The organism is Halococcus thailandensis JCM 13552 (genome assembly GCF_000336715.1).
Classification (GTDB): domain Archaea; phylum Halobacteriota; class Halobacteria; order Halobacteriales; family Halococcaceae; genus Halococcus; species Halococcus thailandensis.
Window position 1 is genome coordinate 1 of sequence record NZ_AOMF01000169.1, and the last position, 50029, is coordinate 50029.

General features: G+C 65.8%; 57 protein-coding genes. 23 read left to right on the plus strand and 34 right to left on the minus strand.

The genetic code is table 11. From position 1 onward, the window contains the following. Positions 1-76: 76 nt before the first annotated feature. Positions 77-310 (minus strand): hypothetical protein, encoded by a 234-nt coding sequence (locus C451_RS15875; protein WP_007742132.1) that lies wholly within the window; start codon positions 308-310, stop codon positions 77-79. Between the two features lie 302 nt (positions 311-612). Here C451_RS15875 and C451_RS15880 point away from each other — a divergent pair, with 302 nt between their 5' ends. Then, positions 613-1611 (plus strand): hypothetical protein, encoded by a 999-nt coding sequence (locus C451_RS15880; RefSeq protein ID WP_049913172.1) that lies wholly within the window; start codon positions 613-615, stop codon positions 1609-1611. A 197-nt stretch (positions 1612-1808) separates the two neighbouring features. Next, on the plus strand, positions 1809-3329 hold the full coding sequence (gene gpmI / locus C451_RS15885; protein WP_007742134.1) for a 2,3-bisphosphoglycerate-independent phosphoglycerate mutase: 1521 nt from the start codon (positions 1809-1811) through the stop codon (positions 3327-3329). A gap of 38 nt (positions 3330-3367) precedes the next feature. On the opposite strand, the gene nadC is transcribed toward gpmI, so the two are convergent. From nadC to C451_RS15905, 4 genes are all read right to left on the minus strand, one after another. Continuing rightward, positions 3368-4228 carry a carboxylating nicotinate-nucleotide diphosphorylase gene (gene nadC, locus C451_RS15890; protein ID WP_007742135.1) on the minus strand — a complete coding sequence of 287 codons (861 nt, stop codon included), beginning with the start codon at positions 4226-4228 and terminating at the stop codon, positions 3368-3370. Further along, the gene (locus C451_RS15895) at positions 4218-5747 is read right to left on the minus strand and encodes an L-aspartate oxidase (protein ID WP_007742136.1); all 1530 of its coding nucleotides are present in this window, start codon (positions 5745-5747) and stop codon (positions 4218-4220) included. The genes nadC and C451_RS15895 overlap by 11 nt, the downstream gene beginning before the upstream one ends. A gap of 1 nt (position 5748) precedes the next feature. Next, positions 5749-6882 carry a quinolinate synthase NadA gene (gene nadA, locus C451_RS15900; RefSeq protein WP_007742137.1) on the minus strand — a complete coding sequence of 378 codons (1134 nt, stop codon included), beginning with the start codon at positions 6880-6882 and terminating at the stop codon, positions 5749-5751. Between the two features lie 151 nt (positions 6883-7033). Then, positions 7034-8563, minus strand: a complete 1530-nt coding sequence (locus tag C451_RS15905; protein WP_007742138.1) for an amidohydrolase — start codon at positions 8561-8563, stop codon at positions 7034-7036. 79 nt (positions 8564-8642) lie between these two features. Here C451_RS15905 and hmgA point away from each other — a divergent pair, with 79 nt between their 5' ends. Together hmgA and C451_RS15915 are read left to right on the plus strand one after the other, a co-directional pair. Continuing rightward, a complete protein-coding gene (gene hmgA, locus C451_RS15910) occupies positions 8643-9854 on the plus strand; it encodes a hydroxymethylglutaryl-CoA reductase (NADPH) (protein WP_007742139.1) in 1212 nt (403 codons plus the stop codon). A 57-nt stretch (positions 9855-9911) separates the two neighbouring features. After that, positions 9912-10280: a hypothetical protein gene (locus C451_RS15915; protein WP_007742140.1), complete on the plus strand. Its 369-nt coding sequence runs from the start codon at positions 9912-9914 to the stop codon at positions 10278-10280. Here the strand turns inward: C451_RS15915 and C451_RS15920 are convergent, their stop codons facing one another. Together C451_RS15920 and C451_RS15925 are read right to left on the minus strand one after the other, a co-directional pair. Beyond that, the gene (locus C451_RS15920; protein ID WP_007742141.1) at positions 10281-11525 is read right to left on the minus strand and encodes an ABC transporter permease; all 1245 of its coding nucleotides are present in this window, start codon (positions 11523-11525) and stop codon (positions 10281-10283) included. It lies immediately after the preceding gene. Further along, the gene (locus C451_RS15925; protein WP_049913175.1) at positions 11526-12257 is read right to left on the minus strand and encodes an ABC transporter ATP-binding protein; all 732 of its coding nucleotides are present in this window, start codon (positions 12255-12257) and stop codon (positions 11526-11528) included. Positions 12258-12378: 121 nt separating this feature from the next. Between C451_RS15925 and C451_RS15930 the strand changes: the two genes are divergently transcribed. Continuing rightward, positions 12379-13545: a hypothetical protein gene (locus C451_RS15930; RefSeq protein WP_152420486.1), complete on the plus strand. Its 1167-nt coding sequence runs from the start codon at positions 12379-12381 to the stop codon at positions 13543-13545. Positions 13546-13622: 77 nt separating this feature from the next. Here the strand turns inward: C451_RS15930 and C451_RS15935 are convergent, their stop codons facing one another. Beyond that, positions 13623-13976, minus strand: coding sequence for a hypothetical protein (locus tag C451_RS15935; RefSeq protein WP_007742144.1), 354 nt, complete (start codon positions 13974-13976; stop codon positions 13623-13625). Next, positions 13973-14497, minus strand: a complete 525-nt coding sequence (locus C451_RS15940; RefSeq protein ID WP_007742146.1) for a DUF5817 domain-containing protein — start codon at positions 14495-14497, stop codon at positions 13973-13975. The genes C451_RS15935 and C451_RS15940 overlap by 4 nt, the downstream gene beginning before the upstream one ends. 60 nt (positions 14498-14557) lie before the next feature. Here C451_RS15940 and C451_RS15945 point away from each other — a divergent pair, with 60 nt between their 5' ends. Both C451_RS15945 and C451_RS15950 read left to right on the plus strand, forming a co-directional pair. Then, complete coding sequence (locus C451_RS15945) at positions 14558-14893, plus strand: cupin domain-containing protein (RefSeq protein ID WP_007742147.1); 336 nt, start codon at positions 14558-14560, stop codon at positions 14891-14893. 48 nt (positions 14894-14941) lie between these two features. Continuing rightward, positions 14942-15172, plus strand: a complete 231-nt coding sequence (locus C451_RS15950; protein ID WP_007742148.1) for a hypothetical protein — start codon at positions 14942-14944, stop codon at positions 15170-15172. Positions 15173-15179: 7 nt separating this feature from the next. On the opposite strand, the gene icd is transcribed toward C451_RS15950, so the two are convergent. Next, the gene (icd, locus tag C451_RS15955; RefSeq protein ID WP_007742149.1) at positions 15180-16433 is read right to left on the minus strand and encodes an isocitrate dehydrogenase (NADP(+)); all 1254 of its coding nucleotides are present in this window, start codon (positions 16431-16433) and stop codon (positions 15180-15182) included. A gap of 101 nt (positions 16434-16534) precedes the next feature. Between icd and C451_RS15960 the strand changes: the two genes are divergently transcribed. Next, entirely contained in the window at positions 16535-17335 is an 801-nt protein-coding gene (locus C451_RS15960; protein ID WP_007742150.1) for an isoaspartyl peptidase/L-asparaginase, read from the plus strand. After that, positions 17332-18225 (plus strand): type II methionyl aminopeptidase, encoded by an 894-nt coding sequence (gene map, locus C451_RS15965; protein WP_007742151.1) that lies wholly within the window; start codon positions 17332-17334, stop codon positions 18223-18225. Before C451_RS15960 ends, map begins: the two co-directional genes overlap by 4 nt. Positions 18226-18664: 439 nt before the next feature. On the opposite strand, the gene C451_RS15970 is transcribed toward map, so the two are convergent. Beyond that, entirely contained in the window at positions 18665-19402 is a 738-nt protein-coding gene (locus C451_RS15970; protein WP_007742152.1) for a proteasome assembly chaperone family protein, read from the minus strand. Between the two features lie 80 nt (positions 19403-19482). Between C451_RS15970 and C451_RS15975 the strand changes: the two genes are divergently transcribed. The 3 genes from C451_RS15975 (at position 19483) to C451_RS15985 (ending at position 21893) form a co-directional block, all read left to right on the plus strand. Next, positions 19483-20391 carry an RsmB/NOP family class I SAM-dependent RNA methyltransferase gene (locus C451_RS15975; protein ID WP_007742153.1) on the plus strand — a complete coding sequence of 303 codons (909 nt, stop codon included), beginning with the start codon at positions 19483-19485 and terminating at the stop codon, positions 20389-20391. Beyond that, positions 20388-20909 carry a DUF7122 family protein gene (locus tag C451_RS15980; protein WP_007742155.1) on the plus strand — a complete coding sequence of 174 codons (522 nt, stop codon included), beginning with the start codon at positions 20388-20390 and terminating at the stop codon, positions 20907-20909. The genes C451_RS15975 and C451_RS15980 overlap by 4 nt, the downstream gene beginning before the upstream one ends. Positions 20910-21083: 174 nt before the next feature. After that, the gene (locus C451_RS15985) at positions 21084-21893 is read left to right on the plus strand and encodes a DUF7847 domain-containing protein (RefSeq protein WP_007742164.1); all 810 of its coding nucleotides are present in this window, start codon (positions 21084-21086) and stop codon (positions 21891-21893) included. A gap of 116 nt (positions 21894-22009) precedes the next feature. On the opposite strand, the gene C451_RS24185 is transcribed toward C451_RS15985, so the two are convergent. The 6 genes from C451_RS24185 to C451_RS16010 form a co-directional block, all read right to left on the minus strand. Then, positions 22010-22126: a plastocyanin/azurin family copper-binding protein gene (locus tag C451_RS24185; RefSeq protein ID WP_338035193.1), complete on the minus strand. Its 117-nt coding sequence runs from the start codon at positions 22124-22126 to the stop codon at positions 22010-22012. Further along, positions 22123-22374 carry a cupredoxin domain-containing protein gene (locus C451_RS15990; protein ID WP_338035192.1) on the minus strand — a complete coding sequence of 84 codons (252 nt, stop codon included), beginning with the start codon at positions 22372-22374 and terminating at the stop codon, positions 22123-22125. Before C451_RS15990 ends, C451_RS24185 begins: the two co-directional genes overlap by 4 nt. 172 nt (positions 22375-22546) lie before the next feature. Continuing rightward, positions 22547-23749 (minus strand): ZIP family metal transporter, encoded by a 1203-nt coding sequence (locus C451_RS15995; RefSeq protein ID WP_007742166.1) that lies wholly within the window; start codon positions 23747-23749, stop codon positions 22547-22549. Next, positions 23746-25062 (minus strand): multicopper oxidase domain-containing protein, encoded by a 1317-nt coding sequence (locus C451_RS16000; protein WP_049913173.1) that lies wholly within the window; start codon positions 25060-25062, stop codon positions 23746-23748. The genes C451_RS15995 and C451_RS16000 overlap by 4 nt, the downstream gene beginning before the upstream one ends. A gap of 200 nt (positions 25063-25262) precedes the next feature. Then, the gene (locus tag C451_RS16005) at positions 25263-26834 is read right to left on the minus strand and encodes a DUF790 family protein (RefSeq protein ID WP_007742168.1); all 1572 of its coding nucleotides are present in this window, start codon (positions 26832-26834) and stop codon (positions 25263-25265) included. Between the two features lie 139 nt (positions 26835-26973). Beyond that, complete coding sequence (locus C451_RS16010; RefSeq protein WP_007742173.1) at positions 26974-28311, minus strand: DEAD/DEAH box helicase family protein; 1338 nt, start codon at positions 28309-28311, stop codon at positions 26974-26976. Positions 28312-28411: 100 nt separating this feature from the next. Here C451_RS16010 and C451_RS16015 point away from each other — a divergent pair, with 100 nt between their 5' ends. Further along, positions 28412-29035 (plus strand): nucleotide exchange factor GrpE, encoded by a 624-nt coding sequence (locus C451_RS16015; protein ID WP_049913174.1) that lies wholly within the window; start codon positions 28412-28414, stop codon positions 29033-29035. Here the strand turns inward: C451_RS16015 and C451_RS16020 are convergent. Further along, the gene (locus C451_RS16020) at positions 29025-29732 is read right to left on the minus strand and encodes a YqjF family protein (RefSeq protein WP_007742175.1); all 708 of its coding nucleotides are present in this window, start codon (positions 29730-29732) and stop codon (positions 29025-29027) included. The genes C451_RS16015 and C451_RS16020 overlap by 11 nt on opposite strands. Before the next feature lie 196 nt (positions 29733-29928). On the opposite strand from C451_RS16020, the gene dnaK reads away from it, so the two are divergent. The 3 genes from dnaK (at position 29929) to C451_RS16035 (ending at position 32834) form a co-directional block, all read left to right on the plus strand. After that, positions 29929-31854 carry a molecular chaperone DnaK gene (dnaK, locus tag C451_RS16025; RefSeq protein WP_007742177.1) on the plus strand — a complete coding sequence of 642 codons (1926 nt, stop codon included), beginning with the start codon at positions 29929-29931 and terminating at the stop codon, positions 31852-31854. A gap of 111 nt (positions 31855-31965) precedes the next feature. Next, complete coding sequence (locus tag C451_RS16030; protein WP_007742178.1) at positions 31966-32253, plus strand: DUF211 domain-containing protein; 288 nt, start codon at positions 31966-31968, stop codon at positions 32251-32253. Beyond that, a complete protein-coding gene (locus C451_RS16035; protein ID WP_007742180.1) occupies positions 32253-32834 on the plus strand; it encodes a VIT1/CCC1 transporter family protein in 582 nt (193 codons plus the stop codon). The genes C451_RS16030 and C451_RS16035 overlap by 1 nt, the downstream gene beginning before the upstream one ends. Before the next feature lie 9 nt (positions 32835-32843). On the opposite strand, the gene C451_RS16040 is transcribed toward C451_RS16035, so the two are convergent. Genes C451_RS16040 through C451_RS16050 form a run of 3 tightly spaced genes read right to left on the minus strand, consistent with a single transcriptional unit; the run spans position 32844 to position 34191 of the window. Next, entirely contained in the window at positions 32844-33263 is a 420-nt protein-coding gene (locus C451_RS16040; protein WP_007742182.1) for a DUF5809 family protein, read from the minus strand. A gap of 24 nt (positions 33264-33287) precedes the next feature. Then, positions 33288-33737 carry a DUF5810 domain-containing protein gene (locus C451_RS16045; protein WP_007742184.1) on the minus strand — a complete coding sequence of 150 codons (450 nt, stop codon included), beginning with the start codon at positions 33735-33737 and terminating at the stop codon, positions 33288-33290. A 37-nt stretch (positions 33738-33774) separates the two neighbouring features. Then, the gene (locus C451_RS16050; RefSeq protein ID WP_007742185.1) at positions 33775-34191 is read right to left on the minus strand and encodes a zinc ribbon domain-containing protein; all 417 of its coding nucleotides are present in this window, start codon (positions 34189-34191) and stop codon (positions 33775-33777) included. A gap of 94 nt (positions 34192-34285) precedes the next feature. Between C451_RS16050 and C451_RS16055 the strand changes: the two genes are divergently transcribed. After that, the gene (locus C451_RS16055; RefSeq protein ID WP_007742186.1) at positions 34286-34993 is read left to right on the plus strand and encodes a diphthine--ammonia ligase; all 708 of its coding nucleotides are present in this window, start codon (positions 34286-34288) and stop codon (positions 34991-34993) included. Between the two features lie 2 nt (positions 34994-34995). Here C451_RS16055 and C451_RS24120 read toward each other — a convergent pair whose 3' ends face one another. The 3 genes from C451_RS24120 to C451_RS16065 form a co-directional block, all read right to left on the minus strand. Beyond that, a complete protein-coding gene (locus tag C451_RS24120; protein WP_275039339.1) occupies positions 34996-35121 on the minus strand; it encodes a hypothetical protein in 126 nt (41 codons plus the stop codon). A gap of 61 nt (positions 35122-35182) precedes the next feature. Further along, positions 35183-36148 (minus strand): sugar phosphate nucleotidyltransferase, encoded by a 966-nt coding sequence (locus C451_RS16060; RefSeq protein ID WP_007742187.1) that lies wholly within the window; start codon positions 36146-36148, stop codon positions 35183-35185. Between the two features lie 62 nt (positions 36149-36210). Continuing rightward, positions 36211-37293: a DUF373 family protein gene (locus tag C451_RS16065; protein WP_007742189.1), complete on the minus strand. Its 1083-nt coding sequence runs from the start codon at positions 37291-37293 to the stop codon at positions 36211-36213. Positions 37294-37472: 179 nt separating this feature from the next. On the opposite strand from C451_RS16065, the gene C451_RS22675 reads away from it, so the two are divergent. The 3 genes from C451_RS22675 (at position 37473) to C451_RS16075 (ending at position 40021) form a co-directional block, all read left to right on the plus strand. Beyond that, positions 37473-37613 carry a hypothetical protein gene (locus C451_RS22675; protein ID WP_161605869.1) on the plus strand — a complete coding sequence of 47 codons (141 nt, stop codon included), beginning with the start codon at positions 37473-37475 and terminating at the stop codon, positions 37611-37613. 93 nt (positions 37614-37706) lie between these two features. Further along, entirely contained in the window at positions 37707-38699 is a 993-nt protein-coding gene (locus tag C451_RS16070; protein ID WP_007742190.1) for a radical SAM protein, read from the plus strand. Positions 38700-38794: 95 nt separating this feature from the next. After that, positions 38795-40021, plus strand: a complete 1227-nt coding sequence (locus C451_RS16075; RefSeq protein WP_007742193.1) for an MFS transporter — start codon at positions 38795-38797, stop codon at positions 40019-40021. 29 nt (positions 40022-40050) lie between these two features. Here the strand turns inward: C451_RS16075 and pdxS are convergent, their stop codons facing one another. Next, positions 40051-40959, minus strand: a complete 909-nt coding sequence (pdxS, locus tag C451_RS16080) for a pyridoxal 5'-phosphate synthase lyase subunit PdxS (RefSeq protein ID WP_007742194.1) — start codon at positions 40957-40959, stop codon at positions 40051-40053. Positions 40960-41188: 229 nt separating this feature from the next. Between pdxS and C451_RS16085 the strand changes: the two genes are divergently transcribed. Together C451_RS16085 and C451_RS16090 are read left to right on the plus strand one after the other, a co-directional pair. Next, positions 41189-41908, plus strand: coding sequence for a DUF1405 domain-containing protein (locus C451_RS16085; RefSeq protein ID WP_007742196.1), 720 nt, complete (start codon positions 41189-41191; stop codon positions 41906-41908). Between the two features lie 69 nt (positions 41909-41977). Continuing rightward, positions 41978-43027, plus strand: a complete 1050-nt coding sequence (locus C451_RS16090; RefSeq protein WP_007742198.1) for a hypothetical protein — start codon at positions 41978-41980, stop codon at positions 43025-43027. A gap of 67 nt (positions 43028-43094) precedes the next feature. On the opposite strand, the gene C451_RS16095 is transcribed toward C451_RS16090, so the two are convergent. The 8 genes from C451_RS16095 to C451_RS16130 all read right to left on the minus strand — a co-directional run bounded on the left by C451_RS16095 (position 43095) and on the right by C451_RS16130 (position 48824). Beyond that, positions 43095-43979: an HFX_2341 family transcriptional regulator gene (locus C451_RS16095; protein WP_007742200.1), complete on the minus strand. Its 885-nt coding sequence runs from the start codon at positions 43977-43979 to the stop codon at positions 43095-43097. Positions 43980-44047: 68 nt separating this feature from the next. Continuing rightward, positions 44048-44389 carry a tRNA-binding protein gene (locus C451_RS16100; protein WP_007742201.1) on the minus strand — a complete coding sequence of 114 codons (342 nt, stop codon included), beginning with the start codon at positions 44387-44389 and terminating at the stop codon, positions 44048-44050. 308 nt (positions 44390-44697) lie between these two features. Then, positions 44698-46032 (minus strand): glutamyl-tRNA reductase, encoded by a 1335-nt coding sequence (gene hemA / locus C451_RS16105; RefSeq protein WP_007742203.1) that lies wholly within the window; start codon positions 46030-46032, stop codon positions 44698-44700. Further along, positions 46029-46688, minus strand: coding sequence for a precorrin-2 dehydrogenase/sirohydrochlorin ferrochelatase family protein (locus C451_RS16110; protein ID WP_007742206.1), 660 nt, complete (start codon positions 46686-46688; stop codon positions 46029-46031). Before C451_RS16110 ends, hemA begins: the two co-directional genes overlap by 4 nt. Before the next feature lie 145 nt (positions 46689-46833). After that, entirely contained in the window at positions 46834-47925 is a 1092-nt protein-coding gene (ahbB, locus tag C451_RS16115; RefSeq protein WP_007742207.1) for a siroheme decarboxylase subunit beta, read from the minus strand. A 36-nt stretch (positions 47926-47961) separates the two neighbouring features. Next, on the minus strand, positions 47962-48357 hold the full coding sequence (locus C451_RS16120) for a DUF5778 family protein (RefSeq protein ID WP_007742213.1): 396 nt from the start codon (positions 48355-48357) through the stop codon (positions 47962-47964). Between the two features lie 75 nt (positions 48358-48432). Further along, positions 48433-48627: a cold-shock protein gene (locus C451_RS16125; RefSeq protein ID WP_007742214.1), complete on the minus strand. Its 195-nt coding sequence runs from the start codon at positions 48625-48627 to the stop codon at positions 48433-48435. A 2-nt stretch (positions 48628-48629) separates the two neighbouring features. After that, entirely contained in the window at positions 48630-48824 is a 195-nt protein-coding gene (locus C451_RS16130; RefSeq protein WP_004055492.1) for a cold-shock protein, read from the minus strand. Positions 48825-48948: 124 nt separating this feature from the next. Between C451_RS16130 and uppS the strand changes: the two genes are divergently transcribed. After that, entirely contained in the window at positions 48949-49878 is a 930-nt protein-coding gene (gene uppS / locus C451_RS16135) for a polyprenyl diphosphate synthase (RefSeq protein WP_007742215.1), read from the plus strand. Positions 49879-49895: 17 nt separating this feature from the next. Here uppS and C451_RS21180 read toward each other — a convergent pair whose 3' ends face one another. After that, positions 49896-50009: an undecaprenyl diphosphate synthase family protein gene (locus tag C451_RS21180; protein WP_007742216.1), complete on the minus strand. Its 114-nt coding sequence runs from the start codon at positions 50007-50009 to the stop codon at positions 49896-49898. Between the last annotated feature and the right edge of the window lie 20 nt (positions 50010-50029).

The following is a 50029-nucleotide window of genomic DNA, read 5'->3' on the forward strand; positions in this document are numbered from 1 at the left end:
CGAGATCACGCTCACCGCTGCGGTCTACAACCTCGAACTGGCGCTCAAATCGTGAATCCCGCTGCCCTCTGCGGATTCAATAGAGCCCTTCAACTCTGAATTCGTACCAGTCTACATCACCCTCGTCACCGATCTCGCCGTTGACCTCCGAATCCTCAATGACAGTTGCAGCATCCTGAGCGTCGTTCGGTTCACTTTCGCTGGTCTGTGCGAGGACGCCCGTGGGGACAGTTCCAAGCGCACTGACGATAAGTAAGCCGAGAACAACGATCGTTATTCCTTGAGTCGGTGTGAATCTCGATCTGTTCATTGCTATACGAACCCGTCAGTGTGATATGTACCTTCCGATCAATCGATCTCAAACTTGTATGAGTGTTTTATAGAGTTGTAAAAACATTCTACCACGAGCATGGAATAGGTAGTTTCGTTCAGATTTCCCGAACAAACAGATCGTCGAGATGCAGAAATACCTCGTTATCAGCAGTAACAAGAAGACTGGTCAGACAGCGTATGAAACATTTGGCGGTCTAAGATAATCGTAGAGAGTAGCTAAAGACATCTTATTCAGTCGTTTTGGCAACGCATATATAGGCGTAAAATTCATGATACCCCATGAAGTTTCACTTCAGAAAAGCAACGAGCGTTTTTATAAAAACGCTGCCATTCGTTGCGTTGCGAGTCGTTGCCGGGGCATTGTTCGGTCTCATCACCGCACTGTACTTCGGGATCGTCGGATGGGTGTTGCTCTCGCTTTTGGATTCGGGGACGATCTCCGTGCTGATCGCCGGGGTCGGGCTATTGGTGGCGACGCTCATCTTCCTCGGTGTCGTGCGATTCGCTCGAAAGTACGTCCTTTATTTGGTCGATGCGGGTCACATTGCCGTCATCGCTCACACTATCGATACCGGGACGACCCCAGCGAACCAATGGAGTTTCGGAACGAACGCGGTGAAGGGGAATTTCACCGAGGCAAGCAGTCTGTTCGTCGTGGATCAGTTGATCAAGTCGGTCGTCAAACAGTTCAACAGATCGGTCATCTCGTTTTCGGGGCTCGTGGATTTCGTTCCGACGCTCGAAACCATCCTCACGTTCCTCCGACGAGGAATCGCTCTCGCGGCCTCTTATATCGACGAGGCGATACTCGCCCACACGTTTCTCAACCCTGAACAGAACAACTGGCGGGCGGCCCGAGATGGGGTCGTGCTCTACGGGAAGACGTGGAAGTCGGTGCTGGGGTCGACATTGCTCATCGTGGGCGGGATGTACGTGGTCACCTTCGCGCTGTTGTTCCTGTTGTCTCCACTTGCGGGTGTCCTCGGTGGGATGTCGAGCACGTTCGAAGTCCTTGGTTGGGTGGTCGTCTTCGGGATCGCGTTGACGATCTATCTCGGGGTGCTTCGGCCATGGGTCAAGACAGTCGTGATCACCACCTTCCTCATCGAATCACGGAACAAAACGCCGGACAGCAACATGATGGACTCTATCGCTGGCAGATCGAAGAAGTTCAAGGAGCTGATGGCCAACGCCGAGGCCGAATCCGACGATGAACGCCCTACTGATCCCACCGAAGACGGTGATTCTCCGGAGAAAAACCGGCGGAGTCCGGGATAACCTCAGTGGGGCTGCGGAGTCGGTCCGAGGAGGGTGCCATCCCGTTCTTCGTAGTACAGTGGAACCGCGAGACGTCGACTGGACGATCCTGATTCTCCAAGCCGAATTCGGTGGCTACCATCATTTGTCTGACTCGGCGGCCGAGTGAAACCGACGAGTGCGAAGGGTAGTTACGCATCGCTGGCGAAAATCGGGGTATGCAGGCGGCACTCGTCGTGCTCGACGGCTGGGGACTCGGCGACCACGACCGACTCGACGCGGTCTGTGAGGCCGACACGCCGACGATGGACGATCTCACCGACCGCGGCGCGAGCGGCACCCTCGATACCTCGGGGCGGGCGGTCGGCCTTCCGGCGGGCCAGATGGGCAACAGCGAGGTCGGCCACCTCACGATCGGCGCGGGCCGGGTCATCGACCAGAGCTACACCCGCATCACACGAGCGGTCGAGAACGGCGAACTCGTCGAGAACGAGGCCATCGAGGAGGCGTTCGCCCACGCGGAGGCGAACGACGGTCGCATCCATCTGATGGGACTGGTGAGCGACGGCGGCGTCCACTCCGACCAGCGCCATCTCCACGCGCTCGTCGAGATCGCCGCCGAGCGGGGCGTTAAGGCGGTCACGCACGCGTTCACCGACGGACGAGACACGCCCCCCAAAAGCGCCGTCGAGTATCTCACGGATCTGGAGGGTGTGATCGAACGGTGCGGGACGGGCGACGTGGCCACCGTCTCGGGGCGCTACTACGCGATGGATCGCGACGAGAACTGGGCGCGCACGAAGCGGGCCTACGACGCCATCGTCGAGCGCGAGGCCGATCACACGGCCCCGACGGCCGTCGAAGCGGTCGAAGAGTCCTACGAGCGTGGCGACACCGACGAGTTCGTCGAGCCGACGCTGATCGAGGGCGGAGCACAACGCATGGTTCGGGACGGTGACAGCGTCCTCTTCTTCAACTTCCGTGCCGACCGTGCGCGCCAGCTCGTCCGCATGCTCACCGATACGCGGCCGAAGTGGGACGACGGGACGACCCCGCCCGAAATCGAGCTCGTGACGATGACGGAGTACGACGAGACGTTTTCTTTCCCAGTCGCGTTCGCACCCCACGAGCCCGCCGACACGCTCGGTGAAACGCTCGCGGCACACGGGAGGACCCAACTACGAATCGCCGAATCCGAGAAGTACCCCCACGTGACCTACTTCCTGAACGGCGGGCGCGAAGTCGAGTTCGAGGGTGAGCACCGAGAGATCGTCGCGAGCCCAGACGTACCGACCTACGATCAGCAACCCGAGATGAGCGCCGTCGAAGTGACTGACACGGCCATCGGCGTCGTCGAATCGGAGGACCCGGACGTGCTCGTGCTCAACTACGCGAACGCGGACATGGTGGGTCATACGGGCGATTTCGCGGCGGCCGTCGAGGCCGTCGAGACCGTCGACACACAGTTGGCCAGACTGGTCGAAACTTGCCGCGAGGCGGGGGCTGACGTGCTCGTGACCGCCGATCACGGCAACGCCGACGACATGGGGACGCCCGACGATCCGGACACGACGCACACGAAAAACCCAGTGCCGATCGTCTTCCTCGCCGCCGATGGCAGCGATGGCACAAAACGCATCCGGGACGGCGGTGAGCTGTCCGATCTCGCACCGACCGTGCTCGAACGCTGCGGGATCGAGGTTCCCGAGGCGATGACCGGCCGATCACTGATCGACTGAGGCCTGCCCACCGCCTGCTTTGCGAAAACTCCCGGGATTCAGCCCGTCCGAAACGAGTAGTCGAGCGCCGGTGCCGAGTGGGTGAGCGAGCCCAGTGAGATGACGTCGACGCCGGTGGCGGCGTACTCGGGCACCGTCTCGATCGTGATGCCGCCGCTGGCCTCAGCAAGCGTGTCGTCGGGCAGTTCCGCGACACCCTTCGCGACCGCGTCCGGTGCGAGGTTGTCGAAGAGGACGATGTCCGCGCCGGCGTTGGCGGCCCGCCGACCGTCCGCGGGGCGTTCGACCTCGACCTCGATCTTCGTGGTGAACGACGCGCGCTCGCGGAAGTGTCCGATGGCGCTCTCGAACCCCATCTCGGCGATGTGGTTCTCCTTCACCATCACCATCTGCGAGCAGTCGAGGCGATGCGTGTCACCGCCGCCCGCGGCGATGGCGCGCTTTTCGATCCCTCTGAGGCCGGGCGTCGTCTTGCGTGTGCCGGCGATCCGAACCTCGTCGTCGGTTCCACGCCTGTTCGCCGTTCGATCAGCCGAAGCCCGTCGAGCCGTGCTCGCCTCGTGGGCAGCGTCGACGGCCGCACGCGTTCGGGTCGCGATCCCCGAGGCGTGGGCCGCGACGTTGACCGCGACGCGCTCGCCACGGAGGACGGCTCGCGCTGGCCCATCGACCGCCAACACTCGCTGGCCCGCCTCGACGCGCTCACCAGTGTCGACGAGCGCCTTTGCCTCGACGTCGAGGTGATCGAAAACGGCCGCGGCGGTTTCGATCCCCGCAGCAACGCCGTCCTCAGTGACCACCAATCTCCCCGTGGTCTCGCCCGGCACGTGGTTGGTCACGTCGTGATGGCCGAGATCCTCGCGCAGCCAGCGCTCGATGCGACTGCGATCAATCGGCATGAACCTCGGGCTCGTCGGTAGTGACGACGAGATGGTGGCAGCCACGGGAGTCGGTGTTCTCGCGTGCGGCCCGGGTAATTAAAAGCGCCGTCACCGTCGCAGCACGGAGTTCGTAGAGCTCCCGCGAGGTGCGGGTGCGGACGTAGGCATCGACCTCGCCCTTGAGTCGCCGGATGGCCGCGCTCGCTCGCCGGAGCCCTGACGGGCTCCGCGAGAGGCCGACGAACTCGTCCATCACTTCGCGAAGGCGGGTGAACTTCTCCGCCGCGAACGCCGCCGGGAGCGCGGGATCGCTGTCGCGCAGGTCGGGCACGTCGACGATCTCGGGGTCGGCCCCGCTCGCGGCAGCGGTCCGTCCGGCACGCAACCCCCAGACCAATCCTTCGAGCAGGCTCGTTGAGGCCAGCCGGTTCGCGCCGTGGACGCCCGTCCGGGAGCACTCGCCGACGGCGAACAGTCGGTCGAGGCTCGTCCGCCCACGGGAGTCGACCGCGATGCCGCCACAGAGGAAGTGCTCGGCCGGCGCGACCGGGATGCCCGTTCGATGATCGACGTCGCGCTCGTCACAGTTCGTCGCGAGATCCGGGAATTCGGTCGTGAAATCGAGCGACGAAACGTCCAGTAGAACGTCACCCGTCCGCTCGCGTTCGGCGGCGACGGCGCGGGCGACCACGTCACGCGGTGCGAGCTCGGCGTCGGGATGGTGCTCGGGCATGAACCGATCCCCGTCGTCGTTTCTCAGAATCGCACCCTCGCCGCGGAGCGCCTCGCTCAACAGGAACGGCGTCGCGACTTCGCCAGCATAGGCCGTCGGATGGAACTGGACGTACTCCATGTCCGCCACGTCCGCGCCGGCGAGCGCGGCCATCGCGATCCCGTCGCCCGTCGCACCGTCGGGATTGGTCGAGCGCCCGTAGAGCGCGCCGATGCCGCCCGTCGCGAGCACGGTCGATCCGGCGTATATCGGGTCAAGGTCGCCGTCGTGCTCGCAGAGCGCGCCATGGACGCGGCCCTCGCGCGTGAGGAGATCGAGCGCCGCGGTGTCCTCGCGGAGGGTGACGTTCGGGTGGTCGTCGAGATACGAGAGAAACGGGCCGAGGACGTGCCGGCCGGTGCTCGCGTTCACGTGGAGGATACGGCGCTCGCCGTGGGCGGCCTCCCGGCCATAGTCGAACGTGTCGGGATCGTCCGCCTCGGTGTCGAACGGCACGTCGAGCGTCTCGATCAGCACGTCGCGGACGGCCTCGTTCGCGTTCTCGACCAGCACGTCGACTGCGTCGGGATCGGCCGTGTCGTCGCTCGCCGCGACGATGTCCCGTTTGAACCCCTCGGCGTTGCTCCGCGAGACGGCGACACCGCCCTGTGCCCACCAGCTCGTCGCGTCCTTCGGCCGTTCGGCCTTCGTCGCCACCACCACGTCCTCGCCCGCACGTGCCGCCCCGAGCGCCGCCGCACAGCCCGCGACGCCGCTGCCGACCACCAGCACGTCGGCCGTCGTCGGATCGGATTCGTCAGCCATTTCAGATCTCCAGCATCCTGTCGAGCGCCACGGCGGCGCGCTCTTTCTCCCCGGGAGCGACCTCGATGACGTTTCGCTCTTGGCCCTCGCGGAGTCCGTCGAGCACCCACGTCAGATAGTTGGGGTCGATCTGGCGCATCGCGTTGCAGTCCATGCATGCGTCGCCACAGAGCGGGACGACCTCAACCTCGGGATGCCACCGTGCGAGGTGGTTCGCGAGGTGGATCTCGGTGCCGATGGCCCACGTCTCGCCCGCGTCGGCGTCGGCCACCGTGTCGGTGATCGTACTCGTCGAGCCCACGACGTCGGCGGCCTCGACGACCTCGCGCCGGCACTCGGGATGGACGACCACGTTCGCGTCGGGATGCTCGTCGCGGACCTGTGCGACGTGGTCTTCGCGGAATCGCTCGTGGACCTGGCAATAGCCCTCCCAGAGCACGATATCGGCGTCGGCCACCTCGTCGGCGTCCTTTCCTTCGGGATCCCAGGGGTCCCAGACGGCAGTGCTGTCTTCCATTCCCAACCGGTGAGCGGTGTTCTCGCCGAGGTGTTTGTCCGGGAGGAAGAGCACCTTGTCGCCGCGTTCGAAGGCCCACTCGAAGGCGCGGTGGGCGTTCGAGGAGGTACAGACCAGCCCGCCCTGATCGGCACAGAAGGCCTTCAGGTCGGCGTAGGAGTTCATGTATGTCACCGGCACGATCGTCTCGTCGGGTGCGGCCGCGGTGATCTCGGCCCACGCGGCATCGACCTGAAGCGCCTCGGCCATCCCGGCCATCGGGCACGACGCCTCCATCGACGGGAGCAACACCGTCTGGTCGTCGTCGGTGATGATGTCCGCGGACTCGGCCATGAACGTCACGCCACAGAAGACGACGTAGTCGGCGTCCGACTCGGCGGCGCGCTGCGAGAGCGCGTAGGAATCACCGATGAAGTCGGCGTGCTCGACGATCTCCCGGCGCTGGTAGTTGTGACCGAGCACCAGCACGTCGTCGCCGAGCTCGTCGCGTGCCGCGGCGATCCGCTTCGAGCGCTCAGATTCGGCGAGATCGCGGTACTGTGACGGCAGCCGCTCCAGATTGTCGTATTTGAAGAGGCTGAGTTCTGTTTCGAGGGGTGTGGTTTCGAGTTCTGGCATGGTTCCCGTTCTCCGTCAGCGCTAGCCACCAGTACCCGACTTTGAAAAGATTTTCACTTCAAACAGCGTTCAGCATACGTGCGACTGTCCAGTACGACACGTGATCAAAAAGGAGTTGGTCAATCGATAATCGATGGCCGACGACCGACGATCAGCGCGCGTCGTGGACGATCGTGCCATCGACGACCGTCATCGCCACGTCGATGGCCGCGATGTCGGTTGCCTCCCACGGCGAGCGATCGAGAACGGCGAAATCGGCCCTCTTGCCCGGTTCGATCGTTCCGAGTCGGTCCTCGTCGAACCCGGCGTACGCCGCACCCGCGGTGTACGCGCGCAGCGCCTCGGTCACGGTGAGGCGCTGGCGCTCGTCCGGTGCAGCGACGACCTGCCCGATGCCGAACAGCGGGTCGAGCGGCATGCAGTCGCTGCCGAAGGCGAGGGGAATGCCGGCGTCGAGCAGCTCTCGGATGGGATTCGAGCGCGCCCGCCGCTCGGTGCCGAGGCGGGCGTCGTAGAGCCCATCCTCGTCGGCCCACTTCAGGAAGTTCGGCTGGACCGACGCGACGGCACCCAGCTCGGCGAGGCGTTCGATCGCCGCCTCGGACGGGAGTTCGAGATGTTCGATGCGGTGGCGTGCGTCAGCGGCGTCGGTCCGCTCGTAGGCGTCGAGCACGGCGTCGATGGCCGCGTCGCCGATGGCGTGGGCGGTCATCTGGAGATCGGCGTCGTCGACGCGTTGGGTGAGATCGTCGAGATCGGCGGGCGGGACGACCCACTGGCCCGTCGCGTCGGGCGCGTCGGCGTACGGCTCGCTGAGCTTCGCCGTTCGCCCGCCGAGACTGCCGTCGGTGAACGTCTTGATCGCGCCCGTGCGGACGAACTCGCTGCCGTGATCGGTCGTCAGTCCGACCTCTCGGAGTGCGTCGAGGTGATCCGACCAGTAGTTGAGTCGCACGCGCACGGCCAGTTCGTCCGCCAGGTCGAGATCGCGGTAGGCCCGCGGTGCGTGTGACTGCCGAACCATGTCGTGGACGCCCGTGATGCCGCGTTCGGTGGCGTACTCCTGTGCCGCGAGCAGCAGTTCACGCGTCTCCGCTCGATCGGGGGCGATGGCGTCGCGGATCGGCCCGAGCGCGTCCTCGACGACCACGCCCGTGGGATCACCGTTCTCGGTTCGGACATCGTCGTCGGGTAGTTCCCTCCCGAGTCGATCCAGGACGACGCTGTTGACACTGGCGGTGTGCATGTCCTCGCGGAACGCCACGACCGGCCGATCGGTGCTCACGTCGTCCAGATCCGACCGATCGAGATAGCGTGAACTCCTCCAGTCGCTCTCGTCGTAGCCGTAGCCGAGGATCCACTCGCGGTCGGTCGCGTCGGCGCGCTCGACGAGCAGCGAGACTCCTTCAGCACGGCTGTCGGCGTCCGCGAGATTGGCGTGGACGAGGCGCTTGCCGACCGCCGTCATGTGCGTGTGGGCGTCGATGAACCCCGGGAGGAGAACGCGCCCGTCGAGATCGATCGTGGTCGTCTCGACGCCATCCAAGAAGTCGATCTCGTAGGCCGAGTCCACGCGGACGATCTCGCCGTTGCGCACCGCGAGTGCCTCGGCGGTCGTGTCGGGGGCGGCGAGCGTGTGGATCTCCGCGTTCGTGAGCACGAGATCGGCAGGGTCGGTCATGGTTTTGGGAGGTACGGCGGGCGCGAAAACGCTTCGGGATAGCGGAACTGGTTAGAACCGCCCCGCCGAGGGGTGAGCCATGAGCGACGCCGCGGAGCTCGTCGACCGCGTCGAGGACGGCGAGATCGCCCTGCACGAACTGGAAGCGCACGCCGACGCCGACACTGCCGCCACTGCACGCCGGCAACTCGTCGCGGACGACGCAGAAACGACCCTCGATACGGTCGGCGAGTACGCCATCGACGCCGCCGACGCCGAGCCGAACATCGAGAACATGATCGGCACGGTACAGATCCCGCTCGGCGTCGCCGGCCCGCTGCCGGTCGCCGGCGAGCGCGCGGATAGTGAGACATATCTGCCGCTCGCGACGACCGAGGGCGCACTCGTCGCCTCGGTCAACCGCGGCTGTGCGGTGCTCCGGGCGGCCGACGGTGCGAACGCCAGAGTCACCAAGCGGGCGATGACGCGCGCGCCGGTCTTTCGAGTGGCCGATATCGTCGAAGCCGAGGCGGTCGTCGAGTGGGTGCGCGACAACCGCGACGCGCTCGCCGACGCCGCCGAGGCGACGACGAGCCACGGCGAACTCGTCGACATCACGCCCTACGCGGTCGGGGATTCGGTCTTCCTCCGGTTCGGCTACGACACGAAGGACGCGATGGGGATGAACATGGCGACGATCGCCACCGGCGAGGCCTGTGAGGTCGTCGAGAGCGAGACGAGCGCCGAACTCGTCGCGCTCTCCGGCAACCTCTGTACCGACAAGAAACCCGCCGCGATCAACGCCGTCGAGGGGCGGGGCCGGAGCGTCACCGCCGACGTGCGGATCCCGAACGACGTCGTCGAGGAGCGCCTGCACGCCACTCCCGCGGCGATCGCGGAGCTCAACACCCGGAAGAATCTCATTGGGTCAGCTAAAGCGGGGAGTCTGGGATTCAACGCGCACGCAGCGAACGTCGTCGCCGCCGCATTTCTGGCGACCGGCCAGGACGCCGCGCAGGTCGTCGAGGGGGCGAACGCCATCACGACCGTCGAGGCCCGCGAGGACGAACTGTACGCGAGTGTCTCGCTCGCGAGTCTGGAGGTCGGCACCGTCGGCGGCGGGACGAAACTGCCCACCCAGTCCGAGGGGCTCTCGGTGCTCGGCCTGCGCGGCGGCGGCGACCCGCCGGGTGCGAACGCCGACCGGCTCGCCGAGGTGATCGCCGCAGGCGCGCTCGCGGGCGAACTGTCCCTTCTGGGGGCGCTCGCCTCCCGGCATCTCTCCAGCGCGCACGCCGAACTCGGTCGATAGGATGGTCTGGCCGCGGCCAGAGACGACATAAATCAGGAGCGAGAAACGGGGGACGCCATGACCGAGATCGAACGCGTCGTCCTCGACCCGGACCTGGTCGTCACGGCGCTTCAGCAGAAGTACGTCGAATCGATGCCCGGCGAGCCCGCGATCCGCGTCGACGGCGATGGACGGACCGAACTCCTTGCCAACGAAAACGGGTTCACGCAGCCCGAATCGGGCGTCGCGCTGCGGCCCGAACGGTTCGTCGGCGACCTCGATCTGCCCGATCCCGACGCGGAGCTCGACGACGAAGAAATCGAGAAACTCGCCGAACGCCTCGGCTCGGAGGTGCGTCCGGAGCTGAAGGAGGAAGTCGACCTGAACGCCGACCACGAGGGCGACGAACGCATCGTCCCGGTCGAGTACGACGACAGCGATCCCTGATCACTCGTAGCGAAGCGCGTCGATCGGATCGACGCGTGCCGCGCGCCACGCCGGGTAGAGCCCGGCGACGACGCCGACGAGGATGCCGACGGCGACGGCGATCACGAACCAGCCGTAGGCCGGCGTGAACGCCACCTCGGCGTAGACCGTCGCGCCGTAGCTCACCGCGATTCCAAGGGGGAGGCCGACGACGGCCCCCACAGCGCCCAGAACCGTGGCCTCCGCCAGAAAGAGCCCCATCACGTCGCGGTTGCGCGCGCCGACGGCCTTCATTATCCCGATCTCGCGGGTACGCTCGGCGACGCTGACGAGCATGATGTTGGCGATGCCGATGGCGGCGACGACGAGCGCGATCACTGCGATCGCCGTGACGAACCGCGTGACCTGGCCGACGATATCCTGGATCTCCTCGACGAAGTCACCGCTCGTCTGCGCCGTCAGCTCGACCGATTCGGGCTTCAGCTCGGCCGCGTCCGACCCGGCGAGATAGTTCTGGACGCTTCCCTTCACCGTGCTCACCCGCGCGGGGTCGGCGACGACCGTGAGCTGGGGGTAGGCACGCTGGCTCGCGCCGACGGCCGGGCTTTCGAGGGTGCGCTCGTAGAACGGGTCGGTCGGCACGTAGAACCGCGGCTGGCCGGCGAAGGAGGCAAAGGGCAACTGGCCGGCCGTCCGGTTGACGACACCGACGACGTCGACGGTCGTCGCGTTGCCGTCCTCCGTTTCGATCGAGAGCGTGTCGCCGACCGAGAGGTTGCTTTCGAAGGCCTGTCTCGCCGAGCGGCTGACGACGGCCTCTCTGGCACCCGAGCGAAAGGCTCGGCCGGCGACGATCGCGTCCTGGGGGAACGAGGCGGGCGTCGTGGCGGTGATCTGGTTTCTCGAAACCGTGTCGTTGGCGTGAGTGAGCGCGCTCACGCGGACGTTTCCACGTGGCAGGACCTGTCGCACACCCTTCGTTTTCTCCAACTGCTTGACGTCATGTTCGGTGAACACGGGCTGGCTGACTCCGCCGAACCCCGGTCCGTCGTCGCCCTCACCGGCGGGCGTCGGCAGCACGTAGACGTTGCTCGCGCTCGACGAGCCGACCTCGCTCACGATGTCGGCCTCGACGCTCGCGCCGACCGAGGCGAAGGTCACGACCGACGCGATCCCGATGACCACGCCGATCACCGTGAGCGCCGACCGGAGTTTGTGCGAGCGGATCGACCGCCCGGCCATCCGCAGCGTCTCGCGGGCGTCCATCTACGCGTCCCGTCCCGCCCCGTCGAGCGATTCGATCGACTCGATCGTCCCGTCGCGGATGTGGACGATCCGGTCGGCGTGTTCGGCGATCGCTCGCTCGTGGGTCACCAGGAGAACGGTGTTGCCGCGGGCGTTCACGTCGTCGAGCAGCCCCATGATCTCCGCCCCGGTCTCGGTGTCGATGTTGCCGGTCGGCTCGTCGGCGAGCACGACCGCGGGATCGGGGGCGAGCGCCCGGGCGATGGCGACGCGCTGGCGCTGTCCCCCTGAAAGTTCGTTCGGGCGGTGGTCGCGACGGTCGCCGAGTCCCACGAGCGAGAGCAGTTCGCGGGCGCGCTCGCGGCGGCGCTCGCGCGACCAGTCGTCGAACAGGAGAGGGAGGGCGACGTTCTCGGTCGCGTCCAGACGCGGCATGAGGTTGAACGTCTGGAAGACGAATCCGATCTCCGTGCCGCGGATCCCGGCGCGTTCGGCCTCCGAATCCGTCCCGACGTCGTGGTCGGCGACCGTGACCCGACCCTCGGTCGGCGTGTCGAGCGCGCCGACGAGGTTCAACAACGTGCTCTTGCCCGATCCGCTCGGTCCCATCACCGCCGTGTACGAGCCCGCAGCGAGCGCGAGTGAGACGCCGGCGAGCGCCTCGACCGTGCCGCCGAGGTCGTAGGTCTTCCGCACGTCCGCGAGGCGGACCACGCTATCGTCGGCCGACGACGTCCCGGCTGTGGAACTCACTGCGAGCGATAGCGGACTCGGCCCAATGAAGATGTCGTCGCTCGACACCGAACGGAGAGGGACGACGGGTGATTTGGGCCGCGACCGTGGGTATTTACTCGTCCAGTGCGAAGAATTGGCAATGGACGATTCCGGAACCCGTGGGCGCGTCTCACCCGCCATCGCCCTCGTGCTGCTCTGTGTCGTGGGGGTGGTCGTCGGCGGCGTGGCGTTCGCCCAGTCGACCGATGGTCCGTCCGGTGAAGCTATTCTCAACGATACTCACGAGACGTACGAGAGCGCCGAGACGCTCACCGGTAGCGCCGACGTTACGATGTCGAACGCGAGCGCGAACCACACCGGCACCGTCGAGTACGCCCTCGCCGACGACGAGGGCGCGCGCGTCGCGCTCACGACGGACGGTCGAACGGTGGCGATGGGCACGAACGGCAGCATCGCCTGGGTCGATTCGCCCACGCTCCAGCGTGCGTGGACCGTCGAGAACAGTTCGGAAAACGCGAGCGAGCTCTGTGAGGCGGCCAGCGAGCGCGCGGCGACGTTCGACGCCAACGACTCGGCACCCGGTGCCGACGAGATGGAGGCGGCTGCCGCGAACCTCTCGACCGTCGACTGCGAATCGCTGCCGGCGGAGTGGGACGAGGCGAAGAGCTCGCTGCCGACGAACCTCTCCGAGGCGAACCTCAGCGCGACCCGGACCGGCACCGAAACCGTCGACGGAACCGAGGCGTACGTCGTTTCACTCAGCCACGACAACGAGAGCGTCGATGTCGAGGGCACGATGTGGGTCGCAACGAACGACTCGCGACTGCTCGAGGCGCGCGTCACCGACGGGGTGAACACGACGACCGTGCGCTACGACGACCAGCGCTTCAACGCGAGCGTCCACGAGAGCACGTTCGCGCCGCCGGCCGACCGCACCGCGAGCACGACCGAGAGCTACGACGGGTTCGACGCCACGAACGAGGCCGTCGACGGTGACCTCCCGACACTGGCCGCCGACGGGTTCGAGTTCGAGGAGGCGACCGTCGCGGGGACCGGCGACGGGACGATCGTCGCCCAGCAGTACGCGGACGGCGCGACGAACGCCACGCTCGTCACGACCGACGGTGAGCAAGTCCCCTACGAACGGTTGAACGGAACGAGCGTCACCGTCGACGGAGCGGACGCGACCGCGGCGACGATGGACGATCGGACGGTGGTCGTCTGGACCGACGGGGAGAGCACCCGCGCGCTCGTCACCGACGGCTCGACCGACGAGGCGGTCGCGCTCGCCGAAGCGGTTCAGTGACCCAGAGCAAGCGGTAGCGACCGCAGTGTTCGCCCACCTCGCTCCGTCGGGCGGGTTTTCGAGCGCACGTTTATGAATCACGTTCGGCGCGACGACCGACTCACGAGGAACGCCGACCCGCCGACAAGCACCGCGACACCGAGCATCAGTACGCTACCGCTTCCGACGGCGGTGCCGCCGACCACCAGCCCGAACCCGCCGGCACCGACCGCGTGGGCGAGACCGAACAGGCGGTGACCGCGACGGTAATACACCACCGCGCCGAAACCGAACCCGACCGTGAGCACCGACGCCGAGAGCACGAACGCCGGCGTCGGCACGCCGAACACCGGAATCTGTCCAACCAGCGGTTCGAGGAGAAAGAGGATGCCCGCAAGCGCGACGAACCCGCCCACGACGACCGACGCGAGGTCGAACTCACGGTCGCTCACAGCAACCGGTACTCGCCGCGGTGTTCGCTCGCCGCACCCCGGCGGACGAGTTTTTCGAGCGCGCGCTCGGTGAACTCCGCGGGGACGTCACGCTCGCGCGCATACGTTGTGATCTCCTCTTCGGTCGGGCGATCGAGATCGGTGAGTGCCGCGCGGACGACGTCCATCCGGCTCTGACTTCCGCTTCCCTCGCCACCCTCGGTCGCGCGCTCGCCCGCCTCGCGCACCGTTTCGGCGTCGAGCCCCGACCGTTCGAGATACTCGTCGTCACTCATCCCGCCTCGTTCGGCCTGTGATTCGAGCGCGGTGAACGAGTCCAGATCGTCGGGCGCGTGTTCGCTGCGATCGGCCAACAGCGCGGTCCGGGCCTGGCGAGCGGCGTCGGCGGTGTCGGTCTCGGCGAACTTCGCGAGCTGCTCGAAGCGATGGCGCGTGCGACAGCCGGGACAGCTCGTCGTCTCCGGGCGACCCTCGACGACCCAGAAGCTCTCGCAGTCACTGCAGCCGACGACCGCGTACATACCCGAATTTGCAGATCGATCCTGTTGAACCTTTAGGTAGCCACGGAACGAGTAGCGGTCATGGAAATCATCGGCACCGAACGCGAATCGACCGAGGCGATCGACGGCGTTCACCTCGCGATGCTGGCCAGCGGTGAAGAGACGAGCGTTCAACGGTTCGCGGTCGAACCGGGTGCGAGCGTCCCGGCGCACAGCCACCCCCACGAGCAGGCCGGTTATCTCGTCGCGGGAACCCTGACTTTCCTCCTGGATGGCGAGGAGCGCGAACTCGTCCCGGGCGACAGCTACGTGCTCGCCAGCGGGGAGTCCCACGGCGTCGAAAACCGTGGCGAGGAAATCGTCCGCGGCATCGACGTGTTCAGCCCGCCCAGAGAGAACCCCGACTGGGCAAAGTAAAGGACGGCCCTACGAAACGATTATTCCACCTTCCCCCGAATAGAACGTATGAACCGAACGCTCAGACGCACCGGTACGACGGTCGGCCTCGCGCTCTACGCCATCTGGCTGCTCGCGGTCGTTGCGTTCGCTGTCACTCGTTTCACAGCTGGTCCGATTCCCACGTTGATCAATTGGCTCGTCACGGCTGGGGCAGCAGTGCTGTTCATCATTGGTCTCGGACGAATCGTCTCTCGAACGCCGCAGTACGTCGCAAAAATTCGGCGATGGCTGTCGTAGCGTCGATTTAGGCGTTGTCTTCGATGCTGTCGACGACGACGTCGGCGAACTCGCTGGTGGCGAGTTTCTCGCCGCCGTCGATCTGCCGGTGGATGTCGTAGGTGACTTTCTTCGAGGAGATGGCGTCCTCGACGCCGTCGTAGATCAGGCCGGCGGCGTCGCTCCAGCCGAGCTGGTCGAGCATGATGCGTCCCGAGAGGATCATCGCGGTCGGGTTGACCTTGTCCTGACCGGCGTATTTCGGCGCGCTGCCGTGGACGGGTTCGGCGAGCAGGCGGCCGTCGCCGATGTTCGCGCCGGGGGCGATGCCCAATCCGCCGATCTGTGCGCCGGCGGCGTCCGAGAGGTAGTCGCCGTTGAGGTTCGGCATCGCGAGGACGTCGTACTCACCCGTTCGGGTGAGGATCTGCTGGAGCATGTTGTCGGCGATGCGGTCGTTGACGACCACGTCGGCGTCGGGCGCTTCGCCGTCGCGCTCGTCCCAGAGGGTGTCCTCGGTGATCACGTTCTCGCCGTACTCCTCGCGGGCGACCTCGTAGCCCCAGTCGCGGAAGGTGCCCTCGGTGAACTTCATGATGTTACCCTTGTGGATCAACGTCACCGATTCGCGGTCGTTTTCGAGCGCGTAATCGATGGCCTGGCGGACGAGCCGTTTCGTGCCGAACTCGGAGATGGGTTTGATGCCGATGCCGACGGGCCCGTCGTGGATCGACTCGGTGAAGCCCATCTCCTCCTCGACGAACTCGCGGACCTGTTCGGCCTCGTCGGTGCCGGCCTCCCACTCGATACCGGCGTAGACGTCCTCGGTGTTCTCCCGGAAGTTGACCATGTCCATCGCGTCGGGATCCTTCACGGGGGAAGGGACGCCCTCGATGTGGTAGGTCGGCCGCATGTTCGTGTAGAGATCGAGTCGTTTGCGGAGCGCGACGTTGAGGCTTCGGTAGCCCGCGCCGACGGGCGTCGTCAGCGGGCCCTTGATGCCGACCTTGAACTCGCGCAGCGCGTCGAGCGTGTCGTCGGGGAGGTTTTCGTCGTACTGCTCGCGGGCGGATTCGCCGGCGTAGATGCGCATCCAGTGGATCTCACGGCCGGTGGCTTCGGCGGCCGCGCCGAGTACCCGCTGGGCGGCCGGAGCGACGTCGGTCCCGATGCCGTCGCCGTGGATGATGGGGACGATGGGATCGTCGGGTACGTTGAACTCGCTGTCGTCGCTGGTTATCTGCTCGCCCGCGCTCGGAACGTCGACCCGTTCATAAGACATACCGAAGATTCGCCCGGCCGTACCAAAAGGCCTGTCTTTCGCAAACGTCCGTTGAGGACGGCTTCGGGATCGTTATGCCGGTTGCTGTCGCATCACGAACCATGCAGCTCATCGTGCATGGCGGTGCGGGCGACGAACCCGACGACCCCGAACGGCGACAGTCGGTTCTCGACGAGGCCGCTTCCGTCGGTACGGACGCATCGACGCCGGTCGAGGCGGTCGTGCGCGCGATCGACGTCCTCGAATCGAACCCACGATTCAACGCCGGGATCGGCGGGGCGATCCAGGCCGACGGCGTCGTCAGAACCGATGCCGGGATCATGACCGACGAGCGGGAGGCGGGTGCGGCCTGTTCGATGGCCGGTGTTCGTCATGCGGTCGGCGTCGCTCGTCGTGTCATGGAGGAGACGCCGCACGTACTTCTCGCGGGCGAGCACGCCGTCGCGCTCGCCGAGGGGTTCGACATCGAACCGGACGAGCTCACGACCGACCACACGCGCGAACGGTTCGCGGCTGCCGACCCACCTGAGACGGACGAGATGGAGAAGCGGATCGAGTGGGTACGTGAGCGGTTCGGCGGGGCGGACACGGTCGGTGCGGTCGCGGTCGACGAGGGACGCGTCGCGGCCGCGACCTCGACCGGCGGGCGCTGGTTCGCCCTCGCCGGTCGGGTCGGCGACGTGCCGCAGATCGGCTGTGGTTTCTACGCCTCGCCGGCCGGCGGGGCGAGCGCGACCGGTGCCGGCGAGGACATCGCCCGGTCGACGCTCGCGCGGGAGGCGGTGCGACGGCTCGAAGACGGCGAACACCCTGCGGACGCCGCGGCGAACGCCATCGACGAGTTCGAAGCGTTGACCGGCTCNGGCAGACCTTTGGCCCGAACGCCCCATCGCACGGTATGAGCGACGTGGACCTCTCGGACGAGGAGCACGAGAAATGCCGCGAAGCGGGCGAGATCCTCGCGCAGGTGCGCGACGAGGCCGCAGAGCGCGTCGAGGTCGGCGTGAGCCATCTCGAAATCGCCCAGTGGGCCGAGGAGCGCACGCGGGAACTGGGTGGCGAGCCGGCCTTCCCGGTCAACATCTCGATCGACGAGGAGGCCGCCCACGCGACGCCGAGCATCGACGAGGAGACCACTTTCGGCGAGGAGATGGTGAACCTCGACATCGGCGTCCACGTCGATGGCTGGCTCGCCGACACCGCCGTCACGGTCGATCTCTCGGACAACCCCGACCTCGCCGAAGCGCCCGAAGCCGCGCTGGAGGCCGCACTCGAACTCGTCGAGGCGGGCGTCAGTACGGGCGAGATCGGCGCGCGCATCGAGGAGGTCATCGACGACTACGGCTACAACCCGGTCGTCAATCTCACCGGGCACGGGCTGGCCCACTGGGAACAGCACACGCCGCCGAACATCCCGAACCGCGCGGTGAGCCAGAGCGTCGAACTCGAAGCCGGCGACGTCGTCGCCATCGAACCGTTCGCCACCGACGGCAGCGGCAAGGTCGGCGAGGGCAACGAGGCCGAGATCTTCGCGCTCGAAAACGAGCGCTCGGTCAGGAACCGCGACGCGCGCGAGGCGCTCGATCAGATCACCGAGGAGTTCCGGACCCTCCCGTTCGCGACGCGCTGGCTCGACGTCGATCGGCCGGAGATGGCGTTGCGCCGGCTCGAACGCCAGAACGTCGTCCACAGCTATCCGGTGCTCAAGGAGAGCGCAGGCAATCTCGTCAGCCAGAAGGAGCACACCATCATCGTCACCGAGGACGGCTGCGAAGTGACGACCCAGCGCTGAAACGGTGGCCGACAGCCGTCGGCAGTTGCGGGGCGGTTTCGGTTGGCGGTGCGGTCCTGGCGGATGAAGGGCGAGGCGCGAGTAGCGAGGGACCGGAGGTCCCTCGTACCGTGCGAGCGGGCCTCCGGCCCGCGAGCAGACGACNCCTGGCGGATGAAGGGCGAGGCGCGAGTAGCGAGGGACCGGAGGTCCCTCGTACCGTGCGAGCGGGCCTCCGGCCCGCGAGCAGACGACCGAAGGGAGCGAGTAGCGAACGCAGTGAGCGTGCCGAGGGCTTCAGCGGTGCTGTGTGGTACGGTTTGCGGAGAACAAAGTGTCCGCGCGAGCGTAGCGAGCGCGGTTCGCCGTGAGCGACCGACGGGAGCGAGCGGGTGTTTTTAGCGTAGCTTTTTGCGAGTGGGGGTTGCCGTAGGCAACCCCCGCAGTAAAAAGGTACTACTTATTGGAACATCCGGATCGGTTCGGCCTGTGAGCTCTCGTCGTCGGCCTGGTGCATCCGTTCGGCGAGGCGTTCGCGGGCTTCCTGGATTTCTTCGGCCTGTTCGACGAGATCCGTGGTGTCGATCCCGATGCCGGTGAGCGGTTCGATGCCGTGTTCGAGCACCGCGCGGGCGGCTTCGGGATCGGGGAACTGTGGGTTGGTCTCGGCGATGAGACCGACGCTCGTGAGGTCGGCTCGATCGGCGTGATAGAGCAGTGCGCCGGTCGGGCCGCTCACGAGACCGCCCTCGGCGGGTGGGACGATGCCAGCCTCGTCGAGCAGGTCGTTGCCTGAACCGGTCGAAATTCCATACACTTCGGGTACCTCGTCGGACTGGTCGGGCAGGCCGCTGAGGTAGAGCGGCGTGACGTCGTTGTCGGCGAGCCAGCCGGTGACGCAGTCGGCGAACCCGGTCGCCTCGTTCGGCGAGACCGGGACGTCGCTCTGGAGGACGAGGAGGTCTCGTTCGGCATCGGCGTGGAGGCGCACGGGCGGTCTGAGGGCCGAGCGCTCGCCACGATAGACGCCGACCTCCGGGACGCCGCTGCAGTGGATGCCGGCGTAGTAGTCCATCTCGAAGGCATCGACGAGGTGGTCGGCGACGATCTTGCCCACCAACCCGACACCAGGCAGCCCCTCGACGAGCGTCGGGTCGTCGAGGTCGATATCGTCCGCCGCGACGTCGATATGTGCCATGCTGGCATCTTCGTCACGGGGCACCTTAAGGCTCCCCCGACTCCGAAATCGACAAGCGACCACGGACGGATTGGTTCCCAATGGACGTTCTCGAACGGTACGAACCGCTCGTTGACGATTTCCGGGCGTTCCGTGCGGCCTGTGAGCGCCCGCTTCCGTCGGTCGTCCGGGTGAACGAGATCAAGGCGACGCCCGAGCGGGCGATGGACGCACTCGACGACGAGGGTGTGGCGTACGAGCCCGTCGAGTGGCATCCGGGCCTTCTCAGACTCGATTCGACCAGCCCGGGCCGGACGTGGGGAGCCTATCACGGCTGGCTGCACGGCCAGGAGGAGGTCTCGACGCTGCCGGCGCTCGTCTGTGATCCCCAGCCCGACGAACGCGTCTGGGCGGCCTGTGCAGCCCCCGGCGGGAAGGCGACCCAGCTCGCTGCACTCGCCGACGACGAGGGAACGATCGTCGCGAACGATCGGAGTCTGGGCCGGCTCTCGGCGCTCCGATTCAACGCCGAACGTCTCGGCGTCACCTCGATGGCGGTGACGAACCGCGATGCACGGAACTATTCGCTCAAACCGTTCGAGTTCGACGAATTCGATTGCGCGCTCGTGGACGCGCCGTGTTCGTGCGAGGGGACGATCCGGAAGAACCCGGACGCGCTCGACGAGTGGTCGCTCGAATATATCGACTCCATCGCCGCAACGCAGGAGTCGATCCTCCGGCGGGCGGTGCAGGCGACCCGCTCTGGCGGGAGCGTGGTCTACTCGACCTGTACGTTCGCGCCCGAGGAGAACGAGGCCGTGCTCGACAGCGTTCTTTCGGCCGAGGACTGCCGACTCGTCGAGTTCTCCTGTGCGCTCGAAACACGTCCCGGCGTCACCGAGTGGCAGGGCGAAGCGTTCGATCGGAGTGTGCGGAAGGCCAAACGGATCTACCCCCATCTAAACGATACGGGCGGCTTTTTCTGCGCGAAAGTGGAGGTCGGCGGATGAGCGATCGAACGAACGACGGTTCGCAGCTCGATCGCCTGCCTGCCACCGCCGACGAGCGCGTCGTCGAGGGCCGAGCCACGCGCCAGGAGCTTCTCGATTTCTGGGACGAGCGCTACGCGATCGCCCCCGAGATCTTCGAGCACTACTCGTTCTGGGAGAAAGGTGGGGGGAAGCTCTGGGCGTTTCGTGGCGAGGCGGCGAGCCCGCTCGAAGCCGAGGCGCTCGGGATGACGTTTCTCCGCACGCGTCAGGAACACTGGAAACCGACCACGAACGCGGTCCAGCGGTTCGGACGGCACGCCGGGAAAAACGTCGTCGAGTTGGCCGATGCCGAAGCGCGACGGTTCGTCGCCGGCGAGGACCAGCCTATCGACTGGGACGGCGACTGGGGCTATCTGATCGCGGCGCACGACCTCGCTGGCGACGTCGAACCCCTTGGCGTCGGCCTCTTCATCGATGGCGAACTCCGCTCACAGGTGCCGAAGGGACGACGCCGTGAACTGATCGGTGGAGAATGACCGGACCGCCTCAGCAGGACCTCCACGGCTGTTGACGAGTGAGACGACGGTAAGCGGCTCGGAAGGTGTTTCGAGACTCACGGGTGTTCGAGGTCGATGGCTCAGCAGCGACTTTCTGTCTTCGCTCGGTGTCGGTAACAAAGTATTTGATGGCCCTCTACATTCGGTGCTGACATGGGTGCGATATCCGCAGGACGTCGGTCGATCGCCGCAGTGATCCGCAATCCGATCCTTGTCGTCGTCGCGTTGGTGCTCGGACTCGTCCAACTGCCACAGCTATTCATGCAGTCGGTCGATTCACCCACCATTGTGATCGTTTCCGGACTGCTCTCGTTGCTCTTGCTGGTGCTCTATCCGTTCTTCTTCGGCGGCATCATCGGCATGGGCAACGAAGCCGTCACGGGAACGACGAGCCTCGGGACGTTCGTGCGTGCCGGCAAGGCGAACTACGTCTCCATGCTCGGTGCCCTTCTCATCATGATGGGACTGGGAGTGGTGTACGTCATCGCGTTGTTCCTCATCGGCGCTATCGGCGGTTTTGCCGTCGTTTCCGCAAGCGGTGATGCGTCCGGCGGAGCCGCGATCCTCACCATCGCTGCCGTCGTTCTGGTGGCGTTCCTGCTGTACTTCGTGCTGTTCTTCTTCATCCAGTTCTTCGGCCAGGCGATCGTGATCGACGATCTCGGCGCTGTCGATGGGTTCAAGCGTAGCGTGGGGGCGGTCCGCGGCCACAAACTCAGCACGCTCGGCTACATGCTCGTCGTCATGCTCATCAGCGGTGTTTTCGGTGCGTTCGGGGCTGTGCTCGGTCTGGTCGGGGCGTTCCCGGCGACCGGGGGCGTACAGACATCTTCGCTCGGCGTCATCGCCGTGGCTGCAGTGGTGTTCCTCGTACTCACCGGCGTCGTCGGCGCGTTCTCGATGACCTACGGGGTCGCGTTCTATCGTGACATCCGTCCGACTGAGTCGAGCACGTCGCCGTAGCTGACACTCCTGACGATTGGAGCGATGATCCGATCGAGACGATCGTGATTCGAAGAAGCATCGCTCGCATCGGTGTCCCACTAGTGGTTCGATATCCGGCGTCGGGAAACTGCCGGCTACTCCTCGATGACGACCGGGCCGACCATCTTCGAACGTTTGTGCGGGATGCAGAAGTAGCCGTACTGACCCGTCTGCTCGAACGTGTGTTTGTACTGTTCATCGGAACGAATCAGCCCACCGTTGACGTTCTCCCGTGCTGCTTGCTCGGAGTCCGCTCCGCCGCTGGCGAAGTACGCAGCGTTGTCGGGAGCTTCGCCTCGTAAGCCGTCACGGTGTGACTCGCGTCGGTCGTGTTCTTCCAGACGACGGTCGTCCCGACCGAAACGTGTACCGTCCCCGGATCGAATTTCAGGTCGTCGGTCATCCCGACCGATTTCGTGTTCGAGTCGCCCTGACTGGAACTTCCGACACAACCGGCCATCGCGACGGCGAGGATTCCGCCACTGCTACGGAGGAACGCCCGTCGTGTGGAACTATACTGTCGGACGGAACTGATCGGAAATCGTGCGGTGAAACATCACTCGTTGCAGTAGATCTTCTCGATCTGAACTTCACGTACTTCCGTCCGACAGTATATCCTCGGCCATGGTGGATCAGCCTGCGATCAGACTCGTCCCGTACATGAACACGAGGCCGATGGCGAATCCCAGCATGTTCGGTGCGGAGCGGATCGATCCCGAACGACGGACCATGTCGACGATGTCGACGACGACCTGCAACAGCGCGCCGATCCCGATCGCGAGGAACAGCGTGCTCAACAGCGGCGACTGGGAGAGACTCCCGATCCAGCCGCCGAGGATGGCGGGTGCACCCGCGAGCAGGCCGAGCGCCACGAAGTGTCTCAGTGCCGGTCGTTCGCCGTCCGCAAGCGGTGCGACGACCACCGGGCCCTCCGAGACGTTGTGGATCATGAACCCGATGATGAGGAACACGCCCAGCGCGGAGCGGCCCGTGGCGAACGCGGTGCCGATGGCCAGCCCCTCCGCGAGGTTGTGCAGTCCGATCGCAAGCCCTGCCGAGTACGCGATCGAGAGCCGCGACTCCTCACCGTCGTTTCGCCAGTCCATGATCGCCTGCAGCACCAGCCACGACCCGGCGATCCCGAGCACGGCGATCATCGGTCCCGAAAAGACCGATGGCACGTCGCCGGCGCTTTCGAACACGTCGAATCCGGCGTCGAAGACGAGGAAGCCGAGAACGCCGGCCGAGAACGCGAGCACGGCGTTGAGCCACTTCTCACTCATCGACTGCATGAACGGGAACCACAACATCCCGAGCGCGATGGGGACGACGCCGATCAGGAACCCGACGAACGCGAGCGTCCCGACGACCTGTCCGGTCAGCCCGGTCGTCAACTGGGCCGCTTCGATGGTTACCGGGAACGTCGTCCCGTCAGCCGCTATCAGCCCCACGTCGTAGTCGTATCCCTCCATCCAGTTGTAGGGAATGTCGATCGTGGCGCTTTCGCGCGGGGCGAGCGTGTTGTCACCCCCGCTCATCGAGAAGCCCCAGTTCGCCTCGTCGATCCGAACCTGCGAGATCGTTATCGGTTCGGGGGCGTTGTTCGTCACCTGCAGACGGATCGTGTGGTCGTTCGGCAGCGACGTCTGGCTGATTCCCACGTCGGGCAGGGGCTCACCGGTCTGAAGCCCGGCCAGCGGTGTCGTCATCACGAACCCGCCGACGAGCAACACGAGCAACACGATCGGGACGACTCCCATGACCCACCGTGGAAGGCCGAAGGGCTGTTTCTGTCGCCGTGCAACGCCGCCGTCGGATTTCGGTGTGTCCGTCATTCGGTCACCTCGAAGAAACTCATCCAGCCCTGCTCGGCGAACTCCGACTGGTGGCCGTGGAACATGTACAGCCCCGGCTGGTGGTCGCTGTAGTCGATCTCGAACAGGCCGCGCTGGGCCTGACACATCATCACGGTGTCGATGGTGCTCCGGTTCGGGAACAGCGTCGTCCCGGCGTCGTAGTAGTCGAAGAACTGTGAGTGGGTGTGGAACGAGTTGATGAAATCGTATTCGAGCGTCTGAATCACGTGCACCCGCTGGAGGTTGTTCTTCTTGATCTCGATGGGGTGTTTCGTCTTGCCGCCTTCCCACTCGCCCTCGTATTTGTGGGTCTTCGCCGGTGCGTAGGCGAACGCGCGGGTGTTGGCCGCGTAGACTTCGTTGTCGGCATCGAAGTTGGTATCGAAGCCGTTCATCATCACCATCTCGTCGATATCGTCGTAGCCGTCGGGAACGTAGTCGGCGTGTGAGATCATGTTCCGGCTCTTCGCACGCTCGACGGCCATCTCACGCACCTCGTCGGTGATCGGTCCGTGATAATCGATGTAGTCCCGAGGGTTCTCACGGACTTTCTCGGGTTTCGGGTCGATGACGATCGTCCCGTACATGCCCCGGTGAATGTGCGCCTTCAGCGGGAGCATGTGGCAGTGGTAGAGATGAGTGCCGGCGGGCCGGGCCTGCCATTCGTAGGTGAACGTCTCGCCGGGTTTGATCGCCCCGGGTCCGTTCTGTGGCACCCCGTCCATCGCCGGGTTGAGGTTCTGGACGTGTGGATGGATCGTGTGCGCCATATCGGAGAACGCATTCGTGAAATTGATCCGAATGAGGTCCCCCTCCTCGACGCGGAGCGTTGGCGCAGGAACCTGCCCGTTGTACGTCCACGAGGGGAAGGTAACGCCGGGTGCGATCTCGATCTCCTGGGGGACGGCAATGAGGTTGAACTCACGAACGGTCTGTCCGTTCTCCTGTGAGACTCCGGCGTTCAGATCGTCCTTTTTGCCGAAGATCGCGTCACGCTCGTTCGTCGAGTCGCCGGTGTTGAACTCCCGGAGATAGCCGTGTGGGTCGAAGTTCTTCTCGGTGTATTTTCCGGGGGTGCCGAAGCTGGCATCGTGGCCGGTGGTCGCGTTGCCGCCGCTTTCGTTCCCCGATTGCGCGGCTCCGATGCCCGTGATGGCCGAGCCACCGGCGAGAGCGAGGCCGCCCAGCACCGAGCGGCGCGAGACGCCCTCGTGGTCCTTGATGGAATCGACCAGTCGATTTTCGAGCTGCTCGGTCATCGACGCCGCGTCGTCTTCGTTCATCGATGGCATGGTACCCCTCGCAGTGACGCCCACGCCGCAGTGTGGGCAGCCGATCGTTCGTCGACCATTTCGATTGGACACGTGCTATCCATCCATTTAGTTGTTTCTGTCTAAGTAGAGAATTAGCCTTATCTAATCAACGGCGAGGGAACGGGACAGCGCTATCGGAACGACCGACCCAGCGTGTTGACACGACCGAAACGAATAGTTCAGTCCTTCTCGCGCACCGTCCCGCCGCTCAACCCCTCCCACTCCACGCGATAGCCGAGCCGCGAGAGCACCGCGCTCGCGTCGTCGATCCCCGCCTCGCCGATCCGATCTTCGACCGTCGAGAACATCATCCCCGGTTCGATAGCGGCGTCGAGCGCCGAGAGCACGGACGGACGAACGAGCGTCCGGCCGACCAGTTCGTGCTTAGGAAACTCCTTGCCCTCGATGGCACTCTCGCTCACGGCGTGCTCGGCAGCAAGCGTCGCCAGCGAAACCACCTCGTCCTCCGGAACGAGTTCGTCCGGTAGCGCCGCCGCACTCTCCGCGTTCAGACGATTCTCGTACTCCCGAAGCGCATCGCGGACGTCACGCACCCGCACCGATCCCGAATACGGGATGGCACGCGCGTCACGGGCTTCGAGCTCCTCGCCGACGCCGAGCGACTCGTCGACCGCGACGACGAGCTCGACGTCCTCCAGCTCCTCGATCTGGGCAAGTTTCTTTTCGACGTAGTCGGGCGTCCAGAACCCCATGATCTCGAAGAAGACACGGAAATCACCGGAAGTCGTCGTCCCTGCTTTCGTGTCACCAGTCGCGTCGGCGGGAACTCCATGCTGCCACTCGAAGGCGAAGTCGGGGATCATCACTCGTGCGCCGGTTTCGAGCGGTTCGGGCTCGCGGGTGAGCTCCCAGTCGAGATCGAGCGCCTCGAACCGTGCGGCGAAGTCGGCCTCGACCCGGCTGTCGTAGTCGACTTCGACCACCGGCTCGGTTCCCGGCGGCTGGAGATCGGCCTGCGTGAGCCGGAGTTCGCGCTCGGTGCCGCGGTCGTCGATCGTCGCCGTGAGCTCCCACTCGCCCGCTTTCGTGACACTTCTGAGCAGTCGAGCGAATCGAGTGCCGTAGCGTCTGGTGCGGCGAAAGAGGCTGTCGGGGCCCGTCACGCGGACCTCGCGCTCGGAGAGCGCCGTTCCCGACTCGCCCGTCTTCCGGATCTCGTAGAGCAGTCGCAGCCGCTTGACCGCCGAGACGAGCGCCTTCGGGTCGGAACTCCGCACGCGCAGCTCGGTCGCGTCGAACAGGGCTGTCTGCGCCAGCGAGAGGTCGTACTGGGCGCAGAGCTCCTCGGGGTTCCAGGGGACGTCGAGGTCGACGAGGCGCTGCCGCTCGTCGAGATCGGCGTACAGCGACTCCGCGACCGTCTCCGACGTGGTATCGAACCGATCTGCGGCCCGCGACAGCGCGCGCTCGCGGTCGTCCTCGGTCACGATGCCGACGGATTCGGCAGCCGCGAACGCCGCGCCCCGAGCACGCTCGGGGGCCAGTTCGCTGCGCGTCTCGAAGGTCGCCTCGCGCTCCAGAAGTTTGGCGAACCCGCGAACGAGTTTGAAGTCGTCGGCCTCCCCTTCGAGAGCCGCGAGTGCGTCGTCGAGATCGGCGCGCGACCGGCCGACGTGTCCCTGATAGACCCCGATGACCCGTGCCGCGAGCGGGCGATCTTCCCTGACTGTGAACTGCGGGTGATAGCCACCGCCCGCCCGTGACACCCGGAGGAGGTCCTTCGTGAGCACAGAACTGTTCGAACCGCGACGGCCAAAACGCCCTCGCCCTCATACTGTCTGACGAAGTACGTAAAGGCCGGCTCGTGGCAATTAATCGCATGGTCGACGTTCCGGTTCGCGGGTTTCCGATCGGTTCCGTCCGACAGTATCAATGTCGGCGCTCGGCGACGCGCTCCTCGGCGGTCGCTTCGGTGACGACCTCGTAGAGCAGCGCGCGCCCGCCGTCCTCGGTCGGGCGTAACACCCGGCCGAGGCGCTGAGTGAACTCCCGTTCGGAGCCGCTGCCCGAGAGGACGATCGCGACGTTCGCGTCCGGTACGTCGACGCCTTCGTCCAGAACGTTCGCCGTGACGACCCGCGAGTAGCTTCCGTTTCGGAACTTCTCGAGAATTTCGCGGCGCTCGTTCGCCCCCGTCTGATGCGTGATCGCCGGCAGGAGGAAGCGCTCGGAGAGCCGATAGACCAGATCGTTGTGCGCTGTGAAGACGATGATTCGATCCTCCCGATGCCGATCGAGCAGATCGGCGAGCGTTGCGACCTTGGCATCGGCGTTCATCATCACCTCGCGAGCACGTTGGTTCGCGAGCAGCGCCTCGCGCGCTGCTGGGTCGTTGCCCGAGCGCATGACGAGCTTCCGGTAGTCACTGCCGCTTCGCATGTCGAGATTCGACTGTGCGAGGTAGTTCGTGAACGTCTCGCGATGCTCGTCGTACTCCGCCCGTTCCTCGTCGGAGAGCGCGACGTCGAGGCGCTTGATGTCGTAGGCCGCCAGGTGGTCGCCGGCGAGCTCGTCGGGCGTGATGCGGTGGACGAGCGGGCCACAGAGCTCCTCGATGACCTCGTGTGCCCCGTCGGGTCGCTCGAAGGTCGCCGTCAGACCCAGCCTGGCGGGTGCGGCGAGCAGGCGAGCGATGTCGCGATAGCCCGCGCCGCCGAGGTGGTGGACCTCGTCGAAGACGACGAGCCCGAACCGGTCGCCGATGTCCTCGGCACGCAGATACGCCGAATCGTAGGTCGCGACGGTGAGCGCCTCGACACGCTGCTCGCCACCCCCGAGCTGGCCGATCGGCACCGCGAACTCGGTCTCGAGCTCGCGCCGCCACTGCTCCAGGAGATCGATCGTTGGGACGACGACCAGCGCCCCGGTTCCCAGTTCCTCGATGGCTTCGATACCGATGACGGTCTTGCCGCTGCCCGTGGGGAGTTCGAGACAGCCCTGATCGTCGTTCGCGCGCCACGCGCCGAGCGCCGTCCGCTGGTACTCCCGGAGCTCGTAGGCCGAGGAGACATCGAGCGCCGGCGCGGCGAGAACGCGGTCGTCGTAGTCGACGTCGCGATCGTCGAGCGCCGCGACCAGCGCCGCGTAGCGCACGGCGGGCGCACGGCCGGTCTTCGATCGCGGATCGCGGTCGACGGGGAGATCGAGATCGGTACCACCCGCGACACGGATGGTGCCGTCCTCGAAGCTGAGCGTGACGTCCGCCACGGCCGCCGTACGGGTGCGCGTCGTTAATCGCTGTCCATCCGCTCGCCGCTGCGCAGCGGCTTTCTGAATCCTTTTGTCTATGTATCGACTCGGTTCGGACATGAGCGACAACGACGTCGGGGTCGACGAGTCGGCCGCCGAAGCGCCAGTGGACGAGGACGTGGACACCGACGGCGTGAGCGAGGACGAAGAGGAGTTCGAGAACCTCGAAGCGCGCATCGCGGACACGACGGCCGAGGAGCTCGCGGAGGAGGTACGCACGCTGCGCGAGCGCGCCGCGGACGCCGAGCGACGGGTCGAGGAGCGGGACGAGCAGATCGACGAGCTCGAATCGAAACTGAAGCGCAAACAGGCGGACTTCCAGAACTACAAGCAGCGCACCGAGCGCCAGCAGGAGAAGCTGCGCGAGCGCGCCACCGAGGACCTCGTCGAGCGCCTGCTCGACGTCCGCGACAACCTCTCGCGGGCGCTCTCGCAGGACGAAGACGCGGACATCCGCCCGGGCGTCGAGAGCACGCTGGAGGAGTTCGACCGAATTCTCGACGAGGAGAACGTCACGGCGATCGAACCCGAGGCCGGTGACGCGGTCGATCCGCAGCGCCACGAGGTCATGCTGCGCGTCGACAGCGACCAGCCCGAAGACACGATCGCCGAGCTCTACCGCCCGGGCTACGAGATGGGTGAGAAGGTGCTCCGTCCGGCACAGATCACCGTCAGCGAGTAGCGTTTTTTCGTACTCGACTCGGCGACGCGGTGATGTCGACGCCGGGGCTGTAGTAACAGACCGGCTCGCCGGGCGGGTCGGCGAAGCCGTTCGCGCGAAACAGCGTGTTCTCCTCGATCGTCACGTCGGCGGGATACAGCGGCCAGGGATCGTGGTTCACGTTCGAGTAGCGAACGCTTCCGTCCGGCGCTTCGGTGTAGAACCGGTAGCGTTCGGTGAGAAACGTCGCCAGCGAATCGGGAGTTGGATCGAGCCGTTCGCCGGCAGGCTCGTAGCTCGCCTGAAACCTGACGGGTCTGGCTCCGGGATGGAAGCGTCGGCTCTCGAAGCGGTTGCGGCCGTTCCCGTCGTCTCCGTGGCGCATGCGCGCGTAGTAATATGGTAGGTAATGAAAGAGGCGTGCACCGATCACGCCGAGCAGTCCCTCGGCGTCGAGGCTGAAGAAGTAGACGCTGGGCGTGCCGTCGACGGTGACGTAGGTTCGCAGATTGAGCTCGGGGAGATCGATCCCGAGTCGGCTCGGCAGCCGACGCGGGCGAACGGCGGCGTTGGTGAACGGCACAATCGAGAGCCAGGCGCTGCCGTCGTGGCTATCGACGGCGAGCGCGTCGGGGAGATGTGCCGAGACGACGTCGGGATCCACGGGCCAGTTGGCGAACAGGAGCTCCCGCCACTCCATCGCGAGCGCGACGACCATACCCGATCGAGGGCGGCGAGCGGTTTGGCCCTTTCCGCTGGGGCGGACGAGCGGTCGTGTTGCGGTCCGATTTATACGCCGTGGGTCGGCAGTGGGGATGGCCCGAAAACCGCAGCAGGGAAGACCAGCGCGCGGTGGGATGAGTCGGCGTATCTAGCAACTTTTAACCGGCCCAAAGCGATAGTTGGGGCCAACAATGGCGAGCAACAAGATCCTCGGTATCGACCTCGGGACGACGAACTCGGCGTTCGCAGTGATGGAAGGCAGCGATCCTGAGATCATCGTCAACGGCGAGGGCGACCGCACCACACCCTCCGTGGTGGCGTTCACCGACGACGAGCGCCTCGTCGGCAAACCCGCGAAGAACCAGGCCATCCAGAACCCCGATCGGACTGTCGAATCGATCAAACGGTTCATCGGCGAGGACCACACCGTCGAGATCGACGGCGAGGACTACACGCCCGAAGAGATCTCGGCGCTCATTCTCGGCAAGATCAAGCGCGACGCCGAGGAGTATCTCGGCGACGAAATCGAGAAAGCCGTGATCACTGTCCCTGCCTACTTCTCCGACAGTCAGCGCCAGGCGACGAAGGACGCCGGCGAGATCGCCGGCTTCGACGTCGAGCGCATCATCAACGAGCCGACCGCGGCGTCGATGGCCTACGGGCTCGACGACGACTCCGACCAGACCGTGATGGTCTACGATCTCGGTGGCGGGACCTTCGATGTCTCCGTGCTCGATCTCGGTGGTGGGGTCTACGAGGTCGTCGCCACGAACGGCGACAACGATCTCGGTGGCGACGACTGGGACGAGGCCATCATCGACCATCTCGCCGAGGAGTTCGAGTCCGAGCACGGCTTCGATCTCCGTGAGGACCGACAGGCGCTCCAGCGACTGAAGGACGCCGCCGAGGAGGCCAAGATCGAGCTCTCCAACAGAAAAGAGACGACGATCAACCTCCCGTTCATCACGGCGACGGATTCGGGACCGGTCCACCTGGAGGAGAAGCTCACCCGCGCGACGTTCGAGTCGCTCACCTCCGACCTGATCGAGCGAACTGTGGGCCCGACCCAGCAGGCGCTCGACGATGCGGGCTACGACGCCGACGATATCGACGAGGTGATTCTCGTCGGCGGGTCGACGCGGATGCCTCAGGTCCAGGAACAGGTCTCGGAGATCGTCGGTCAGGACCCCCAGAAGAACGTCAACCCCGACGAGGCCGTCGCCCTCGGTGCGGCGATCCAGGGTGGCGTGCTCGCGGGCGACGTCGACGACATCGTGCTGCTCGACGTGACGCCGCTCTCGCTGGGGATCGAGGTCAAGGGTGGCCTCTTCGAGCGCCTCATCGACAAGAACACGACGATCCCGACCGAGGAGTCGAAGGTGTTCACGACCGCGGCCGCGAACCAGACGCAGGTTCAGGTGCGTGTGTTCCAGGGCGAGCGCGAGATCGCCGACGAGAACGAGCTTCTGGGTGAGTTCCAGCTCTCGGGCATCCCGCCCGCGCCCGCCGGAACGCCCCAGATCGAGGTGACGTTCAACATCGACGAGAACGGCATCGTCAACGTCGAGGCCCACGATCAGGGCTCGGGCAACTCCGAGGAGATCACCATCGAGGGCGGTGCGGGGCTCTCGGACGACGAGATCGACCGCATGCAGGAGGAGGCCGAGCAGTACGCCGAGGAGGACGAGCAGCGCCGCGAGCGCATCGAGGCGCGCAACGAGGCCGAGAGTTCGGTCCAGCGCGCGAACACGCTCCTCGAAGAGAACGAAGAGGAAATCGAGGACGACCTCCGGGCCGACATCGAGGACGCAATCGAGGACGTCGAGGAAGTCCTGGAGGACGAGGACGCGACGACCGAGGAGCTCCAGAACGCCACCGAGGAGCTCTCGACGGAACTGCAGGAGATCGGCAAGCAGATGTACCAACAGCAGGAGGCCGCCCAGCAGGCCGCCGGCGGTGCGGGCGGTGCCGGTGGGGCAGGCGCAGCAGGTGCCGGTCCCGGCGGGATGGGCGACATGGGTGGCGCTGGCGGCGACGGTGACGACGAGGAGTACGTCGACGCCGACTTCGAGGACGTCGACATCGACGACGAAGACGAAGACGAGTCGTCGGCCTAAGTCGGTCCCGCCGTTCGTTCGACCCAACTGGATCGACGATCGTGACTGGCTAGCACGTTCGCAACCGACATACCAACACACCCTTACCGCCCTGCATCGTACGGATGCGGGATGGCCACCATTCGCCAACTCGTTATCGACGTTCTCAAGCCTCACGAGCCGACGATGCTCACGGTCGCCGACGAGATCGCCGATCTGGATGGCGTCGATGGCGTCAACGCCGTGCTGCTGGAGATGGACGAGGAGGTCCGCAACATCAAGTTCACCATCGAGGGCGAGGATATCGACTTCGAAACGGTGAGCGCGACGATCGAGGACACGGGTGCGCGGATCCACTCGATCGATCAGGTCGCCTGCGGCGAGTACATCGTCGAAGACGTCCCGACGGCACAGGACTGATGGCCGACGACGAAGCGTCGTTGACCGACCGGGTCGACACCGATATGGTGGGCCCGATCGCCCGCCGCTATTTCGTTTCGAACGGGTTCGACGGCGCACTCACCGGCGTCGGCGTCACCGTCGGGGCGTATCTCTCGGGCATCCCCGACGGGCTCACGGTGATCAGCCTCGGTCTCGCCGCGGCCGTCGGTCTCACCACCTCCGGAGTGTGGAGCGTCTGGGAGATCGAGCGCGCGGAGATGCGCGCCGAGATCCAGGAGACCGAGGAGGCGATGCTCGCCGATCTGAGCGACACGCGCATCGAGCGCGACAAGATGAGCAATCAGGTCGTCAACGCGCTCATGAGCGGGCTCGGCCCGCTGCTCGGGCTCATCGTCCCGCTCGTGCCGTTCCTGTTCGAGGGCACGGTCTTCTCGCTGTTGCAGGCGACGCTCGTCTCCGTCGCGATGGCCGTCGGCGTCCTCTTCACGTTCGGGGCGTACATGGCCTCGATCTCCCGCCAGCGCTGGTATATCGCTGGCATCCGGATGGGGCTCGCCGGCATCGTCGTCGCCGTTCTCAACGTCTTCCTCCCCGGCTGACCCGGGATCCTACTCGACGAGATCGCGGTAGAGCCGACCGAACGCCTGCCGACGCAGTGTTTCGACGGCCGCGCGTTCCTCGTTGGCGAACGTCGCCGCGACAGCTTGTTCCGAAAAGGGTGCGGCGTGCCAGGTGACCTGAGGGACGTTCTCGTTGCCGATGACGTGGATCTCGTACTCGGGCTGCTCTGCCTGCCAGTCGTCGAATTCCTCACGCTGGCCGACCGAAACCTCGAGTTCCGAAGCGAACAGCGCGTTGCGCGCCCGCTCGACGACCGTGCTCGTCACGCGCTCGTCGTATTCCGGTTTGTCGAACTCCATCGCGGTCGCGACCTCCCGGACGACGGTTTGAGCCGCCGGGCCGAGCGCCTCGTAGCGCTCGCGGGCGGCCTCCTCGGTGCTCGGCGCGAACCGTCCAACCGTGTGCATACGAGCGGTTCGCCCGGCGGACGGTTACTCGTTTTCGTCCGCGTCGCCATCGCTGTCGTCGCTGCTCCCGTCGCTCGCTGCAGTCCCGTCGTCCGTCTCGCTCTCGTCGCCCGTGTCCTCGGTCATCGCGCGCGCCTGTTCGACCGCGGCGGCGGTTTCGGCGTCGAGACTCCCTTCGTTCGACGGCCCGCGCGTCGGTTGCTCATCGAAGAGCTCGCCCGGCCGTGGCTCGTCGTCGTGGTGATGGTCGTGACCGGTCGTGTCTTCGAAAACCTGGGGGAACTCGACCTCGGCAGCGCCCTCCTCGACTCGCTTGGCGAGTTCGTCCTCGCCGGACTGCTCCCAGCCCGGTGCGTGCTCGTCGAGCCACGACTCGTGGTCGTCGTCGCCGAGCAGCGCGGTGAACGCGAGGTGGTTGGCGAGGTGGCGCGCGTCGGCCTGCGGCGTCTCACAGACGGGACAGGCATAGCCCATATCGGTTCTTGGCCCTCGACGCGCTTCTATCCCGCGCTCATTCGTCGGCCGCGAGCGGTTCGGTACACCACTGGCAGAACTCGAGATCGGCGTCGGTCTCGCGCCCACAGTTCGGGCAACGCTGCTTGCCGTCGGCGGCGGTCGATTGCTCGGTTCGGGAGCCCCGGGCGATGCGGTAGGCGTCGACCGTGTTGAGCACGAAGAGGACGAAGATCGCGATCTCGGCCTCCATCGGGAGCGCCTCGCTCGCCTGCATCACCGCGTCGAGGCTGAACCCCGCCCCGTTCTCGGGGATCGCCGAGGCCGGCAGCGCGATCGCGACGGTCGCGAACGTCAGCCCGAACCAGGTGAGCGCACGCAGCCACTCGCGCAGGTAGAGATGGCCGAGTCCCGGATAGAGAAGCGCCAGCGCGGCGGCGAGCAGCGGGCGTTTCCCCGAACGGTGTCCGTTCATCGCCCCCACGTAGCTCGTGCGGGCTCCTGAACGTTCGGGTCCACGACGCCGCCCGGATCGGAGCGCGTTTAGCCGCCGACACGATACCTCTGGCATGGCGTGGGTGAGCTTGTTCTCCGGCGGGAAGGACTCGGCGTGGGCGCTCCATCGCGCGCTCGACGACGGACTGCCCGTCGAGCGACTCGTCACCGTCCATCCCGACGAGGATTCCTTTCTCTACCACGTCCCGGCGACCGAGCTCGCTGGGCTGGCCGCCGAGAGTATCGGCATCGAGCTACTCGAAGTCGAGTCGAGCGGTCACGACGGAACCGACTCGAGTGCGCGCGGCGATGCCGAACTCGAACCGCTCGAACGCGCGCTCCGCGAGCTCGACGCCGACATGGACGACGGACTCACGGGCGTCGTCGCGGGCGCGATCGAGAGCGAGTTCCAGACCAGCCGGATCGAGGCGATGTGCGAACGGCTCGATATCGACCTGTTCGCCCCACTCTGGCAGCGCGATCCGCGGGCGCTCGCCGACGCGATGCTCGCCGCTGGCTTCGAGATCCGAGTGATCGCCGTGGCGGCCGCCGGCCTCGACGAGTCCTGGCTCGGGCGCACGCTCGATGCCGAGGCCTTCGACGAACTCGAAGCGCTCGGCGACGAGTACGGCGTCCACCTCCTCGGCGAGGGTGGCGGGTTCGAGACGCTCGTGACCGACAGTCCGCAGATGGAGCGGCCGCTACAACTCGACTACGAAACCGAATGGGACGGTGTGCGCGGGCGGTTGCGGATCGATGATGCGTGGCTCGGCGACTCCTGACCTTATTCGCCGTCGAGCAGCGCGGGCTTGCCGACCGGGAGCGATCCGAACAGCGCGTAGTGGACGGCGAACGAGACGGTGATCAGCAGTGCGATACCCGTGACGAGTTTCGTCGAACGTGATGCCATACCCGCGCGAGGGCGGCGGTACAAAAGAGGGCTGCGGTCGGCTGTGGGTGTTACCGCGAGCTCAGTCGCCGTCGGGCAGTTTCGTGTGTGCGCCGACGAGCGCACCCGTGAGATCGGTGCCGGCGACGTCGACCTCCTCGTCGAGAATCGAGTCGCGTACCGTACAGTCTTCGACGGTGGTGTTCGGGAAGACGACCGAGCGCTCGATCGTCGAGTTCCGCACGACCGCGCCGTCCATGACGTGGACGCCGCTGCCGATCTCGCTGTTCTCGACGGTGGCGTCGGCGTCGATCGCGGCGTCGCCGTCGAGCGCCCACGCGACGGTTTCGAGATAGCTCTCGGGCGTGCCGATGTCGAACCACGCACCGTCGAAGGTGTAGGCGTAGACCGCGCGAGTGGCTTGCAGCCACTGGACGAACCAGCCCGGCTCGTCGGGGTTGTTGTCGCCCGCGAGGTACTCCTCGAAGGCGAGCGCTTCGGCGGGGAAGGCGTAGCAGGCGATCGAGACGAGGGTGCTGTTCGGTTCGTCGGGTTTCTCCTGGAAGTCCACCACTCGATCACCGTCGAGCTCGACCAGGCCGTAGGAGGTCGCGCGCTCCTTCGAGCCGACGTCGTAGGCCGCGATCGTCGGCGCGCCGCGGGATTCGAACTCGTCGATGAAGTCGCTGAGCGGGAAGCTGATGAGGTTGTCGCCGGCGATCACCAGCAGGTCGTCGTCGATGTCTTCGCGTTCGACGAGCTGGGCGAGCGCGCCGACGACACCGAACTTCTCGTCCTCGTCGGAGGTTTCCTCGACGCTGAGGCGCGGTTTCGTGAACTCGCTCTCCGCGATGTGGCGCTCGAACTCCGGAGCGAAGCGCTCGTTCGTGCTCACGTAGACGTCCTCGATACGGTCGTCGGTCTCCAGTTCGTCGAAAATCCGGTCGATGACGTCGACGCCGCCGACCGGCAGGAACATCTTCGGCCGGTGTTTCGTAATCGGCCAGAGACGCGTCGCGTAGCCTCCGGCGAGTACGATTGCATCCATGCAAACTCGCTCTCGGCGGCCGGATAAGTCCCTTTCCATTGCTGACTTCGACGACGACCGTCTCAGACCGGCCCCGGCGTGCTCGGGAAGCGCGATTCGACGATGGCGAACGCGAGCGTGCTGACGAGCCCCAACAGCGTGCCGGCGGTGAGCGCGACCGCCATGTAGGTCAGTCCCACCTCGCCGAGGAGGAACGCGCTGACGGCGTAGAGCACGGCCGCGATGGCGAGCACGTAGAAGGGGGCGTTGAGATACCGCCAGCGAAAGCGCTCGGCGAGATAGGTGTCGGTGATGCGGCCGACGCTGCTGGTGATGCCCGCAGCCGCGAACCAGGGCGTCGCGCCGACGGTGAAGGCGGCGATCGTCTCGACGGGGCTGAGCGCTGCCGCGGCGCTGTGCGCGTCGAACGTCGTCATCCCGCGGACGCCGCCGATAGCGAGCAGCGCCGCCGCGACCACGGTCGTGATGAGCATCACCCGGCCGGCGTAGAGGCCGCGCCGCGCCCGCGCGACCGCCTCGTCGATGGCGCGCTCGAGACCGAGCCCACGAAAGAGTACGTAGAGCCCGAGCAGCGCCGAGATGAAGCCGAACACCGCCGCGCCGGGCACCCCGAGCTGGCTGGCGATCTCGGCGAGCGGGTAGATGAGCAGGAGAATGCCGAGCGGAACGAGGATCGTCCCCCTCGTCTCCGGATCGTCGAGCACCTGTTTCATCGTGTAGTACATCGACTCTAGGTTCTGGGCCTGGCGGACGACGACCCGCTGGACGCCGTCGATCGGCAGCCGCGAGCGGATCACCGGGATCACCGACTCGTCCTGTGCGCCGTCGGTGACTACCAGTGCGTGAACGTCCTCGCCGGTGGTCAGCCCCGCGAGGATGTGGTCGATCTCCTCGCCGACCTTCCTGTTGGCCGCGACCCCGCCGCTCTCGACACCGGTGACGGCCGCGACCTCGACCTGCTCGTCGGTGATGTCGTCGTGGATGTGCAACCCCTCGAAGAGCACGTTCGAGTCGGAGTCCTCCGGATCGGTCGTGGCGAGCGAAACGGCGGCGCTCTCGACCGCTTCCCGACCCACGACGGGCGTCTCGACGTCGGCCTTCCGCCCGAGGTCGTCGTCGAGATCGATACACAGCACCAGCAGCATACGGCCGGCTACGCGACCCGCCGTTAACTGCTTTCGGTGCTGGCCGCCATGTACCTAATATGTCCTAACCCACACAGGAGAGATATTACATGTTCTATCATTACATTTATTGGGGCCGGCCGGATCAGTGGCTTCTGTCGAACGATGGCGCACCTGTACCATCGTTCGCAGGACAACACATGTACACCGACATCGAGAACACCGGCGCGCCGATGGTGCCCGAGATCAGCCGCAACGACTCCGACGACCGAACCGACGCGCGACGTTTCCGTGAGGAGATGGTGTTGAGCCACCGACTGCCCGATCGGTATCAGGAGTAGCAGTCGTCCCGGGCGCTGTCTCGCTCGAACACTGAGGACGGCCGATCCAAGCCGTACGCCTTTTCAGGACTGCGCCCCCAGTCGTTTCAACGAATGATCTCGAAGGGCTGTGAACAGTGTGCCAAGGGCGGGAAGATGGTGCTGTTCGTCTACGGCTACTGCGACCAGCGCGACTGCTTTTACTGTCCGCTCGGCGAGAACCGGAAGAACGTTACTGATGTGTACGCCAACGAGCGCCTCGTCGAGGACGACAGCGACGTGATCGAGGAGGCCCACCGGATGGAGGCGCTCGGAACCTCGATCACCGGCGGCGAACCACAGGAGGCGATGGCCAAGACCTGTCGCTATCTCTCCATGCTCAAAGACGAATTCGGTTCCGATCACCACACCCACCTCTACACGGGTATCACCGGCGGGCGCGAGAACATGCGCCGGCTCTCCGAGGCCGGATTGGATGAAATCCGCTTCCATCCGCCCTACGAACTGTGGGGCGACATGCACGGCACCGAGTGGGAGGAAATCCTCTACATCGCGCGCGAGGAAGGCCTCACTCCGGCGTTCGAGATCCCCGGCATCCGCGCCGAGGAGGAGTTCATCGAGTTCCTCGACGAGGGCGCAGCCGACTTCTGTAACATCAACGAGTTCGAGATGAGCGACGGCAACTACGAGCGGATGCAGGAGCAGGGCTTCGAGCGCCGCGAGGGCCACATGAGCGCCGTCGAGGGCTCCCACGACATCCTCGACGCGATGGGCGATCACGAGAAGGTCTACTTCTGTACGAGCGTGTTCAAGGACGCCGCCCAGCACCGCAATCGGCTCAAGCGGATGGCGAAGGTCATCAGGCGCGAGTTCGACGAAGTGACCGACGACGGCACCCTCGTCTACGGCAAGGCCTGGGAGAGCGGCGATCGACTGGCGGAGCTCGGCGTTCCCGAGGAGTTCTACAGCCAGAAATCCGAACACGTCGAACTCGCCTGGTGGCTCCTCGAGGAGATGATCGACGAGGGCGACGTGAACAGGGGCGAGATCGTCGAGCAGTATCCGACCGCCGACGGCACGGTGGTCGAGCGAACGCCGCTGGCCTGATTTTCACGTCGTTTTCGCAATCGTGAGCCGCCGATAGGAGGGAATCGTAATCGTATCACTACGTTCATACGGCATTCTCTCCCAGTTGTGACTGAATGGAGGCGTCGTTCGAATCGCTCAGAAACCGCGTACGGCGGACGACTCGGGTGCTGCGCGGCGACGGGCGCGGCTGGACGCTCGCGGTCGTGGCCGCCGGCTGGCTGACGGTCCTCGGCGGGCGCTATCTCTTTCCGGCGATCCTCCCGCAAGTCAAGGAGTTCTTCGCGGTCTCGAACGCGACGGCGGGCGTGGCTGTCACGACCGTCTGGGCGGCCTACGCGCTGATGCAGTTCCCGGCCGGCATGCTGACCGACCGCTTCGGCGAGCGCGCGCTGCTCGGGACGAGTCTCGCGGTCTCGGCGGTCGCGGTCGTCGCGGTGAGTCTCGCGCCGACGTTCGTGCTGTTTCTCGGCGGCTGTGCGCTGTTCGGCCTCGGAACTGGACTGTACGGCCCGGCGCGCGGGACCGCCCTCTCGGCGACGTTCGGCGAGCACGACGGCACCGCCATCGGCCTCACGCTCGCGGCGGGTAGCGTCGGCTCGGCGCTGTTGCCGTTCGCCGCGAGCGTGCTCGTCGGCCCGCTCGGCTGGCAGACGACCGTCGTGTTGCTCGCGATCCCCTATCTCGCCGTCGCTATCGCCATCCGACGGGTGCTTTCGCGGCGTACGCCGACCGCCAGCCCGTCGGGTCGTCCCTCGATCCGAGGGCTGCTACGCGCGCTCCGGACCGCAGTCTCACGGCGCACGGTGACGGCGGTGAGCGCTGCCACGCTTTCGCTGTTCGTGATGCAGGGGCTGACCTCGTTTCTGCCGACCTATTTCATCGCGGTCAAGGGGTTCTCGCAGGAGCGCGCCGCCGCCCTGTTCGCGCTCCTCTTCGTCGGCGGGGCGCTCGCCCAGTCGGTCGCCGGCAACGCCGCCGACTACTACGGCGATCGCACGGTGTTGCTCGCGACCGCCGGCTTCGGCGTTCTCCCGCTACTTGCGCTGCCGTTCGTCCAGGGATTCGTCCCCGTCGCACTGCTGACGATCCTGCTCGGCTCGCGGCTCGCGATCAACCCCGTGAGCAACGCCTACATCATCGCCGTCGTCCCGAGCGCGGTTCAGGGCACGGCCTGGGGCTTCTTCCGCACGACGTTCTTCCTGATCGCCGCGACCGGCTCGACCGTGGTCGGGCTCTTCTTCGACGCCGGACTCGCCGACGAATCGTTCGTCGTGCTCGCGGCGCTCACGGCGCTCGCGGTCGTCTGCTACGTCTTTCTTCCGGAACGAACGCGCGCGTAGAAGAATCAAACGTGTGAAAAATCGACCGCTCAGACGCCGCGACCCTGGAGCTTCTCTTCCTCTGGCAGGTCGGCGTTCGCGTCGCCTTTCATACCCGAACCGGCGTTCGTCGCGATGGCCGCGAGCTTCTCGGGATCGTCCCAGCTGTTGGTCGCCTCGACGATCGCCTCGCCCATCGCCTCGGGGTTCTCGGCACCGAAGATGCCCGAGCCGACGAAGATCCCGTCACAGTCGTGGTGCATCATGAGCGCGGCGTCGGCGGGCGTCGCGATGCCGCCGGCGGCGAAGTTCACGACCGGGAGGCGGCCGGCGTCGGCGGTCTCGTGAACCAGTTCGGCGGGGGCCTCGATCTCACGGGCGTAGGCCTCGCGCTCCTCGTGGGTCATCCCCTCCAGTTTGCGGATCGCGCCGCGGATGTTGCGCTGGTGGAAGACGGCCTGATTGACGTCTCCCGTCCCGGCTTCGCCCTTCGTCCGGATCATCGCCGCGCCCTCGGCGATCCTTCTGAGAGCCTCGCCGAGATCGCGCGCGCCACAGACGAACGGCGCGGTGAATTCGCGCTTGTCGATGTGGTAGTCGTCGTCGGCGGGCGTCAATACTTCGGATTCGTCGATCATGTCGACGCCCGTGGCTTCGAGGATCTGGGCCTCCTTGGTGTGGCCGATCCGCGATTTGCCCATCACCGGGATCGAGACCTCCTCGATGATCTCGGTGATGTCCGCGGGGTCCGCCATCCGTGCGACGCCGCCGCGCTTTCTGATGTCGGCCGGCACGGCTTCGAGCGCCATCACGGCGACTGCACCCGCGTCCTCGGCGATGCGGGCTTGCTCGGCGTTGACGACGTCCATGATGACCCCGCCCTGCTGCATCCGTGCGAACCCGCGTTTGACGAGTTCGGTGCCACGTTTCAGCTCCTCCAAATCGGTCTCGTCGGCCATGTCACGGGTTGAACCCCCACTCACTTAACACCGTTCTTTGACATACTCTCACTGATGGTGGCGTTGATGGCTGAATAACTAGCTTGTTCTGTGAAAATCGATCTAAAAACAATTTCAACGATAATAGTCGAACGGACGCCGAACGTTTTCCCTTATTGTCACCGTACCGGTCTCCTTCCCTCGTCAGCCGACCAGCACCGTTTTGTCGCGGCTGGCCAACCTTCGGTCAATGGCTGAACGACGGGTCGGTCCCCTCCGTCGACTGCTCGACGGGGCGGTGCCCGACCGCGAGGCGCTGCCGCGGTACGTCGCGCCGGTGCCGAAAGCGATCGAGGATCTGGGGCTGCGGCTCGGCTGGCTCGTCGTCGCGATCAACCTCGCGGGCACGGCCTTCGGCTTCTGGTACTACCGGTTCCAGTTCGGCCTCGAACCCGCTCTCGCGTGGCCGTTCGTCCCCGACAGTCCGGTGGCGACGCTGTTCATCGCGCTGTCGATCGCGAGCTGGAAGCTCGGCCGCTCCAGGGAGTGGCTCGACGCGCTCGCCTTCTTCGGCTGTCTCAAGCTCGGGCTCTGGACGCCCTACACGCTGCTCGTCTTCCAGGACGCGTTCCTCGCGAGCACCCCGCTGTGGCTCTATCTCTTCCTCTTCTTCAGCCATCTCGCGATGGCGCTCGAAGGGTTCGTGATCCACCGCTACTCCGACTTTCCCGTGTGGGCGGTCGCCGTCGCGCTCGCGTGGTATGGGTTGAACGACCTCGTCGACTACTTCGTTCCCGTCGTCGGCACGTACCACCACACGACCCTCCCCATCCAGCCGATCGTCGACGGCGTCATCGAGCACGTCGTGCCCGCCCACCAGTACGTCGCGGCAGGCGCGCTCACGCTGACGCTGCTCGCGACTTTCCTCGCGCTGGCGACGCGGGTGAAGAAGCTCGAAGCACAGGCTTGAGTTCGTCGTCGCCGCTGGCAACCGGTCGGCTCGAGGCGGATTTAAATAGCGAGTGGGCGTACCGGGGACATGCTCTACGACCGGGTCGCCGATCTCGATCTCACCGTCGACGACTACGAACTGGCCCAGCGCGAACGGGACACGTCGAGCGGCTTCACCCGCACGACGACCGTCGTCTCGCTGCACGGCGACGGCGAGACCGGACGGGGCGAGGACGTCATCTACGACAACGACGCCCACTACGCGCTCCGTGATTCGACGGCGACGTTCCCCGTCGCGGGCGACTACACGCTCGATTCGTTCTCCGAGCGGCTGGACGGGATCGACCTCTTCCCCGCCGACGAACCCGACCAGCCGACCGCCCGCGACTACCGGCGGTGGGCGTTCGAGAGCGCGGCGCTCGATCTCGCGCTGAAACAGGCCGGGACGGACCTCGCCGAGCGCCTCGATCGTTCGTACGACCCCGTCCGGTTCGTCGTGAGCACGCGGTTGGCGGAGCCACCGACCGGCGAGCGCGTCGCCGACTGGCTCGACCGGTACCCGGCGCTCGAGTTCAAGCTCGATCCCACGTCGGACTGGTCGGCAGATATCGTCGAACGGCTGGCCGCGACCGATGCCGTTCGGATTCTCGATCTCAAGGGCCAGTACCACGGAACGATGGTCGATCAGCCACCCGATCCCGATCTCTACGAGCGGATCATCCAGGGGTTCCCCGAGACGCTCATCGAGGATCCGGCGCTGACCGACGAGACCCGGGAACTGTTCGCGGGTCACGAGGCGCGCGTGACGTGGGACTACCCGATCCAGGGCGTCGAAACGGTCGAGGACCTCCCGTGGGAACCGGACTGGCTCAACATCAAGCCCTCACGGTTCGGTTCGGTGGAATCCCTGCTCGACACGATCGACTACTGCCGGGAGCACGACATCCGGATGTACGGCGGCGGGCAGTTCGAACTCGGCGTCGGTCGCGAGCACATCCACGCGCTCGCGTCGTTGTTCTACCCCGACGGGCCGAACGACGTCGCCCCGCGGGCGTACAACGATCCGGAGCCGAGCGGCGATCTCCCGACGAGCCCGCTCGACCCGCCGTCGTCGCCGCGCGGGCTGGAGTGGGGCTGATCGGCGACAACCGATTCGTTGGCCCACGACTCTCTTCTTCCGTCCTCGAATCCGATTCTCGTCCCGCTCACGTCTCCCTGTCGGCATGCGAACGCACCCAGAGCTCGCCGATGCGCGAGAGGCGCGTCCGGTGGGACTTCCCGTGGGCGTCCTGCTCGACGTAGCCCTTGCCGCCGGGTCCCAGCCGATCGACGTTGTAGATGACCTTCGAGCGGAAACTGTCGGTGTACTCCTCGCTCAGTTCGCGCGCGAGCGCCTGGGCGAGTTCCGAGACGCTCTCGAAGGGGCCATCTTCGCCGAGTTTGAACAGGATGAGTTCCTCGAACGGTTTGACGTTCGAGAACGACGCCACGGGGATTTCGAGGATGTGTTCGCCGTCGATCGCCTTCGCGCCGATCGTCGTCCCGCGCTCGTCGAACTCCGCGAGCAGGTCCCGCGCGCTGCGGAGGCGTTCGTCGATGCGCTCGTCGTCATCGTCGAGATCGGCGAGTAGATCGATCTGCTGGCGGAGTTCCTCGGCGAGTTCGGTTTCGAGGTATTTCTCGGGGATCGTGTAGTAGGTGTGGATCCGTTCCCTGTCCTCGCTTCGCTCGACGCCGATCGAGTGGGCAGCGGTGGCGAAGGCGAAGCTCACGGTTCGTGGCATCGCGCTGACGTTCGCCCAGACCCCGTGGCCGGCGTCGAGTTCGTCGTTGATGAGCGCGTAGGCCTGCTCGAAGGCCCCGTCGTAGTCGTAGACGTCCTCGACGACGAACCGCTCGGTCTCCGCACCGAGCAGGTTCGTGAAGTCCTGTTCGAGCTTCGCCGCGAGCTTGCGCGAGTATTCGACGTTCGCCTCGCTGCCGACCGCGCCTTCGAGGAGAATTACTCGGTCGACGTCGCGCTTGTCCCGGACGAGCGGCGCGATGAGCCGGTCGTAATCGAAGCCGACCGGCACGATGTGGGTCTGCATACCCGATCTACCGGTGAACCACGAATAAGGGTTGTCGAGTCGCATCGCCATCCGCGACCCGCTTTGTCTCAGTAGACGCGCGTGCCGTTTTCGACCGGCTGCTCCGGCTGGAGGTGGACCACGCCCTCGTCGCCGTCGACACCGGTCACGAGACACTGGCTCTCGAAGCCCGCGATCGAGACCGTGCCGAGGTTCACGACCGCGACCACCTGTCGGCCGAGCAGTTCCTCGCGCTCGTACATCGTCAGTCCGGCGGCCGATCGGAGCATTTCGTCGCCAAAATCGACGTCGAGCTTGTAGACGTCCTTTCTGGCCTCGGGAAACTCCTCGACGGCGACGATTTCGCCGATGCGCATTTCGATATCGTCGAGAAAGCGCTCAGGATCGATGTCGGGTTCGTCGATGCCCATGTCATCGTTGGACGTGCAGCATGCATTACTTTAGCGAAACCGGCGTGCGGCTGGCGGCCACGGAGCGGGTGCGGTGCGGCCGCCGTGCGGGTGCGGCCGCGGTTTCCTGGTGGATGAAGGGCGAGGCGTGCGGAGCGCGGCGAGGGCTTCTACGGTGCTGTGTGTTGCGGGAGCAGTGCTCTCCGCGCGAGTGGAACGAGCGCGGTTCACTGCGAACGAGCGGAGCGAGTGAGCAGGAGTTTTTAGTCCAGGTTTTTGCGACGAGTGGTTCGCGCGGAGCGCGAACCCGAGTCGTAAAAAAGTGGAGGTTAGTCGTCGAGATGTTCGCGAACGGCCGAGGCGAGCGCGTACTGCGTCTCCTGGGGGACGTCGTTCGTGCCGAGGGTTGCTGGCGTGTCGTCGGCATCGAACGACGGGTCGAACAGCCGGAGCGCGCTGTTGATCGTCGCCCAGTCGTCGTCCTCGGCGGCGTCGCGGAGGCTCTTGGTGGGGGCGGCGAGCAGTTGGCTCACGAGCGTGTCGGTGAGCGACTCGACGATTGCGCGCTGGTCGTCGGTCATCCCATCGGTGTCGAGTTTCGAGAGCGCCCGCGAGAGCTCGCGCTCCTTCATCCGTTCGGCGTTCTCGTACATCGCGGCGATGACGGCGTCGGCGCGCTGGCGCTTGTAGCGGGCGAGCAGGTTGTCGAACTCGCGGTCGATCATCGCCTCGACGCGCTCGGCGGCCTCCTGTCGGCGCTCGCGCGTCGCCTCCGTGACGGATTCGAGCGCATCGAGATCGTAGTGGGTGACGGTCGGGAGTTCGGCGGCGGCCTCTGTCGCGTCGCGTGGCTGGGCGATGTCGATGAGCAGGGTTTCGCCGGCGGATGCGAGCGCTTCGCGGTCGAGCACGGGGACGGGGCTGCTCGTGGCCGAGACGACGACGTCGGCGAGCGAGAGCGCCTCGGGGAGCTCGTCGAGATCGAGCGCCGCGCCGTCGGCTTCGATCTGGTCGGCGACGTGAGCGGCCTTGTGTTCGGTGCGGTTGGCGACGAACAGCTGTTCGACCGAGCGGCCGAGCGACTGGGCGGCGAGCGTCCCCATCTCGCCCGCGCCGACGACTAGCCCCGTGGCGTCGGCGAGCGTTCGCTCCTCGTCGGCGAGCCGTGCGGCGGCGCTGCCGAGCGAGACCACGCCTTCGTCGATGGCGGTCTCGGTGCGTGCGCGCTCGCCGACGTGGATGGCCTTCTGGATCCCCTCCTCGAACATCGGACCGATGCCGCCGACCGCGCGGGCGTTCGTGTAGGCGTCCTGGAGCTGGCCGAGGATCTGGTCCTCGCCGAGCACGAGCGACTCCAGCCCGCAGGCGACCCGCATGAGATGGCGGAGACTCTCCTCGTGGCCGAGTTCGCGGACGATCTCGTCGGGGCTGTCGGCGACGATCGACGAGAGGCTCTCGCGGCCGTGATCGGGATCGTCGGCGACGATGTAGAGCTCCGCACGGTTGCACGTCTGGAGCGAGAACGCCTCGCGGATCCCGTCGTGATCGAGCAGCGCCTTGACGAGTTCGCGCTCGTCACGTGCGCAGGCGGTCTCGATCTGCTCGACGCTCGCACGCTGATGGGCGATGCTCACGCCGGAAATAATCCCCGTGGCGACAGTCATCGTTCGTTCATCCCCGAGAGCACGTCGCTGATCACCGATTGGGCCTCTTGCTCCGCGGTACGGGTTCCATCACCTAAAGCCTTCCAAACCCGATCGGAGCGCACGACCGCCCGGACGGCCGCCCGGCGCTGTGCGGCCGGCGTGTCCTCGCGCAACTGTTCGCGTAGCTCCCCCGTGAGCGTCGCCATCGCGCCCACACCGGTGAACTCCTCCTCGAAGCGCTCGCGCAGATACCGGCTGAGCGCCGGGCTCGTTCCTCCGGTGGCGATCGCCAGCAAAACAGGATCGTCGCGAACCGTCGCCGGCACGGTCACGTCGAGATGGCTCCGCTCGACAGTTCCGCCGCTCCGGTCGGCCCGGTTACGGAGGGTTCCGCGCTCGCGCGCCACTCGTTCTACGGCGTCGTTCACCGCCTCGTCGTCCGTCGCCGCGACCGCGAGCGCCGGCTCGATCCGTTCGAACCACTCGGAGACATCGTCGGGCGACGGCGCGGCACGCACGCGTTCCACATCGCCGAAGTCGGCGTCGGTGAACGCCGGACTCACCACCACGACCCGTGCCTCGCGCGCGAACCGGCGGGCCTTCCGCGCGCCGACCGGTCCGCCACCGAAGATCAGTATCCTTTCGCCGGCGAAATCGTGAAGAAGTGGTATCATCCACACCCACCTTTTTTACGCTCGGGTGCGCTGGCGCGCACCACTCGCGCAAAAAATCTGGACCAAAAAAACCGCTCACTCGCCGCTAGGCGGCTCGCTCGCGGTCGGAGTAGTTCGACTGCACCGCACACTGGACGGTGACGATTCACAATTCGTTTTCCTCGGACGCTGCGTCGGTGTTCGCCGCGGCGCGCTCGTCCATCCTGATACCCGTCTTCTTCAGGATGCGCGTCGAGAACAGCGTGTCCCAGTCATCGTCGCCGACGTCGAAGAAGTCGCCCATTCGCTCTCGCACCTGCTCGATGCGGCGCTCGCTTTCTTCTTCGGAGCGGCCGTGCGTCATCGCGAAGAAGTCGTACGGCCAGACGCCCTCGTGGCGCGGGCGCTCGTAGCAGTGGGTGACGAACTCCAGCTCGGCGATCGCCGGTCCGACTTCCGAAACGAGGTTGTCGGGCACGTCCCAGACGGTCATGCCGTTCTCGGTGTAACCGAGCGCGTAGTGGTTCGGCACGACGCCGACGCGCCGGAGTTTCCCCTCGGCGAGGAATCGGTTGATCGTCTCGACGACCCACTCGACGTCCTGATCGATCGCGTCGGCGACGTCCGCGTAGGGCGTTTCGGTGAGCGGCAGCCCGCCTTGGAGCTCGATGACGAGATCGCGCTCGGCCGGTGTCAGCGATCCCCGTCCACTGGGCTCGACGTCGGGGCCGAGCTCCGACAGGTCGAAATCACCGTCCGAAATCGGCCCGTCGAGCAGGAACTTCGCCTCGACGCGGAATTCGTGCTGTTTCGGGAGGTTGTAGGTCTCCTGTCCGGTCTCGTCCTCGATGGTCGCGAGCACCTTTTCGACGTCCTCGTCGTCGGCGACCGAGACGACGAACCACATGTTGAGATGCGGATGCTCGCGCTCGTAGTTGTGCGCGACCTCGCGGTGGGCGTTCACCTGCTCGGCGATCTTGTCGAAGCGCTCCTCGGGCGCGTGCATCGCCACCAGAGTCGCCGTCCCGCCGATCGCCTCGGCGTCGATGAGTGCGCCGAATCGTGAGAGCGTCCCCTCCTCGTCGAGTCGTCGGATCGTGTCGAGCAGTTCGTCGGCGGTGACGTCGATGCCGCGCTCGGCGAGGGCGCGTGCGGCCGGCTCGAACGGGCGTTCGACGACCGGGAATCCACCCTGAAAGGAGTTGATGATGGCACGCTCGCGTTCGTCGAGCGCGACCGTGGCGTCCGCGTTCGTCATGCTGACTCTCGGCTCGCGGCGGCCATAAACGCCCCGCTACTCGGGAACGCCGGTCACCGTGTAGCCCTCCGCCTGGAGGTCGTCGACGATTCCCTCGTGGTCGGCGCTCGCCTCGTAGTAGAACACGACATCGTAGGTTCCCTCGCGGAGCAGCTGCTGACACTCCCAGACGAACTCGTCGCCCTCGATGGTGAGTCCCTGATGCTGATTGAGGCCGAAATCGGGATCGTCGGTGCCCGAGTAGACGTAGGTGTCCCCGCAGTCGGCGTGTTCGGCGATCGCGTCGCCGACCTCGATGGTCGCGCGGTGGAGCATGCTCTCCTCGTTCGAATCGTACTCGGTGTGGACGATCAGTCCCTGTAACTCGATCTCGCCGGGTTCGAGCAGCGCTTCGGTTCGTCGTCTGAGCTCGTCGTCGAGCGTCTCGCTCATACCCGTCGCTCGCACCCGATAAAGATACGCTCCCCGGTCGCCGCTGCGCCGAGGAGTCGAAAAGTCGTCTGTCGTTTACAGTCGTTCGAGGTTCTCGGCGCGCGGGCCTTTGTCGGCCTGCACGATGTCGAACTCGACTTCCTGGCCCTCTTCGAGGTCGGGGCCGCCGACGTCTTCCATGTGGAAGAAGACGTCCTCGTCGGCTTCGTCGGTCTCGATGAAGCCGTAGCCGCCCGTGTCGTTGAAGAAGTCCACTTGTCCTTCGGCCATGTTTACAGCCGCTCCAGGTTCTCCGCCCGCGGTCCCTTGTCAGCCTGCACGATGTCGAACTCTACCTCCTGTCCTTCCTCCAAGTCGGGGCCGCCGACGTCTTCCATGTGGAAGAAGACGTCCTCGTCCGCGTCGTCGCTTTCGATGAACCCATAGCCGCCCGTGTCGTTGAAGAAGTCAACCGTACCTGACGCCATTGCACTCGATGGGATGCACCGGTAACATAAAAACCTGCGCAATGGTCGCCCGGCCTGTCCCGCCGTCACACGATCCGTCCGCGTGCCAGAAGATTCATTTTAGCCCCCCGGTTATGAGCCACGAATGGCTTCGCGCACGCACAGCCTGCTGAATCAAGCCTACGAGCGCCTTCTCGAACGCGAGATCGACGGCGCACCCACGCACGTCGCCGTCATTCAGGACGGCAACCGACGCTACGCGGACGAACACGGCCAGGACGCCGCCGACGGCCACCGTGCCGGTGCCGAAACCACCGAGGCGGTGCTCGACTGGTGTGCACAGATCGGCGTCGAGGAGCTCACTCTCTACACGTTCTCGACGGAGAACTTCGACCGCTCGGCCGACGAGCGCGACCACCTCTTCTCGCTGCTCGAAGAGAAACTCCGCGAGTTCGCCGACGCCGAGCGCGTCCACGAACGCGAAGTGCGGATCCGCGCCATCGGCGAGACCGACCGACTGCCCGACGATCTCCGTGACGCCATCGACTACGCCGAGACGAAGACCGCCGACTACGACGCGCTCCAGCTCAACATCGCGCTCGCCTACGGCGGCCGTGCCGAACTGCTGAGCGCGGCCCGCGACGTCGCACGCACAGTCGAAGCCGGTGATACTGCCCCGGGCGACATCGACGCCGAAACGATCGAGCGCCGTCTCTACGCCGGTCCCGCTCGCGACGTGGACCTCATCATCCGCACGGGGGGCGACGAGCGCACCTCGAACTTCCTGCCGTGGCACGCCAACGGCAACGAGGCGGCAGTCTTCTTCTGTACCCCCTACTGGCCCGCCTTCGCCAAAAAGGACTTCTTGCGCGCGATCCGTACCTATGAATCCCGCGAGCAGTCGTGGCGGCGCACCCGCGCGCGCCGCGCGCTCGCGCTGGTCCGTGCAGTGGGCGGTGCGGAACTCGACGAAGCGCGCGCCATCGTCGATCGCTTTCGGGAGTATCTCCCGCGCGGCGAACTCGACAGTGTCGAGAGCAACACGAACGACACCGAACCGACGACGGCCGACTGAATCGGCGACGAACCGAATTACTGTCCGTACCGGCGCTGTCGGCTCTGATAATCCCGCAGCGCCCGGAGATACTCGCGCTTGCGGAAATCGCGCCAGTTCACGTCGGTGAAATACCTGTCTCTTATACACATCTCTGATGGCGCGAGGGAGG

Coding starts and splice junctions, on each gene's coding strand:
- C451_RS15875 (WP_007742132.1), bottom strand. CDS start 310: ATGAACAGATCGAGATTCACACCGACTCAAGGAATAACGATCGTTGTT.
- C451_RS15880 (WP_049913172.1), top strand. CDS start 613: ATGAAGTTTCACTTCAGAAAAGCAACGAGCGTTTTTATAAAAACGCTG.
- gpmI (WP_007742134.1), top strand. CDS start 1,809: ATGCAGGCGGCACTCGTCGTGCTCGACGGCTGGGGACTCGGCGACCAC.
- nadC (WP_007742135.1), bottom strand. CDS start 4,228: ATGCCGATTGATCGCAGTCGCATCGAGCGCTGGCTGCGCGAGGATCTC.
- C451_RS15895 (WP_007742136.1), bottom strand. CDS start 5,747: ATGGCTGACGAATCCGATCCGACGACGGCCGACGTGCTGGTGGTCGGC.
- nadA (WP_007742137.1), bottom strand. CDS start 6,882: ATGCCAGAACTCGAAACCACACCCCTCGAAACAGAACTCAGCCTCTTC.
- C451_RS15905 (WP_007742138.1), bottom strand. CDS start 8,563: ATGACCGACCCTGCCGATCTCGTGCTCACGAACGCGGAGATCCACACG.
- hmgA (WP_007742139.1), top strand. CDS start 8,643: ATGAGCGACGCCGCGGAGCTCGTCGACCGCGTCGAGGACGGCGAGATC.
- C451_RS15915 (WP_007742140.1), top strand. CDS start 9,912: ATGACCGAGATCGAACGCGTCGTCCTCGACCCGGACCTGGTCGTCACG.
- C451_RS15920 (WP_007742141.1), bottom strand. CDS start 11,525: ATGGACGCCCGCGAGACGCTGCGGATGGCCGGGCGGTCGATCCGCTCG.
- C451_RS15930 (WP_152420486.1), top strand. CDS start 12,379: ATGGACGATTCCGGAACCCGTGGGCGCGTCTCACCCGCCATCGCCCTC.
- C451_RS15940 (WP_007742146.1), bottom strand. CDS start 14,497: ATGTACGCGGTCGTCGGCTGCAGTGACTGCGAGAGCTTCTGGGTCGTC.
- C451_RS15945 (WP_007742147.1), top strand. CDS start 14,558: ATGGAAATCATCGGCACCGAACGCGAATCGACCGAGGCGATCGACGGC.
- C451_RS15950 (WP_007742148.1), top strand. CDS start 14,942: ATGAACCGAACGCTCAGACGCACCGGTACGACGGTCGGCCTCGCGCTC.
- icd (WP_007742149.1), bottom strand. CDS start 16,433: ATGTCTTATGAACGGGTCGACGTTCCGAGCGCGGGCGAGCAGATAACC.
- map (WP_007742151.1), top strand. CDS start 17,332: ATGAGCGACGTGGACCTCTCGGACGAGGAGCACGAGAAATGCCGCGAA.
- C451_RS15970 (WP_007742152.1), bottom strand. CDS start 19,402: ATGGCACATATCGACGTCGCGGCGGACGATATCGACCTCGACGACCCG.
- C451_RS15975 (WP_007742153.1), top strand. CDS start 19,483: ATGGACGTTCTCGAACGGTACGAACCGCTCGTTGACGATTTCCGGGCG.
- C451_RS15980 (WP_007742155.1), top strand. CDS start 20,388: ATGAGCGATCGAACGAACGACGGTTCGCAGCTCGATCGCCTGCCTGCC.
- C451_RS15985 (WP_007742164.1), top strand. CDS start 21,084: ATGGGTGCGATATCCGCAGGACGTCGGTCGATCGCCGCAGTGATCCGC.
- C451_RS15990 (WP_338035192.1), bottom strand. CDS start 22,374: ATGGCCGGTTGTGTCGGAAGTTCCAGTCAGGGCGACTCGAACACGAAA.
- C451_RS15995 (WP_007742166.1), bottom strand. CDS start 23,749: ATGACGGACACACCGAAATCCGACGGCGGCGTTGCACGGCGACAGAAA.
- C451_RS16000 (WP_049913173.1), bottom strand. CDS start 25,062: ATGCCATCGATGAACGAAGACGACGCGGCGTCGATGACCGAGCAGCTC.
- C451_RS16015 (WP_049913174.1), top strand. CDS start 28,412: ATGAGCGACAACGACGTCGGGGTCGACGAGTCGGCCGCCGAAGCGCCA.
- C451_RS16020 (WP_007742175.1), bottom strand. CDS start 29,732: ATGGTCGTCGCGCTCGCGATGGAGTGGCGGGAGCTCCTGTTCGCCAAC.
- dnaK (WP_007742177.1), top strand. CDS start 29,929: ATGGCGAGCAACAAGATCCTCGGTATCGACCTCGGGACGACGAACTCG.
- C451_RS16030 (WP_007742178.1), top strand. CDS start 31,966: ATGGCCACCATTCGCCAACTCGTTATCGACGTTCTCAAGCCTCACGAG.
- C451_RS16035 (WP_007742180.1), top strand. CDS start 32,253: ATGGCCGACGACGAAGCGTCGTTGACCGACCGGGTCGACACCGATATG.
- C451_RS16040 (WP_007742182.1), bottom strand. CDS start 33,263: ATGCACACGGTTGGACGGTTCGCGCCGAGCACCGAGGAGGCCGCCCGC.
- C451_RS16045 (WP_007742184.1), bottom strand. CDS start 33,737: ATGGGCTATGCCTGTCCCGTCTGTGAGACGCCGCAGGCCGACGCGCGC.
- C451_RS16050 (WP_007742185.1), bottom strand. CDS start 34,191: ATGAACGGACACCGTTCGGGGAAACGCCCGCTGCTCGCCGCCGCGCTG.
- C451_RS16055 (WP_007742186.1), top strand. CDS start 34,286: ATGGCGTGGGTGAGCTTGTTCTCCGGCGGGAAGGACTCGGCGTGGGCG.
- C451_RS24120 (WP_275039339.1), bottom strand. CDS start 35,121: ATGGCATCACGTTCGACGAAACTCGTCACGGGTATCGCACTGCTGATC.
- C451_RS16060 (WP_007742187.1), bottom strand. CDS start 36,148: ATGGATGCAATCGTACTCGCCGGAGGCTACGCGACGCGTCTCTGGCCG.
- C451_RS16065 (WP_007742189.1), bottom strand. CDS start 37,293: ATGCTGCTGGTGCTGTGTATCGATCTCGACGACGACCTCGGGCGGAAG.
- C451_RS22675 (WP_161605869.1), top strand. CDS start 37,473: ATGTACACCGACATCGAGAACACCGGCGCGCCGATGGTGCCCGAGATC.
- C451_RS16070 (WP_007742190.1), top strand. CDS start 37,707: ATGATCTCGAAGGGCTGTGAACAGTGTGCCAAGGGCGGGAAGATGGTG.
- C451_RS16075 (WP_007742193.1), top strand. CDS start 38,795: ATGGAGGCGTCGTTCGAATCGCTCAGAAACCGCGTACGGCGGACGACT.
- pdxS (WP_007742194.1), bottom strand. CDS start 40,959: ATGGCCGACGAGACCGATTTGGAGGAGCTGAAACGTGGCACCGAACTC.
- C451_RS16085 (WP_007742196.1), top strand. CDS start 41,189: ATGGCTGAACGACGGGTCGGTCCCCTCCGTCGACTGCTCGACGGGGCG.
- C451_RS16090 (WP_007742198.1), top strand. CDS start 41,978: ATGCTCTACGACCGGGTCGCCGATCTCGATCTCACCGTCGACGACTAC.
- C451_RS16095 (WP_007742200.1), bottom strand. CDS start 43,979: ATGCAGACCCACATCGTGCCGGTCGGCTTCGATTACGACCGGCTCATC.
- C451_RS16100 (WP_007742201.1), bottom strand. CDS start 44,389: ATGGGCATCGACGAACCCGACATCGATCCTGAGCGCTTTCTCGACGAT.
- hemA (WP_007742203.1), bottom strand. CDS start 46,032: ATGACTGTCGCCACGGGGATTATTTCCGGCGTGAGCATCGCCCATCAG.
- C451_RS16110 (WP_007742206.1), bottom strand. CDS start 46,688: ATGATACCACTTCTTCACGATTTCGCCGGCGAAAGGATACTGATCTTC.
- ahbB (WP_007742207.1), bottom strand. CDS start 47,925: ATGACGAACGCGGACGCCACGGTCGCGCTCGACGAACGCGAGCGTGCC.
- C451_RS16120 (WP_007742213.1), bottom strand. CDS start 48,357: ATGAGCGAGACGCTCGACGACGAGCTCAGACGACGAACCGAAGCGCTG.
- C451_RS16125 (WP_007742214.1), bottom strand. CDS start 48,627: ATGGCCGAAGGACAAGTGGACTTCTTCAACGACACGGGCGGCTACGGC.
- C451_RS16130 (WP_004055492.1), bottom strand. CDS start 48,824: ATGGCGTCAGGTACGGTTGACTTCTTCAACGACACGGGCGGCTATGGG.
- uppS (WP_007742215.1), top strand. CDS start 48,949: ATGGCTTCGCGCACGCACAGCCTGCTGAATCAAGCCTACGAGCGCCTT.
- C451_RS21180 (WP_007742216.1), bottom strand. CDS start 50,009: ATGTGTATAAGAGACAGGTATTTCACCGACGTGAACTGGCGCGATTTC.